General features: G+C 56.9%; 57 protein-coding genes and 4 tRNA genes (2 of these 61 cut by a window edge). 18 read left to right on the top strand and 43 right to left on the bottom strand.

Going from position 1 to position 55,412, the window contains the following annotated elements; translation table 11 throughout:
* From tssH to AB6T85_RS08080, 13 genes are all read right to left on the bottom strand, one after another.
* Nucleotides 1-880, bottom strand: the start of a protein-coding gene (gene tssH / locus AB6T85_RS08140) for a type VI secretion system ATPase TssH (protein ID WP_369895233.1). It extends 1,730 nt beyond the left edge of the window; the window shows 880 of its 2,610 coding nt (coding positions 1-880); it begins with the start codon at nt 878-880; the stop codon falls past the left edge of the window.
* A gap of 137 nt (nt 881-1,017) precedes the next feature.
* Nucleotides 1,018-2,067, bottom strand: coding sequence for a type VI secretion system baseplate subunit TssG (tssG, locus tag AB6T85_RS08135; RefSeq protein ID WP_301253415.1), 1,050 nt, complete (start codon nt 2,065-2,067; stop codon nt 1,018-1,020).
* Nucleotides 2,064-3,941, bottom strand: a complete 1,878-nt coding sequence (gene tssF, locus AB6T85_RS08130) for a type VI secretion system baseplate subunit TssF (protein WP_369895231.1) — start codon at nt 3,939-3,941, stop codon at nt 2,064-2,066. The genes tssG and tssF overlap by 4 nt, the downstream gene beginning before the upstream one ends.
* 2 nt (nt 3,942-3,943) lie before the next feature.
* The gene (gene tssE / locus AB6T85_RS08125; protein WP_125290453.1) at nt 3,944-4,495 is read right to left on the bottom strand and encodes a type VI secretion system baseplate subunit TssE; all 552 of its coding nucleotides are present in this window, start codon (nt 4,493-4,495) and stop codon (nt 3,944-3,946) included.
* Nucleotides 4,488-5,297, bottom strand: coding sequence for a type VI secretion system accessory protein TagJ (locus AB6T85_RS08120; RefSeq protein WP_301253417.1), 810 nt, complete (start codon nt 5,295-5,297; stop codon nt 4,488-4,490). The genes tssE and AB6T85_RS08120 overlap by 8 nt, the downstream gene beginning before the upstream one ends.
* 21 nt (nt 5,298-5,318) lie before the next feature.
* On the bottom strand, nt 5,319-6,335 hold the full coding sequence (locus AB6T85_RS08115) for a hypothetical protein (protein WP_253455490.1): 1,017 nt from the start codon (nt 6,333-6,335) through the stop codon (nt 5,319-5,321).
* Between the two features lie 18 nt (nt 6,336-6,353).
* Nucleotides 6,354-7,145, bottom strand: coding sequence for a PP2C family protein-serine/threonine phosphatase (locus AB6T85_RS08110; RefSeq protein ID WP_301730212.1), 792 nt, complete (start codon nt 7,143-7,145; stop codon nt 6,354-6,356).
* Nucleotides 7,145-9,178: a type VI secretion system-associated FHA domain protein TagH gene (gene tagH, locus AB6T85_RS08105; RefSeq protein ID WP_369895230.1), complete on the bottom strand. Its 2,034-nt coding sequence runs from the start codon at nt 9,176-9,178 to the stop codon at nt 7,145-7,147. Before tagH ends, AB6T85_RS08110 begins: the two co-directional genes overlap by 1 nt.
* A gap of 124 nt (nt 9,179-9,302) precedes the next feature.
* A complete protein-coding gene (locus tag AB6T85_RS08100; protein ID WP_301730214.1) occupies nt 9,303-10,154 on the bottom strand; it encodes a hypothetical protein in 852 nt (283 codons plus the stop codon).
* 225 nt (nt 10,155-10,379) lie between these two features.
* On the bottom strand, nt 10,380-10,724 hold the full coding sequence (locus AB6T85_RS08095; protein ID WP_301253421.1) for a hypothetical protein: 345 nt from the start codon (nt 10,722-10,724) through the stop codon (nt 10,380-10,382).
* 1,061 nt (nt 10,725-11,785) lie between these two features.
* Nucleotides 11,786-12,187 (bottom strand): lysozyme inhibitor LprI family protein, encoded by a 402-nt coding sequence (locus AB6T85_RS08090; RefSeq protein ID WP_369895229.1) that lies wholly within the window; start codon nt 12,185-12,187, stop codon nt 11,786-11,788.
* 12 nt (nt 12,188-12,199) lie between these two features.
* Complete coding sequence (locus tag AB6T85_RS08085) at nt 12,200-13,069, bottom strand: DUF8812 domain-containing protein (protein WP_253455504.1); 870 nt, start codon at nt 13,067-13,069, stop codon at nt 12,200-12,202.
* Nucleotides 13,070-13,176: 107 nt separating this feature from the next.
* Nucleotides 13,177-13,659: an Hcp family type VI secretion system effector gene (locus tag AB6T85_RS08080; protein ID WP_253455505.1), complete on the bottom strand. Its 483-nt coding sequence runs from the start codon at nt 13,657-13,659 to the stop codon at nt 13,177-13,179.
* A gap of 257 nt (nt 13,660-13,916) precedes the next feature.
* Here AB6T85_RS08080 and AB6T85_RS08075 point away from each other — a divergent pair, with 257 nt between their 5' ends.
* Nucleotides 13,917-14,129: a hypothetical protein gene (locus AB6T85_RS08075; RefSeq protein ID WP_253455506.1), complete on the top strand. Its 213-nt coding sequence runs from the start codon at nt 13,917-13,919 to the stop codon at nt 14,127-14,129.
* Between the two features lie 84 nt (nt 14,130-14,213).
* Here AB6T85_RS08075 and tssC read toward each other — a convergent pair whose 3' ends face one another.
* From tssC to AB6T85_RS08015, 12 genes are all read right to left on the bottom strand, one after another.
* A complete protein-coding gene (gene tssC / locus AB6T85_RS08070; protein WP_253455508.1) occupies nt 14,214-15,710 on the bottom strand; it encodes a type VI secretion system contractile sheath large subunit in 1,497 nt (498 codons plus the stop codon).
* The gene (gene tssB, locus AB6T85_RS08065) at nt 15,710-16,246 is read right to left on the bottom strand and encodes a type VI secretion system contractile sheath small subunit (protein WP_253455511.1); all 537 of its coding nucleotides are present in this window, start codon (nt 16,244-16,246) and stop codon (nt 15,710-15,712) included. Before tssB ends, tssC begins: the two co-directional genes overlap by 1 nt.
* 26 nt (nt 16,247-16,272) lie before the next feature.
* Nucleotides 16,273-17,280, bottom strand: a complete 1,008-nt coding sequence (gene tssA / locus AB6T85_RS08060) for a type VI secretion system protein TssA (protein WP_301253426.1) — start codon at nt 17,278-17,280, stop codon at nt 16,273-16,275.
* Between the two features lie 9 nt (nt 17,281-17,289).
* Nucleotides 17,290-17,976, bottom strand: coding sequence for a type VI secretion system-associated protein TagF (gene tagF, locus AB6T85_RS08055; RefSeq protein WP_253455515.1), 687 nt, complete (start codon nt 17,974-17,976; stop codon nt 17,290-17,292).
* A gap of 14 nt (nt 17,977-17,990) precedes the next feature.
* Entirely contained in the window at nt 17,991-21,587 is a 3,597-nt protein-coding gene (tssM, locus tag AB6T85_RS08050; RefSeq protein WP_369895227.1) for a type VI secretion system membrane subunit TssM, read from the bottom strand.
* A 3-nt stretch (nt 21,588-21,590) separates the two neighbouring features.
* Complete coding sequence (locus tag AB6T85_RS08045) at nt 21,591-22,823, bottom strand: DotU family type VI secretion system protein (protein ID WP_253455519.1); 1,233 nt, start codon at nt 22,821-22,823, stop codon at nt 21,591-21,593.
* Nucleotides 22,824-22,840: 17 nt separating this feature from the next.
* The gene (tssK, locus tag AB6T85_RS08040; RefSeq protein ID WP_369895226.1) at nt 22,841-24,181 is read right to left on the bottom strand and encodes a type VI secretion system baseplate subunit TssK; all 1,341 of its coding nucleotides are present in this window, start codon (nt 24,179-24,181) and stop codon (nt 22,841-22,843) included.
* Nucleotides 24,182-24,205: 24 nt separating this feature from the next.
* Nucleotides 24,206-24,697, bottom strand: coding sequence for a type VI secretion system lipoprotein TssJ (gene tssJ / locus AB6T85_RS08035; RefSeq protein WP_301253429.1), 492 nt, complete (start codon nt 24,695-24,697; stop codon nt 24,206-24,208).
* Nucleotides 24,698-24,729: 32 nt separating this feature from the next.
* On the bottom strand, nt 24,730-25,227 hold the full coding sequence (locus tag AB6T85_RS08030; RefSeq protein WP_253455525.1) for an SH3 domain-containing protein: 498 nt from the start codon (nt 25,225-25,227) through the stop codon (nt 24,730-24,732).
* Between the two features lie 882 nt (nt 25,228-26,109).
* Complete coding sequence (gene yjjG / locus AB6T85_RS08025) at nt 26,110-26,790, bottom strand: pyrimidine 5'-nucleotidase (RefSeq protein ID WP_369895224.1); 681 nt, start codon at nt 26,788-26,790, stop codon at nt 26,110-26,112.
* A 9-nt stretch (nt 26,791-26,799) separates the two neighbouring features.
* Entirely contained in the window at nt 26,800-27,240 is a 441-nt protein-coding gene (gene rimI, locus AB6T85_RS08020) for a ribosomal protein S18-alanine N-acetyltransferase (RefSeq protein WP_253455529.1), read from the bottom strand.
* Entirely contained in the window at nt 27,203-27,622 is a 420-nt protein-coding gene (locus AB6T85_RS08015) for a DNA polymerase III subunit psi (RefSeq protein ID WP_369895222.1), read from the bottom strand. The genes rimI and AB6T85_RS08015 overlap by 38 nt, the downstream gene beginning before the upstream one ends.
* 106 nt (nt 27,623-27,728) lie before the next feature.
* Here AB6T85_RS08015 and rsmC point away from each other — a divergent pair, with 106 nt between their 5' ends.
* The 4 genes from rsmC (at nt 27,729) to AB6T85_RS07995 (ending at nt 29,415) form a co-directional block, all read left to right on the top strand.
* Nucleotides 27,729-28,763, top strand: a complete 1,035-nt coding sequence (gene rsmC / locus AB6T85_RS08010; protein ID WP_301253432.1) for a 16S rRNA (guanine(1207)-N(2))-methyltransferase RsmC — start codon at nt 27,729-27,731, stop codon at nt 28,761-28,763.
* Nucleotides 28,764-29,089: 326 nt separating this feature from the next.
* Nucleotides 29,090-29,176 (top strand) — tRNA-Leu (locus tag AB6T85_RS08005).
* 33 nt (nt 29,177-29,209) lie between these two features.
* A tRNA-Leu gene (locus AB6T85_RS08000) sits at nt 29,210-29,296 on the top strand.
* 32 nt (nt 29,297-29,328) lie between these two features.
* Nucleotides 29,329-29,415, top strand: a tRNA-Leu gene (locus AB6T85_RS07995).
* Nucleotides 29,416-29,835: 420 nt separating this feature from the next.
* Here the strand turns inward: AB6T85_RS07995 and AB6T85_RS07990 are convergent.
* Complete coding sequence (locus AB6T85_RS07990; protein ID WP_253461132.1) at nt 29,836-30,126, bottom strand: DUF1435 domain-containing protein; 291 nt, start codon at nt 30,124-30,126, stop codon at nt 29,836-29,838.
* 240 nt (nt 30,127-30,366) lie between these two features.
* Here AB6T85_RS07990 and AB6T85_RS07985 point away from each other — a divergent pair, with 240 nt between their 5' ends.
* The 3 genes from AB6T85_RS07985 to AB6T85_RS07975 all read left to right on the top strand — a co-directional run bounded on the left by AB6T85_RS07985 (nt 30,367) and on the right by AB6T85_RS07975 (nt 33,246).
* Complete coding sequence (locus AB6T85_RS07985; RefSeq protein ID WP_301253066.1) at nt 30,367-31,452, top strand: GGDEF domain-containing protein; 1,086 nt, start codon at nt 30,367-30,369, stop codon at nt 31,450-31,452.
* A 431-nt stretch (nt 31,453-31,883) separates the two neighbouring features.
* Entirely contained in the window at nt 31,884-32,678 is a 795-nt protein-coding gene (fhuF, locus tag AB6T85_RS07980) for a siderophore-iron reductase FhuF (protein ID WP_253455536.1), read from the top strand.
* A 100-nt stretch (nt 32,679-32,778) separates the two neighbouring features.
* A complete protein-coding gene (locus AB6T85_RS07975) occupies nt 32,779-33,246 on the top strand; it encodes a YbaK/EbsC family protein (RefSeq protein ID WP_253455539.1) in 468 nt (155 codons plus the stop codon).
* A gap of 7 nt (nt 33,247-33,253) precedes the next feature.
* On the opposite strand, the gene AB6T85_RS07970 is transcribed toward AB6T85_RS07975, so the two are convergent.
* Nucleotides 33,254-34,462, bottom strand: a complete 1,209-nt coding sequence (locus AB6T85_RS07970) for an MFS transporter (protein ID WP_253455542.1) — start codon at nt 34,460-34,462, stop codon at nt 33,254-33,256.
* 207 nt (nt 34,463-34,669) lie between these two features.
* On the opposite strand from AB6T85_RS07970, the gene AB6T85_RS07965 reads away from it, so the two are divergent.
* From AB6T85_RS07965 to AB6T85_RS07950, 4 genes are all read left to right on the top strand, one after another.
* Nucleotides 34,670-35,146 (top strand): DUF2946 domain-containing protein, encoded by a 477-nt coding sequence (locus tag AB6T85_RS07965; RefSeq protein ID WP_253455544.1) that lies wholly within the window; start codon nt 34,670-34,672, stop codon nt 35,144-35,146.
* A gap of 74 nt (nt 35,147-35,220) precedes the next feature.
* Nucleotides 35,221-36,624, top strand: coding sequence for a PepSY-associated TM helix domain-containing protein (locus AB6T85_RS07960; protein WP_369895220.1), 1,404 nt, complete (start codon nt 35,221-35,223; stop codon nt 36,622-36,624).
* Between the two features lie 89 nt (nt 36,625-36,713).
* On the top strand, nt 36,714-37,022 hold the full coding sequence (locus tag AB6T85_RS07955) for a type II toxin-antitoxin system RelE/ParE family toxin (RefSeq protein WP_253455550.1): 309 nt from the start codon (nt 36,714-36,716) through the stop codon (nt 37,020-37,022).
* Between the two features lie 24 nt (nt 37,023-37,046).
* Nucleotides 37,047-37,373 (top strand): HigA family addiction module antitoxin, encoded by a 327-nt coding sequence (locus AB6T85_RS07950; protein WP_253455553.1) that lies wholly within the window; start codon nt 37,047-37,049, stop codon nt 37,371-37,373.
* A gap of 6 nt (nt 37,374-37,379) precedes the next feature.
* Here AB6T85_RS07950 and AB6T85_RS07945 read toward each other — a convergent pair whose 3' ends face one another.
* The 3 genes from AB6T85_RS07945 to AB6T85_RS07935 are packed head-to-tail and all read right to left on the bottom strand — an operon-like array spanning nt 37,380 to nt 40,813.
* Entirely contained in the window at nt 37,380-38,357 is a 978-nt protein-coding gene (locus AB6T85_RS07945; protein ID WP_369895218.1) for a nucleoside hydrolase, read from the bottom strand.
* On the bottom strand, nt 38,357-39,388 hold the full coding sequence (locus AB6T85_RS07940; protein WP_301253074.1) for a LacI family DNA-binding transcriptional regulator: 1,032 nt from the start codon (nt 39,386-39,388) through the stop codon (nt 38,357-38,359). Before AB6T85_RS07940 ends, AB6T85_RS07945 begins: the two co-directional genes overlap by 1 nt.
* Before the next feature lie 48 nt (nt 39,389-39,436).
* A complete protein-coding gene (locus tag AB6T85_RS07935; RefSeq protein WP_253455562.1) occupies nt 39,437-40,813 on the bottom strand; it encodes an MFS transporter in 1,377 nt (458 codons plus the stop codon).
* A 561-nt stretch (nt 40,814-41,374) separates the two neighbouring features.
* On the opposite strand from AB6T85_RS07935, the gene AB6T85_RS07930 reads away from it, so the two are divergent.
* Together AB6T85_RS07930 and AB6T85_RS07925 are read left to right on the top strand one after the other, a co-directional pair.
* The gene (locus AB6T85_RS07930) at nt 41,375-41,941 is read left to right on the top strand and encodes a histidine phosphatase family protein (protein ID WP_253455565.1); all 567 of its coding nucleotides are present in this window, start codon (nt 41,375-41,377) and stop codon (nt 41,939-41,941) included.
* A gap of 118 nt (nt 41,942-42,059) precedes the next feature.
* Nucleotides 42,060-42,794, top strand: a complete 735-nt coding sequence (locus AB6T85_RS07925) for an SDR family oxidoreductase (RefSeq protein WP_301253077.1) — start codon at nt 42,060-42,062, stop codon at nt 42,792-42,794.
* On the opposite strand, the gene AB6T85_RS07920 is transcribed toward AB6T85_RS07925, so the two are convergent.
* Nucleotides 42,788-43,687, bottom strand: a complete 900-nt coding sequence (locus AB6T85_RS07920) for an AraC family transcriptional regulator (RefSeq protein ID WP_301253145.1) — start codon at nt 43,685-43,687, stop codon at nt 42,788-42,790. The genes AB6T85_RS07925 and AB6T85_RS07920 overlap by 7 nt on opposite strands.
* Nucleotides 43,688-44,220: 533 nt before the next feature.
* Here AB6T85_RS07920 and AB6T85_RS07915 point away from each other — a divergent pair.
* Nucleotides 44,221-44,296 (top strand) — tRNA-Ile (locus tag AB6T85_RS07915).
* Between the two features lie 161 nt (nt 44,297-44,457).
* Here the strand turns inward: AB6T85_RS07915 and AB6T85_RS07910 are convergent.
* From AB6T85_RS07910 to AB6T85_RS07855, 12 genes are all read right to left on the bottom strand, one after another.
* On the bottom strand, nt 44,458-44,799 hold the full coding sequence (locus AB6T85_RS07910) for a TA system toxin CbtA family protein (RefSeq protein WP_006812012.1): 342 nt from the start codon (nt 44,797-44,799) through the stop codon (nt 44,458-44,460).
* Between the two features lie 20 nt (nt 44,800-44,819).
* The gene (locus AB6T85_RS07905; protein WP_006812013.1) at nt 44,820-45,137 is read right to left on the bottom strand and encodes a type IV toxin-antitoxin system YeeU family antitoxin; all 318 of its coding nucleotides are present in this window, start codon (nt 45,135-45,137) and stop codon (nt 44,820-44,822) included.
* Between the two features lie 19 nt (nt 45,138-45,156).
* The gene (locus tag AB6T85_RS07900; protein ID WP_001548171.1) at nt 45,157-45,378 is read right to left on the bottom strand and encodes a DUF987 domain-containing protein; all 222 of its coding nucleotides are present in this window, start codon (nt 45,376-45,378) and stop codon (nt 45,157-45,159) included.
* Nucleotides 45,379-45,386: 8 nt separating this feature from the next.
* The gene (locus AB6T85_RS07895) at nt 45,387-45,863 is read right to left on the bottom strand and encodes a JAB domain-containing protein (RefSeq protein ID WP_000811693.1); all 477 of its coding nucleotides are present in this window, start codon (nt 45,861-45,863) and stop codon (nt 45,387-45,389) included.
* Nucleotides 45,864-45,878: 15 nt separating this feature from the next.
* Nucleotides 45,879-46,337 carry an antirestriction protein gene (locus AB6T85_RS07890; protein ID WP_000211838.1) on the bottom strand — a complete coding sequence of 153 codons (459 nt, stop codon included), beginning with the start codon at nt 46,335-46,337 and terminating at the stop codon, nt 45,879-45,881.
* A gap of 97 nt (nt 46,338-46,434) precedes the next feature.
* Nucleotides 46,435-46,674 (bottom strand): DUF905 domain-containing protein, encoded by a 240-nt coding sequence (locus AB6T85_RS07885; protein ID WP_000194654.1) that lies wholly within the window; start codon nt 46,672-46,674, stop codon nt 46,435-46,437.
* A 76-nt stretch (nt 46,675-46,750) separates the two neighbouring features.
* Nucleotides 46,751-47,218, bottom strand: a complete 468-nt coding sequence (locus tag AB6T85_RS07880; protein WP_001547765.1) for a YfjT/YkfB family phage-associated protein — start codon at nt 47,216-47,218, stop codon at nt 46,751-46,753.
* 28 nt (nt 47,219-47,246) lie between these two features.
* A complete protein-coding gene (locus AB6T85_RS07875; protein WP_016154551.1) occupies nt 47,247-47,684 on the bottom strand; it encodes a YfjS/YafY family lipoprotein in 438 nt (145 codons plus the stop codon).
* Nucleotides 47,684-47,920, bottom strand: coding sequence for a protein YpjK (ypjK, locus tag AB6T85_RS07870; RefSeq protein ID WP_001144031.1), 237 nt, complete (start codon nt 47,918-47,920; stop codon nt 47,684-47,686). The genes AB6T85_RS07875 and ypjK overlap by 1 nt, the downstream gene beginning before the upstream one ends.
* Nucleotides 47,921-47,960: 40 nt before the next feature.
* A complete protein-coding gene (locus tag AB6T85_RS07865; protein WP_006812588.1) occupies nt 47,961-48,662 on the bottom strand; it encodes a DeoR family transcriptional regulator in 702 nt (233 codons plus the stop codon).
* 217 nt (nt 48,663-48,879) lie between these two features.
* Nucleotides 48,880-49,701 (bottom strand): DUF932 domain-containing protein, encoded by an 822-nt coding sequence (locus tag AB6T85_RS07860; protein WP_000197389.1) that lies wholly within the window; start codon nt 49,699-49,701, stop codon nt 48,880-48,882.
* Between the two features lie 91 nt (nt 49,702-49,792).
* Entirely contained in the window at nt 49,793-50,656 is an 864-nt protein-coding gene (locus AB6T85_RS07855; RefSeq protein WP_006812015.1) for a GTPase family protein, read from the bottom strand.
* 424 nt (nt 50,657-51,080) lie between these two features.
* Between AB6T85_RS07855 and AB6T85_RS07850 the strand changes: the two genes are divergently transcribed.
* The 3 genes in view from AB6T85_RS07850 to brxC are tightly spaced (at most 12 nt apart) and all read left to right on the top strand, a layout consistent with a single transcriptional unit that may run on beyond the window.
* Complete coding sequence (locus AB6T85_RS07850) at nt 51,081-51,698, top strand: DUF1819 family protein (RefSeq protein WP_032337225.1); 618 nt, start codon at nt 51,081-51,083, stop codon at nt 51,696-51,698.
* On the top strand, nt 51,695-52,297 hold the full coding sequence (locus AB6T85_RS07845; protein WP_023157618.1) for a DUF1788 domain-containing protein: 603 nt from the start codon (nt 51,695-51,697) through the stop codon (nt 52,295-52,297). The genes AB6T85_RS07850 and AB6T85_RS07845 overlap by 4 nt, the downstream gene beginning before the upstream one ends.
* Before the next feature lie 12 nt (nt 52,298-52,309).
* Nucleotides 52,310-55,412 carry the 5' portion of a BREX system P-loop protein BrxC gene (gene brxC, locus AB6T85_RS07840; RefSeq protein ID WP_129328058.1) on the top strand. Its footprint extends 512 nt past the window's final position, so 3,103 of the gene's 3,615 nt are visible here — the first part of the coding sequence; its start codon is at nt 52,310-52,312; its stop codon lies beyond the right edge, outside the window.

Here is a 55,412-nt window from a genome sequence, read left to right as displayed (position 1 = left end):
ACAGGATGATCGGCGTCGGGCTGGACTGCACTTCATTGATCAGCGCCTGAAGCCGCGCCTCAAATTCGCCTTTCATGCCCGCGCCGGCCTGCAACATACCGATATCCAGCAGCCACAGCTGCACGTTGCGTAGCGGCTCCGGCACGTCGTCTGCCGCCATGCGCAGCGCCAGGCCTTCCACCACCGCCGTTTTGCCGACGCCCGCTTCGCCGGTCAGCAGCGGGTTGTTCTGGCGGCGACGCATCAGGATATCCACCATCTGGCGGATCTCTTCATCGCGTCCGGCGATCGGATCGATCTTGCCTTCGCGCGCGCGCGCCGTCAGATCCTGCGCGTACTGTGCCAGCGTGCTTTTTTGCTGCGGCACGGCCCCCTCCTGAACGGGCGCGGCGGTGATGCTGCTCTCCTTGCTGTTGGCGAACACGCTGTCAAACTGCTCCAGCAGCGTATCGGCGCTGATACGGCCAAACTGCGGCGAAATGCTTTTCAGCACGTTGGCCAGATTGAACGTTTTCAGCAGGCCAATCAGCAGATGGCCGCCACGGATCTGCTGCACGCCGAACTTCAGCGAGCCGTACACCCAGGCGCGCTCAACCGCGCTGTCGATATGTTCGGACAGATCCGACACCGCGCTGGCGCCGCGAGGCAGACGATCCAGCGCCCCGACGATATCGCGCGTCAGCGCCTCTTCATCCAGTGAAAAATAGCGGATCGCCTGTTGCAGATCGCCTTCCTGCTGCTGCATCAGCTGATGCAGCCAGTGCACCAGCTCCACATAGGGATTGCCGCGCAGCTTGCAGAAGGCGGTGGCGCTTTCCAGCGAGGTAAATAACAGCGTGTCCAGTTTGCCGAACAGTACGGCGCGGCTGATTTCTGACATGGTTGTTCTCGGTAAGTAGATGACGGTTAAAACAGAGAGCCGTAAAGAACAAGCCCGATAAGCGAGCGGCCCGGTTCGGCAAGGCGGCCGGAAAAAGTGACTTTCTCTGTCAAGGTCGTGCGGGTTTTAACAAAACGTTATCTGGCAGCGACCTGCTCCGCCGGTTCCGGGCTGAAGGTCAGATCGCGCAGCGGCTCGCCGCTTTTTAAATGGCCGAGCCAGCTGTTAAAGCCGAGCCGGGTTGCGTCGCCGGGCCGGATCCCTTTGGCCTCTTCCGCCGCCAGGATCAGCTTCAGCTCCCAGATATATTCAATGCCCAGGTATTGCCGTACCCAGTCGCGCAGCGCAAGAGTCCAGGCCTCGCCCGGCAGAAAGCGGTTATAGGTTTCCAGCGGCATCGGCCCCAGCTCGATGCGGAACTTATGCTGCACGTCACGCACCGCCACGCCCAGAAACATCGATTCGCCCAGCTTCGGCGCATGTCGGCCCGCGCCCAGCTTCGCCCGCTCGCGGCTGTCGATCGGCAGCCAGTGCGGCACGTTTCCCACCAGCCTGACCGGCACCTTAAAATAGTGGCTGAGGATCTTTTGCAGGCCTTCGACGTCGCGCGCGTGGCGGGTTAAATGCCCGGCCACCGCAAAGCGCGCGTGATCGCTCAGGCTGCCTTTTGCCAGCTGGCCCGGCTGGCCCATGCCGATCAGGCTCGCCAGATAACGATCGAAGCGCTGATTGTCTTCCCGATCCAGCGATACCGTTGGCTGCGCGTCGGCCCAGGCGCGGTAAAACAGCAGCGTCAGCCGATGGTGAAACAGGTCGGCAAAGGCCGACATACTGCGATCCTGATGATGAATAATGCGCTCGCGGGCGTACTCCGTCAGGTGCGTCGGCAGCGGGCCGTTCGGGCCAAACAGGCCGAAGCTTAAAATTGAGATGTCGTGCAGCGAGCTGTTGTCGCGCGGGCCGGCCTTTGACAGCGTGGCGGGCGCGAAGGCCAGCGACGGCTCCTGACCGATGCGCAACGGCTCATGGCGCGGCAGCGGCGCGCGGCCGAGCGGATAGCGCTCGCCGCCCTGTGCGTCCAGCCTGCGCAGCAGCTGAAACAGGTCGTAGCGCCACGGTGCCTGCGTCACGCCCGACCAGAACGCCTCCGGCAGCCGCTGCGTTTTGCGAATGCGCAGCACGTTCATATCAGCGTCCTTTTGCCCATGCGCGCGGGCCAGTAGCCGACCTCGCCGCGCTGCTGGCTGGTCAGCGTCAACTCGGTAAAGCTGTTGATGGCGACCAGCCTGGCGAAGACCTGCTCCAGCACGCTGCCCAGCAGCCACGGGCTGGCGCCGGAAAACGCCTGCTCGTCGACGCTCAGCTCAATGCCGATGCCGCGCGCGAACACGATCGGGCCGGGTTCCGGCACCCGACGGCTGACCGGTTTGAGCCGACAGTGGCGAATGCCTTCAATCTGCCGGGCCACCGGCGCTTCCGCCAGATTGGCATACAGCCCCAGCAGCTGGCGCAGCGCCGTGGCGCCCTGGCCGTCGTCGCTGTCCATCAGGCTTAAATAATTCAGCTGCAAATGGCTGATCAGCCGCCAGGTCGCCATGCCTTCCGCCAGCGCCGGACGCGGCGGCGTTGGGCCTTTGCGCAGCGTCAGCTGGCTGACCGGCACCGAGTCCGCCATCATAAAGTTGCCCTGATCCTGCGCCAGCAGCATCAGCGGCAGATCGCGACTGGTGCACAAAACTTCTGCCGTCAGATGGGTCAGATCGTCGCGCCACGGCGACTGGCGCTCATCCACCAGCGAAAGAAAGACTTCGGAGCCGATATAGCCGGTGCGCGTACCGTAACGCTGCGCGCGTTCAGACAGCGTGCGCTGCTCGCGGCGCAGCGAAAAATAAGCGCCGTAGTCGCCTTCGTCACGGCTGAAGGTGCTCCAGAAAGGCCGGAACACCTGCTCGCCCTGCTGCCTGTCGCCCGTGGCGTACAGCTTCTGCACCGAGTAAATCTCGTAGTCGAGCGGGCGAATGTTATCGACCACCAGATGGTATTCATGCACGCCTTCGCTGATTTTCTGCCGCTCCGCCGTTTTCGTGAACAGGTTGATAACCGGCGTACAGTGCAGCGCCAGATGGCTTTTGTCGATCGTCCGCTCCAGCGCCGCGTCGGCTTTGTCCAGCAGCAGGACGATCTCAAAGGCTTTTACCTCTGGCCCACAGCGTGAAGGCAGCTCGCCCAGGCCGCTGATGCTGACAAACTGGAAGCGCGCAGGAAAAGCGAAATATTCCTGAAGCAGCCTGTAACCGTCAAAGTTGCGCAGATCTTCCGGCAGCAGTGCCTGGTTAGCCGCAAAGCCCTCCTGCTTCAGCGCGTCGTCGCCCAGCACGACCCGCTGCGGCTGCGGCTCCACCGTCTGGCAAAAGCTGCCGACCGTGTGCTGCATCATCAGCTCCAGCAGCTGCTGCGCCTGAATGTCCGGGCCGCTGAGAAAAAACATCAGATCTTTCAGGGTCAGATGGCTCAGCGCCACTTCGCTAAAACACTCCAGGCGGATACGCAGCGCGCTGACCGCACCGCGCTGGCTCAGCCCCATGCTGCCAAGCGGGATATCCGCCGGCACGCCGCCCAGTTCCACGTGAGCGATGCGCAGCGGTTGCAGCATCACGTCGTGCGCCGTGGCGTAGCTACAGGTGACGCCGCTTTTTTTCAGCATCTGGCTGTCCATCATGGTGCCGCGCGGCACCATGAAACCGCCGCTGATATCCCCTTTTTTACCGTCGGGATGCAGTTCAGCAATCGCCATTGAAGGCACGGGCGAAAGATAGTTGGGCGCGATCATCTCCAGCATCCGCTGCGAAAAGCGCGGGAACTCGGCGTCCATTTTCAGCTGCACGCGCGAGGTCAGAAAGGCGAAGCCCTCCATCAACCGCTCGACATAGGGATCGGCCACGTCAATGCCGCTCATGCCCAGCCGTCCGGCGACTTTGGGATAGCGTTCGGCGAACTCCGCCCCCATTTCGCGCAGGTACGCCAGTTCACGGTTGTAATAATCGAGCAGTTTGCTGTCCATAATTACCCTACGTCTTTCAGTTCAAAATGGCCGTTTTCTAAATCCAGATCGGTGCGGAACAGAAACTCCAGCGGATAAGGCACGCACCAGAGCCGCCCTTTGATTTCAATCGACAGCATGTTGTGCAGGCTGAGCGAGCTGGTGTCTGATATGCAGCGCACCTGAAGCCCCGCCGGCAGAATGCGCGGCTCAAAGTACAAAATAGAGTTGGTGATTTTGCGCTGGATGTCGGCCAGTTCGATATCGGACATACGCTGTCCGGCCAGCGGCGCAACGCCAAAGTTATAAGCGGAGCGCTGCACGTGCGGAAACGGCGAAAGATCCTGCTGCGCTTCGTTGTTGATGCTGTTGAACAGCCACTGCAAATCACGCAGAACGTTACGCTTCAGCGTGGCGTGCGAAATCACGCGGCTGCCGGGGGCTTCCTGCGGCTTATCCGGCGCGTTGTCGGTCAGCCTGTCCAGCAGCGACGGCTGCATTTTATCGCGCGCCGTCATCGTCTCCCTGCCGCGCTGGCGAAAACCGCCGTGCAGCAAATCGCGACCGTCACTCATCGTCGGCTTCCGCTGCAAAGACAATATGCGTCAGGCTCAGCAGCGGAAAATCCTGCTCTTCGCTCAGCCAGGTTTTCTGACCGTGGCCGATAAACTGCTGGTCGTCCAGCGGCGTCCACTCGGTGACGGCGGCCAGCCGCAGGTTGTCTTCGGCCGTATCGGCAAACGGATAGCGCACCGGCAGCTGGCAAACCTGTTCGCTGCCGTCGATTAGCGTGACGGCCGTGTGCCGCCAGACCAGATCGGTGACGCTCGCTGGCGGCTGAAAACGCATTTCGCGCACGGCGGCGAACGGCAGCCAGGTGTAATGGCCGTTAACGATCAGCTCACAGATCGGGCCGAGCCGCCCGTCGCCGTCGATCAGCCATGCCACGGTCTGCGTCTGCTCGTCCTGCATGGTGACGCGGGCCGGGTTGGCCTGCGCCGCCGCAAAAGCCGCCGCGCGTAACTCATCGGCCTCTTCGGCATGCTCTTTACGCAGCGCCTTCAGTAACGCTTCCGCCCAGGCGAACGCCTCGCCGGGCATTCTCGGCATCGCCAGGCCTTCAAAAACCGCAGCGCGCTGGATTTCTGCCGTAATGGCCTGCTCCAGCAGCGTAACCGTGGGCTTTGCCTGCGGCTTTAAGGCCAGCCAGGATTTCAGCTGGGTTTTGGCGCGCGGCCAGTGGCCCGCCAGACAGAGCAGCTGTACGAAGGCGGCGCGCAGGTCGGCATCCGCCGGGCGGCTTTTGATATCGCTTTCGACGCGCGCCAGGGTTTCCAACAGCGTGGCGCCGGACATCAGTTGAGTCAGAGATTTCATAGCTTTCCTCGGGCACAGAGGTCAGTTAAGCGTCCGGTAAGCACCGGCGGCCGGATCTTTCAGCTGCGGATGGATTTCATCCACCAGCTTGACGATCACCGCGCCGTCGGCCAGATAGGGCGACCAGACCTTACGGACTTCGTCCAGGCGCGCCTTCAGGATACTTGCATCGCTGGCTTCCTGCTGGCTTATCGCCACCACCACGGTGCCGTCAGCCTGCCAGCCGTTCAGCGCGGGCGCGTAAGGCACGATCATCCAGCTCTGCGGCGAACGCTCGTCGCTCAGCACCATACGCTCGTTGTTGACGGTGGTGATCTGCGTATCGCGACCAATCGCTTTGCCGTTCAGCCCGGAAACCGGGAAACCCTGCACGAAGCTGACCTGACGGCTTTTGGCGCCGCCTTTGCCCAGCTGCGTTAGCTGGCTGTCGCCGCTGAGCCAGCCGTCGCTGCCGCAGGTCACGCCGCCTTTCGCAGGCACAAACAGCGCGCTGGCCTGGCTGGCGTTATTCCACCAGGTGCGGAAGTGGCAGCCGTCCAGCAGACTGAACTGGATCCACGGCGTGGTATCCGCCGGCGGCGATAGATCTTCTGCCTTAACCGGCGCGGCGGCTGGCGCGGTTTCTGTCGGTGCGGCCTGAACCGGCACGGTGGGTGTTGCCGCCTGTACCGGCGTGGCCGCTGGCGTTTGTGCCTCCATTTTGCTTTGCCAGCCCTGCGCTTTAGCGGCGCTGCCGTGCGCCAGCGCTTTGCCGTTGCTGTCGGTCAGCTGCCATTGAAACGTGGCTATTTTCGCGCAGCTGTGCGACATCAGGCCCGCGACCTGCGGCAGCAGCTCGTTTACCTTCGCCGGATCTTTATCACCGTTGGCCACGATGCGCAGCGCAACATCGCGCTTGCACCAGCTGGCAGGCTTCTGATCTTTAACGTTATCGAGCCAGACATCCATTTGCAGCGATTTAGCGGTGACGACGCGGTAATCCTGTGCCCAGGCACCGGATGCAATCAGCAGGGTGACACCCGTTAGCCAATATTTCATGTGGGTTAAAGCCTTATTTTAATCACGAAGAGGGAAAAACTGCGCTGCGGCTTCCAGCGAATGCAGCAGCGTGGTGTCCTGCGGATCGCCGACCCAGACGGCGACGGCGCTGTAATTGTCCTGGCTGGCGGCGGCCTGCCGCTCGTTTTTGCGGATAACCTGCTGCATCAGCGTCAGCCATTCGTCCGGCGTATTCACCATATGCAGCGACTCCTGCATGTTTTCCTGCGAAAGCCCGTGCCAGAACCCGTCGGTGCAAAGCAGGAAGGCGTCGCCGTCTTCGATCTCGACCACGTCGCTGTAGCTGGCGTCGCGCTCCTCATCGCCCATGCCGAGCGCAAAATAGAGCAGATTGCCGTTGATGCCTTCGGTCTGGTGACCGGCGTCCTTCATCTGCTGCACCAGGCTGTGATCGGTGGTGACGTGATAAAGGTAGCCGCGTCGGAACAGATAAAGGCGGCTGTCGCCCGCGTGCGCCCAGTAGGCCAGGTCGAAATCGCGATCGATAAACAAGCTCACCAGGGTGGTGCCCATGCGCTTATGGTCGCCGATCGCCTGCTGCTGGCGAATTGCGTGGTTGGCGTCGTTAACGTAGCGGCGAATACTTTGTGCGTCCAGGTGTCGCTCGCCGTCAAAGCGCTGGAGAATGGTATCGCGCGCCAGCGCCGCCGCGACGTCGCCGCCGGGCAGCCCCGCCACCCCGTCGCAGACCACGAAGCAGGCCGAGCGTTCGCCGATGCGCTCGCCGGTCTGATCCTGGTTGCTTTCGCGAGCGCCCTGGTGCGACATAGAGGCAATGGTGATATTCATCATTCTTCCGATCTGATTTGAGAATCTTTGTACTGGTTCACTTCCATGTCGTAGGCGTGCAGGAAGGCTTCGCCAAACAGCGTGTGGAAGTCATCCTCAATTTCGCCCGCCGTTTCACCGTAGCGTTTGGCGAAGTGCTCCCACAGCGCGGCTTTACGGCTGTTGGGCAGCGACAGGCGAGAGATGGCGCCCTCTTCGCGCGCTTCTTCTTCCAGCTGCTGCGGGTTAAAGGATTGCAGCATCGAAGCGATAATCGCGCGGATCCCGGCGATCATGCCCAGCTGATGCGCCTGTAAATCGACCAGCGCATCGCGCACCGACTGCTTAGGCGGCATAAAACCCGGCATCCGGCTGCCGAACATCTGCATCAGCACCGATTTACCGGAAGGCAGCAGCTTAAACGGGTTGTTGGCCTCGTCGAGGATCACCGTCATTTCCGCTTTTACGCCGCGCTTGAGGATCGAGCGGGAGGAGAGCAGCGCCACCGTTCCCTGCGAGAACATGCTGAGCATCTGGCCCAGCTCCTGCATCGCGTCGCGGTCAAAGCGCGGCGTCGGCTGTAGATCGTTCAGCCCCATGCCGCCGATCAGCGCCTCCAGCAGCTCGCCGTCCAGCCGCTGACCGTCGCCGGAAGCGCTGTGCTGTTGCGAAGCCGTATTGGCGACCGGATCGATGCGCAGACGGCCTTTTGGCGGCGGCGTAGTGCTGCGCGCAACGGCCTGCGGCGTCGGCAGGGTGATGCCGCCGTACTCCTGCTGCGGCGGCCGCGCGGCGGCGGTGGGCTCGCTGAAATCGGCGTCGCTCGCCGGGTTTTCAGCAAAATGCGGAGGCTGGCCGCGATCCGTATCGCTTTGCGGCAGTTCAGCAAACAGCGGCGACTTGCTGAGATCGTCAGCGGCCTGCGGGTTTGTATCAAACAACGGTGACTTGCTGAGATCGTCAGCGGCCTGCGGGTTTGTATCAAACAGCGGTGACTTGCTGAGATCGTCAGCGGCCTGCGGGTTTGTATCAAACAGCGGCGACTTGCTGAGATCGTCAGCGGCCTGCGGGTTTGTATCAAACAGCGGCGACTTGCTGAGATCGTCAGCGGCCTGCGGGTTTGTATCAAACAGCGGTGACTTGCTGAGATCGTTAGCCGTCTGCGGATTGCTTGTTGGCCTGCTGGTCGTCTGCGGCTGGCTGTCCAGCGCCTTTGGCGCCGGCGGCACAAACGCAGTCTGTGGCCGCTTCTGCTGCGGTTCATCCACCGGCGTCAGCGGTACGGCGTTGCCCATCATCAGCCCCAGCGGATCGTCGCCGTCGGCGGGTGTGCTGTTGCCGCTACCGAACAGCGCCATCGGATCCAGCTGCTGCTTTTTGTCCTGCTGCGGCTGCGTCAGCGTACCCGGCGTGCTGTCGTCAAAAATGCTTTGCCGATCGAACAGCGACTCGCTGCTGAACAGAGAGTCAGACGTGCGATCCCGACGATCCAGCTGCGGCGCTGGCTTATCGGCAAACTGCGCCAGCGGATCGACCGGGTTACGATCCTGCGCTTTTTCCGTCAGAGGATCCGATCCGGCTGGCGCCGGCCTGCTGCGGCTGGACAGGTTGTCGCTGATAGAAAACTCCTGCGCCAGGCTGTCCCAGATTTCACTGGGAATGGCGGCAGGCGCGCTTTCCTGCGGCGGCGCGGCCGGTCGGGCAACCGGCGCGGGTCTTGCCACGGGCTGCGCCGCCACGTTGAGTTCGCTGACCTGTAAACGGTACTCATCAATGCTAAGGATGTCGCCATCCTGCAAATCCACCTGCCGACCCCGCTCCAGCGGAATATCGTTCAGGTGCACCAGCGTCACGTTGCCGCGGTTGGTAATGCGGCATTCGCCGTCGGCCGTGATATGTACAATGGCCTGCAGACGGGAAATGGTGCGGTCATCGTCCGGCAGCACCAGGTTGTTGTCGGCGCCACGGCCGATAGTGCCGCCCGGCGGCAGAAAGTCGCAGCTGCTCTGCGGCGGCTGCTGGCCAGCTTTGGTCGCTATTATCGTAAATCGCATCACGTTTTCCTGCGTTGGATTTCGGCGTTCGGGCCGCGCCGGTAGACCCGGCGGGCGTTGAAACTGATTGCTGCCCGGCATGGATTGCGCTATCCCGACAGCTTTAAACAGGGCGACGGTTTCGTCAGCGCATCGTGCCTTCGACGCTGTCTGTCACCTGGTCGCCCTTGCTGATATTCATTGTCCAGCGTTCAAAGTCATTGGTGATAAAGGTGTATGTATAATCAGCGTTTTCAAAAGCGTATCCGCGAAAATCGCAAACTTCCGGGCAGTGCACATTAACGGTTTTGCCCTGCAGCAATATGCCTTTCCCATTGAGCTTGCTTCTGGAGTCCAACGTGACGTCATTGCAGTCAACATTGCCTTCTTCGCACCAGGCCGTAATACGGGCCAGATATTTTTTGCTGTCAAAGGTGGCCGTATTGGCAGGATGCGCCGCATAAAAGCGACGAATTTTCGGCACGCTGTCTATTGACGCATTATTCACTCTTTGCGACAGCGCATTATCGACCAGCAGCGAGCGGGACTGGGGATCGTACGCCAGCACCACCGCAACCAGCGAGGTTTCTACCAGCGTGGTGGCGGTATAAATCACAGCGATTTTTACCTCGCGATCGCCAGGCGAGGAAATTACGCCCACGCCTTTCACGTCTTCGCACGCTTCGCCGTCAAAACGATTGAAGCCAATGGTCGGCACCAGGTTTGTCAGGCTTTCACCATCGCGCGACCAGCCAATAAAGCAGGCGTTCATATCGGCCCGCAGCAGACCTTTGCCCGGCACCATCACGCCCAGTAAATGGCCGCTATCCCGTACGGCAAAGGTCTGCTGGCCGAACGGCTCTGCGCCAGCGATATCCAGCGACAGGGCTTTTTGCGCCAGTTCAGGCGCAAACGTATCCGCATCTGCCGTGACCAGATGCGGGCTGGCGACGGCGATGTTGGTTAATAAGGCAAGAGAGAGTAAAAGGCGTTTCATGCTGAGTTCCGGTAAAAAATTAAGGCATAGCGATATATAAATTATTGCTTTGACGTATTAAATACATAACCAGTCAGGCGATTACGCTAAACAGATAGTTATCACCTTAATCTGATTTTTAGCGCAGTATCTTTCTGCTCAGGCAACCTACGTAAGAAAATTACATGTGGCTTAAATTTATATTTTTATAGCGGATCAAGGTGAAGAGAGAACATTCACCGACATTTATTCGGCAGGTGGTAAAAAGGTGAAATCGCCCTCTGCCGGATCGTCTTTATCGCTGATCATCTGCCTGGTTTTCTGATCGACATAAACGCTGAATAATCTGTGCTGCGTCTCGGGATCGCCCGGACAATCGCCGCCGTGCTTTTCCACTACGTCGATCAGATCCAGACCAGGTTCAGCGTCTGCCGTTAGCAGGTAGTTAACGCAGTTGGCGTCCGTCACCAGCTTGTTTTTCTCAACGGTGTTTTCAACCTGTATAACTGCTGACTCCGCTGTGCTGGTGGCCGTGGCGTAAAAACTTATCCCTGGAAAGAGAACAAAAAGAGTTAGTTTTAAGATTTTCATTATTTTTAATATTCTATCCTGCTGCTTCTGGTGGTAGTCTGTCAGACAGCATGTTTTGCCTTAAAAACGATAGTCTTATAACCTGAAAGCTGAGAATGAAATTCATACTCACTATAATAGATATCAACTTTTTCAGGTATTCAGAACGTTAATTATTAAACCTTGCAATAAATGCATGATTTGAAATGCTGGCGGGCGTTTATAGCGCCAACTAAACACCCATTTTGCTGGTAATAAAAACACAAACCAGGAAAGAAATTGTTATTAAAATTTGAACCTTAAATATATTATAAAATGAACTAATCCAGCGCAGATCATTATCAGCGTTTTTAACAAGATACGTTCTGGCCTGATAATCAAGATAGCGCCCATCCTTAACCTTAACGCGCTTTCCCTTTAATAACATATTTAAAATAGAAACTTTAAATCCAACCCCCCAAAACCCTAAAGAATCATAAAAAGCATAATCCTCATTAGTGAGGTGACCTTTATTTATCAACAGCTGGAATGAACTTTCTAATTTATTTGAATTTCTCTTATAAAAAAATAAAGATAAAAAATAGAACTAACGAGAAAGATAAAAAGCGTAACTTCCATGTATATTAGGAAATAAAGCCAGTCCATTTTATTCCCCTTTATAAAGAAGGTAGTTAATGCCATCACCCATAGTGCCACCTGCTTTATCACCAATATAGCCACCGGCCATACCACCAGCGGTCGCCACTACAATACCGCAAACCAGCCCGCCAACACCCGCTGTAGCAGCACCTATCGCAAGACAAGCTGGTGCCGCTGCAACTGTAGCGCCACAGCCACCAGCGATTCCGCCTACCGTACTTACCGAAAATTTACTGTAGTTTTTTACGCTTGACCTTCCATTTTTTCGATTAGTCAGACAGGCAATCTTTTCAAAGAGGAGATTGCAATACCATTAAGATTATTTACTCTCTTTGATATTCCAGCCAGCGCCTTTACCGCCGAAAGCTGCCTGCCTGCGGTAACGTCATTATCTACACCAGCGTATTGATGGGGAATGGTTGTAGCGGGATCAATACGACAAATTAATCATAAGGTATTTCTTTGAGTTCTTTGCTTCTTTGCTCATCAAGCTTTGCAATGCAATTATTAGTAAATACCGCATAAGGATTACTATTTTCTGCGGCGACATGTGCAAACATTTTACACTGATTGTCACGATATTTTAGCCAGCCACGCTGAGCTTCCAGAAACACAGGAAGATAATTTTTCTTTACTTCTGGCTCGTCAGAAAAAGTTGCCTCAATACGTTTTTTTGCTTCTGAATATTCTTTGTTTAAGCTCTTTTCAGCTACGGCGCGGTTATTTTCAGCACAGGTAAAAACTTCAGGATCGCTGCTCTTTTTTGAGCAGTCGTCCATCGCAAGGGCAGAACCACTCAATGCCAGCAAGCCAATCGCTGCAACAGCTAACGCTTTCTTTTTCATATCATTTCCTAATTATCTATTTTTTCTCAGGTAGTTAGCCCTTTGACGGCCACCCTCATAACTTTGCACCTGAGCGTTGGTTTCAATAAAATTAATCAACGTGTCGTAGTCATTGGACATGCAGGCTTTCATTGTCCTTTCAAAACCCAAACCCTGATAGACAAAATCCACTGCAATTTCTCTGATTGGGTTTTTTAACGCTTCCCAACTGGTTCGTTCAGGAAAATTAGCGGTTTTGCTCAGGTAAACAGCTTTTGCCCTGGACACATAATTTGGATATATCAACTCAAACAAGCGAGCCTGCGCTTCTCGTGAAATGATGCCACATTCGTTCCGATGGTTGTTAACGAAGCGTTCAGCCGTTACGCCAGTTAACTTTCTTCCCTGCGACATTAGCTCTGCCTGATCGGCGGGTACGCCCGCCCGGGTCAAATCAAGGAAAATCGTCTCTTGAGTACGACCGCCCATATCGTAGCCCCGGCCAATAGTTACACCAGAAACGCCTTTAGGCCAATGCAGATGACGGCTGAAGTAGCTACTATGGGGATTATCATTTCCTTCAGCGTTAAATGTCACCTGGCCAGCACTGACGGTCAAACGACCAGAATTCAAATGTCGGTTTTCCTGCGGATCCCCGGATGGTGACCCTTGTGAATTTCCGGCTAACAATTTCCTGAAAGTTCTGCCGTTTGCATCGACTACGCCATCAGGGTGTTTAAGAAACTTTGCCTGATAGCTTTTGATTGCATCAAGCGTTTTTGGCCCAAACACACCATCGGCCCGCAGGTTATTAAATCCATTTTTTTGCAATAGCTGTTGGATCAGTTTTACATCATTGGGGTTATTTTTTGCCCCCTGACCAACAGAAAAAGAGATACCCATCAAAATCTCCTTATTTAATTTTGATATTATCAAGGCACCCTATGAGGTAATTGAATGATATCAAGTGATAAAAGCAATTTCCCCGCAAGGAAATTGCTTCAATAGCATTAAGCTTCTTTATTTTCTTTGATATTCCAGCCAGCGCTGCTTTCTGCGCCTTTACCGCCGGAAGAACTCTGCTCCCAGTACTGCTGCTTCACTTTGGAAGCCTGGAAGGAGTAGCTCATGCCTACGGTGTCGCCGTTATCAGCACCAACGTACTGCACGTTAGTCACCAGCACGTCTTCCAGCGTAATGCGGGTGTATTCAACCTGAGTGCCGCCAGCTTTGCATACGGACAGCTCAACTTTGGCGATGTGCTTGCCGCTTGCGCAGTTCTTCAGCAGCGCGGTGGTGGACTTGTCGATCAGCGCTTCAACGTGCAGGTCGTTAAAGTTAACTTTACCGGCACCGCCGCCGCCGCCAACAGACATATTGCCCGGCTGAGAGGCGCCCCAGGAGAAAGAAGTGATATCGGTCCAGCCTTTGTGGTTAGAGTCTTTCGACTCGCCGGTTACACCGTCTACCTTCATAAACATATCAATAGCCATTATTTTCTACTCTTTTTTGATGGACAATTTTGCTTTTGACAAAGCAGCGACAGACAAAAAGGCATGCTTTTTGTCTTTTTTCCGACGATCTTGCAGCCGACCGTACAGAAATCTTTTAACCCGTCGCCAGGACGTAAATTTATTTTTTCCGGGAAGAGGAAATCACAGCGGAATAAATTAAATTTACAGATAGCATTGGCAGATATAAATTAGAGACTTATCACATGGCGCTTCACTTAAAAGGTCAGCGTTAAATAATGAAAAAAACTTTTTTGTCATTACTCAGCGTTATTTTTTTAGCGCTGTCCATCTATGCTCTGTTCACGCTTGCCAGCGGCATCTGGCTGGTAGCCCGCTATGAAAATTTTGATATAAACGCCTCAGGCTTTCTTTCGGGGGAACTGCTGTTCACCGCGCTCTGCCTGGGCTTCTGTTTTTTGATAAGGAAAGCGGCCAAAAAAGCACGTTGACCGCTTTAGCTTTAATTAATCAGCTTATAAAGGGAGCCGCCTTACCTTCCGCCAGCATCCAGCGGTAAGCTCTCCCTTCAGCCTTTAAGCATCATCGCTTTTCAGCGAAGGCAGCTTAGAGACCAGACGCAGCGACACGGTCAGGCCCTCCAGCTGGTAGTGCGGACGCAGGAAGAATTTTGCGGCGTAATAGCCCGGATTATCTTCCAGCTCTTCCACCAGCACCTCGGCGGAAGCCAGCGGCTTGCGGGATTTGGTTTCCTGCGAGGAGTTGGCCGGATCGCCATCCACGTAGTTCATCACCCAGTCGTTCAGCCAGCGCTCCATCTCTTCACGCTCGCGGAAGGAACCGATCTTGTCGCGCACGATGCACTTCAGATAATGCGCAAAGCGGCAGCAGGCAAACAGGTACGGCAGGCGCGCGGCCAGACGTGCGTTGGCGGTGGCGTCCGGATCGTGATACTCGGTCGGCTTCTGCAACGACTGCGCGCCGATAAAGGCGGCGAAATCGGAGTTTTTGCGGTGTACCAGCGGCATAAAGCCGTTTTTCGCCAGCTCGGCCTCGCGACGGTCGCTGATGGCGATTTCGGTCGGGCACTTCATGTCCACGCCGCCGTCGTCGCTCGGGAAAGTGTGGCAAGGCAGATTTTCCACCGCGCCGCCGGATTCCACGCCACGGATCGCCGTACACCAGCCAAACTCTTTGAAAGAGCGATTGATGTTGGCCGCCATTGCGTAAGCGGCGTTCGCCCAGGTGTAGTTGCCGTGGTTCGCGCCTTCGGTTTCTTCCTCAAAGTCGAAGCTGTCGACCGGGTTGCTGCGGATGCCGTAAGGCAGACGCGACAGGAAGCGCGGCATCACCAGGCCCAGGTAGCGCGCATCTTCCGATTCACGCAGGCTGCGCCAGGCAGCATACTCGCTGTTCTGGAAGATTTTGGTCAGGTCGCGCGGGTTCGCCAGCTCCTGCCAGGATTCCATCTGCATTACTTCCGGCGCGGTGCCGGTGATAAACGGACAGTGTGAAGCCGCGCCGATACGCGCCATCTCGCCCAGCAGCTCCACGTCCTGCGGGCTGTGATCGAAGTAGTAGTCGCCTACCAGGCAGCCGAACGGCTCGCCGCCGAACTGACCATACTCTTCTTCGTAGATTTTCTTGAAGATCGGGCTTTGATCCCAGCCAACGCCTTTGTAGCGCTTCAGCGTGCGGCCCAGCTCTTTCTTCGAGATGCTCATAAAGCGGATTTTCAGCATCTCGTCGGTTTCGGTGTTATTCACCAGATGGCTCAGGCCGCGCCAGGCGCCTTCCAGCTGCTGGAAATCTTCGTGATGAATAATCTGGTTGACCTGCTTAGACAGCTTCTCGTCAATCTCGGCAATCAGCGCCTGAATGGTACGGTAAGCGTCGTCAGAAGCGGTAACGGTGTTTTCCAGCGCCTGCTGCGCCAGGGTTTTCACCGCGCTTTCCACCGCCGTGCGCGCAGAGTCGGTTTTCGGGCGGAACTCTTTGTTCAGCAGCGAGCTGAATTCATCCTGGCTCCAGGCCTGCTGGCCCTGCTGCTCAAGCTGGGAAGGATTGGTCATTACTGCTCTCCTTCTTTAGCCGCGTCATCCTGCTTTGGCAGGTGGCTGAGAGATTGCAGCAGCGTCGGATCCTTGAGGATTTTGGCAATCAGCTCTTCCGCGCCGTTTTTGCCGTCCATATAGGTCAGCAGGTTGGAAAGCTGGGTACGCGCATCCAGCAGCTTGTTCAGCGGCTCGACGTTGCGTGCCACCGCGTCCGGCGAAAAATCTTCCATGCTGTTGAAGGTCAGATCGATGTTCAGATTGCCTTCGCCGGTCAGCGTGTTTTGCGCCTGGAAAGCCACGCGCGGCTTCAGCGCCTTCATGCGCTCGTCAAAGTTATCGACGTCGATATCCATAAATTTGCGTTCGTCGACCGACGGCAGGTTATCGACCGGCTTGCCGACCAGATCGGCCATCACGCCCATCACAAAAGGCAGTTCGATTTTGCGTTCTGCGCCGTAGATCTCCACGTCATACTCGATCTGTACGCGCGGCGCGCGGTTACGGGCGATAAATTTCTGCCCGCTGGATTTACTAGCCATAATGTTCTCCATTGGTATGCGCGATTAGTCAGGACGCCTCAGTCGTGACGCCCGAAAATGTTTTCCAGCTGATGCACGCCGTCCGGCGCCAGGTCGCGGATAATGCTCATAAAGTCCATCTCGATCATGCGCTGTACGCGGTCGATCATCAGCGGCGCCGGATGGCTGGGTTCGTGCTGCACAAAATACTGTTTCACCTTTTCCAGCATCAGCTGCGCATCGGCGCGCGATGCGGGCTGCACGCTGCGCCAGTCGGTCTGCGTCGTCCTGGCCGGTTGCTGCGTCGGGGCGCTTTCCGCCTCTTCGCTGGCGGCCTGCGGGAGCAGAGCGCTGACGTCGGTCATTTCGCAGGCCTGCGCGACGGTATTGACCGTTTTCAACAGCTGCGCCATTTCCGGCACGCCGCTTTCGCCCAGGTGCTCCATCAGCGTTTCACGAATAGTTTGTAACCGCTCACTTATGCTGCGAATAGCGACAATGCCCGGTTGTTCGCTCCGGGCCAGCTCGTCCAGCAGCCTTGCGCGGCCGCCGGGAAACTCGTCGCACTCGCTTTTGCTGCCGTCCAGCAGCGCACAGGCGTCGCGCAGAGAAAGCTGATCGGCGGCGTTACGCAGCAGCAGCGACTGGCGCAAAGCCGTAGTAAGCGCTGACTTATCACCTAAAGCCGCCAGCGCGTTGATGCGGTAAAAAGGATCGTAGTCGCCGTCTTCGGTCAGTACCGGCCACAGCGGCTCCCAGTAGAGCAGCAGCGACTGCTTGATCAGCTGTAAGCCGTCGGCGTAGCCGCTTAAGCCTCGCAGCTGGGTCCAGGCCTGGGTCAGCGCCAGCATCACGCGCAGATCTTTGCTGCGCGTCAGCAGGCTGCCCGCCAGCTTCGCCACCTTGTTCCAGTCCGCCGGTTCAGCGGGAATGATGGTGTCGCCAAACTGCTGCTCGGCTTTGCCCGCGCTGGCCTGCTCCATCGCCATATAGTCGGCGTCATATTCCAGGTTTTCCCCGCACGGCCGATCGCTGCTGATGGGGGCTAGTAGCTCGTCAAGATTCATGGCAGTTCCTTACTCGAACATCGGCGGATAAAGACCGTGGCGGCCAGGCTTTGCGCCAGCGGCCGGATCGAACAGCATCGAAAACAGCTGGCCGGTGAAGTTGCCGCTGTGCACGTGGGTATAAAGCGGCTTGCCGTCGGCCTGATTCGTCCACCAGAAGCTGGTGTAGTGCTGCGGATCGAAACAGTCGGAAGCGCGTCGCCAGCTCAGCGTCGCCCGCTGTTCCTGATAGCCGATAGCGTCAAGAATGGCCGACTGCTGCGGCTGCGGCAGGTTCAGCGCCAGCAGCGTGCCGTCGAGCTGTGCCGACGACCAACCTTCACGTACGGCGTTCAGCAGGATGCGGCCCAGCTGCTGATACCAGTCACCCGCCAGCGCCAGCTGCGCCTGCGTCCAGCTCTGCGGCGAAAAGGTTATCAGCGCGCAAAGCGGATAAAGCCGGCCAACGCTGTCGCGCGAGGGCACCAGGCAGCCCATCTGGATCTGCTGGCTGCCCAGCATCGGCGGCACCACAAAGTTCCAGACCGGCGCGTCGGCAAACTGCCGTTCGCCCTCGGTGTTTTCCTGGCGATGCAGCAGCCCGACCTGAAACCAGTGCGACCACTGCGCCAGCAGCGCGTCCGGGAAACGACGCTTTAAAAAATCGCCGCCGCTCGGCAGCTTTCCATACCAGCAGAGTGCGGGCGTCTGACTCATGTTGTTCTCCCGGCTCATGGGCAGGCGAAACCGGGCAGCTGGAACGGGTTACGAATGCTGTTCGGCGTAAATTCCAGCGTCACGTGGTGGCCGCTGACGTTAAAAGAGGCCTGACGGCTAAGGCTGCTACCGCCTGCGGAGAGCTGCGCGCGGTCGAAGAACCGGTTCAGCGCCCAGGCGCCGTTGGTGACCAGCGTTGCCGTGGTGCCGTTGGCGAGGCCAAGCTGCATGCGCACCTGGCTGGTGCCGCCGGGGCCAGGCCAGCTCATCAGCTGTACCGCCTGCGGGCCGTGGCTGTATTGCAGCAGCTGCCCGTCCACATCCAGCGTCATGGTCAGAATATCGTTATCCATCTGGCCGGTGCGCACCGTCACGCGGTAAGAAGGCGTGGTCGCGCCGTTGGCGAAAAAGGCGTCGCGAATGCTCTGCGCCTGCTGAAAAGGCCGCAGCACGCTTTCGCCGCCCGGCAGCGTTTTGCCGTCGATGCCGGGCATAAAGCGCCAGCTGGCCTGGGTGGTATCAACCTTGTTTGCCAGGTTGTCGCGGAAAAAGCTGTCCATCAGCCCGCTGCCCGGCGCGAACATGCGCGCCAGATCGTCCGGCGTCACTTCCGCCCGTGCCGAATGCGACAGCGGATAGCGTCCGGCAATCGCCTGGCGACAGAAGCTGCCGACCTCAACGTTGATGCGCTTGCGGATATTGTCTAAATCGCGGCGCTGCGTATCGCTGCTGGCGCCCACCGCCATGCTGGTAAACATGGTCTGCAACGAGCCGGGTAACCGCCCTGCGCTGGCCTGCAAACGGCTGATGGCTTCGCCGGTCGGCGGCGGCATTCCGCTGTTGGCCGCGTCCTGCACGGCGGTGAGGTAACGATAGAGATCGTCAATCTGATGCAGGAAATCGTCAAAGGCGATGGTTTTACCGCCCTTCTCCAGCGGCTGCGCCAGCTCGGTAACAGGAGCAAAGTGAGCGGTTACTGACTGCTCCGGCGTCTGCTGCTGCTGGCTGGCTGCCGTGGCCGCCTGACGCGCGTGGAACAGCGCATCCAGCGTGCTGCTGGCGCCCTCCTTGCTCGCCTCTTCCTTGCCCGCTTCCGGCGCGGCCTTATCCAGCACCAGATAGTGACTGAGATTAATCACCAGCTTGCGCAGCGGCGAGTTATTGCCGGAAAGCAGACGCGCCGCGTTAATGCGCTGCGACAGATCCGCGCTGTTGTTCAGCTGGATATCCTGCAACAGCCCGTCCCACTGGCGCATATAGTCGCTCATATAGCGCTGGCGCACGGCGTAATCGATCTGCTGCTGCGTTTCGCTCTGCACCGTCTCGCTCAGCACCCAGCGATCGTCGTCGTGCAGCGATTTGGTGACGGCAGCGATATTTTTATCGAAGCTGTTCCAGTAGCCCTCTGGCGTAAACAGGCCCGGAATGCCTTCGCTAATCGCCTTGCCGCTTTTGCGGGAAAAGACCAGCTCGCTCTGCGGGCCGCCCATCAGCGCCAGGGAAACCGGCTTGAGGCTGTCGTCCCGCTCCAGCAGGCGCTTCAGTCGGCCGTAGACGCGCTGCGACAGCGGCATCTGATTGATGAGCGCCTGCTCGCGCTTTACCAGGGCGTCATCCTTTGCGTAAGGCGACGCCTGGATCTGCGTCTCCAGCAGCTGCGCCAGATGCCAGTCGAGCTGTTTGATCTGCGCCTGGGTGACGTTCTGCGGCTGGCTGCGCGCGATATTCAGCATTACCCAGGCATGCAGGAACTTGCCGTCGTAGTGCTTCGGCTGATAGAGCATCTGGTAAGCCTTCAGCGCTTCATAGCTGTAGTCCGCGTCGCTGCCGTTATCCGCGCGCAGCCAGCTGGTGATAAGCTGCGCCACCTGCGGCATCACCAGCTGCTTCAGCGCTTTCTGGTAAAGCGCCTGGGTAGCGTCGCTGACCTCTTCGCCACGGTACAGCCCCATGCGGCGCGTAATCGGCGGATCGTTAAGGTCAAAATCGGCGCTGTCCGGCAGATGCAGCACGCCGTTCAGGTAAGGCAGCAGCGACCAGAGATCGGCCGTCTGCAAATTCTGGCCCAGCGCGTTGATTTCCGGCACCTTCGCCTGCACTTCCGCCAGCCAGGCCTTGTTGTTGCGGTAGCTTGTGCTCCACAGCAGCGTGGCGACGATCAGCGCACCCAGCAGCAGCACGTAGCCAGACCAGAGCACCGCGCGGTTACGCAGCTCCCACCAGCGGTTGCTGCCCGCCAGGCCCGCTTCCTGAAAGATCACGTTCTGCAGCAGATCCTTTAAGAAGAAGCTCTGACCTTTGTTGCCGGGAATAGGCGCGGCCTTATCCACCTTATCCCAGGCGCCGCTGTTGCCGCTGTCGGACTCTGGCAGCTGAAGCGTGCGGCTCAGCTCGCCCATTACCCGATCAAACGGCAGGCCTTCCTGGGTGCCGCTGGCGAAGTAGATGCCGCGCGGCGAAAACTGCGTTTCGAAGTTGGAACGGCTGAATACCGTCTCCAGATAGTCGTTAAGCAGCGGACGCAGCGCCGCGAACTCCTGCGGGAACAGATAGCTTTCCGCACGGGTTTGGGCATCGCTTTCCTGGATCAGCGTATCCGGCAGGCCCGCGTCCAACCGCTGTTGCAGCAGCGCGTATTCCTGCGTGAAAGCGCCGGGCAGATCGAAATCGGCCTGTTTCGCACGCTCCCACGGAAAGGTGAAGCCCCAGACCTGATCGCGCTGCGCCTTATCGAACTTGCTGAAATAGGCGTTAAAGCCTTTCAGCAGATCGGTTTTGGTTACCAGCACGTAAACCGGAAAGCGAATGCCCAGCTGTTCGTGCAGCTCCATCAAGCGCTGGCGCAGCGACAGCGCCTGCTGACGCGAGGCTTCCGCAGACTGGGTCATCAGATCAGAGACGCTGACGGTGACGATCACGCCGTTGACCGGCTGGCGCCCGCGATACTTGCGCAGCAGATCGATAAATTTGCTCCACTCGCTGGCGTCCTGCTGCCGCTCGCTCTCCTGCGTGGTGTAGCGGCCCGCCGTATCCAGCAGCACCGCCTCGTTGGTAAACCACCAGTCGCAGTTGCGCGTGCCGCCGATACCGCGCAGCGCGGCTTTGCCGAAGCGGTCGGCCAGCGGAAATTGCAGGCCGGAATTCGCCAGCGCGGTGGTTTTCCCCGCGCCGGGCGCGCCGATAATCACATACCACGGCAGCTGGTAAAGATACTGACGGCTGAAGCGCTGCGTCCAGCGACGGTTGCCCGCGCGGCTGAAATGCGCTTTTTTCAACAGCTCGGCGGCTTCGGTAAAGCGCTCCGCCAGCACGCGATCTTCGCTGGTCAAACGCTTGACGTTCGGATCGTCCTCCTCCGTGGCCGGATTCAAACTGCCCATCAGCTTGCGGTTCAGCCAGGCGTTGTAAAGACGCGGCACCACGTTGCTCAGGCCCCAGGCGATATAAAGCAGCGCGATACTGATCTGGCGATTGACTTCCGGCTCCAGCGGCCGCGAGTCGACGATAGAGAAAACCGGCCCGATCACCCAGATAATGAATGACAGCGCGGTAATGCCGAGAAAGCCCCACATCAGCCGGTTGGTCATAATGGCAAACAGAATATTCATCATCCGTTAATTTCCTTGCTGCGACGTCAGTTCCGCGCGGGTGTTGTCAGGGGAAACCAGCAGCGTGATATCCACACGGCGATTGCGCGCCCGGTTGGCGGCGGTGGTGTTCGGTACCAGCGGATTGGTTTCACCGCGCCCTTCCGCCTTCACGCGCGCGGGCTGGCTCAGCGTCTGCTGTAGCCGTTCCTGCACCGATTTCGCTCTTGCCAGCGACAGCTCGTAATTAGAGGCGAAGCGGGCGCTGCGGATCGGCACGTTGTCGCTGTAGCCAATCACCAGAATGCGGCCGCTGACGTTGTTCATCGCCTGAGCAATGCGATCCAGCACCTCTTCATAGCGGCCGCGCACGGTTGTGGAGCCGGAGGTAAACAGGCCATCGCCTTTCAGCGTCACCACGCTTTGATCCGCTTCGTCTTTCACCGACACCAGCCCCTCGTCGATTTCCGGCTTCAGGAAGGCTTTCAGGTTCAGCGCAGCGGGCGCGGGCGGCGCGGGATTGTGAATGGTTACTTCCGGCAGCGAGGTCTGATAGACCGAGGCCAGCACCGGACTGGTCGCATCGCTCAGCCGCCAGTTCAGCAGAATGTAGAGCAGACAGGCCAGCAGGCCCACCAGCGCGGCGCAGGCCCACAGCGGCACAACCGGACGCCACAGCCTGCGCGTGACCGGATGATCTTCCGGATGTGGCGACAGCGGCGGCGGATAGCCGCCACGCACCGAACGGATCATTTGCAGCAGGCGGCTTTTGATCGTCTCCAGCTGCGAACGGCCGTTATCCAGCACGCGATAGCGCCCTTCAAATCCCAGCTGCAGGCAGTAGTTAATCAGCTCCAGCAGCGCAATCTGTTCGCGCGGATTCTGCGACAGCTTGGCCAGCAGCTGGAAAAACTTCTCGCCGCCCCAGGTTTCATTATGAAAGGTCACCAGCAGGCCCTGCCCCGGCCAGGCGGCGCTGCCCCACGGCGTCAGCGCCGCCGCTTCGTCGATAGCAGTGCACAGGCAGTAGCGCGCGCCAATAATCACCTCGTAAGGCAGCCCGGCGCGCTGGCAGTGCATTTCAAACTGGCGGATTTCATCGATCAGACGCTGGCGCAGACCGCCAGGATCGGCGTGCGTCACCGAGTGGCGGATCTGCGGGATTGCATTCAGTAGGGGATTTGCCGCCGCAACCAGCGGGTTAACGCTGCTCGCGCCCGAAAAAATGTCGCCCTGTGCGGCGGCCTGTCGTTGCTGCATGTCTCTTGCTCCTGACGTCAGGCGGAATGACTACGAATGGCCCAGAATTCCATGGCGAGGCCGGGAAAATCACCGGCCAGATGAAGCGCGAAGGTGCCGGACTTTTCCATTTCCTGCCAAAGCTCGCTGCCCTTATCCAGTTCGAAATAGCTGTAGCCGGCGTGCCACGGGATCTGCGGCGGCGCGACCGACATCGGGCGCAGGATCATGCCCGGCAGCTGTAGCTGCACCAGATCGCGGATTTTTGTCACCGGCGCGACTTTCATCTGCGCGGGGAAGTGGGTCAGCAGCGTATCGGCGGGCACGCTGGCGCGCACCGCCAGCACAAAGCCGAACTCGCGCACCATCGAGCTGGTTGGCACCGTCGCCACGTTCAGGCCGTGCGAGCGTTCGGTCAACGGCAGCTGCACGGCATTTTCTTCCAGCACCTGCGACAGCCCCTGACGCAGCATCAGCATCAGCCTGCCAAAGCAGCGAGCCAAATCGTCATGGTCGTAAACCGGCAGCGAAGCGTCCGGGAAACGCTGCGGCGTGTAGGTCGCCAGCTCGCAGGCAAACGCCAGCCAGCTGGCGAACAGCGTTTCCGGGTGCAGCAGCGGCAGGTTTTTCAGGTGGCTGACGTGGCCCAGATGGTGGTTAACCAGCGCCAGCAGCATAAAGTCGACCATATCCGCAGTATTGAAACGCCCCGGCTGCTGGAGCCGCTGGCCGATCTGCTGGCTGCGCTGCTGCAACAGGCCCGGCATATCGTTGAGGTAGTCGCTAAGCTGCGGGCTGGCGCCGCAGTTCAGCATCGGTGGAATATAGCCGCTTTCCAGCCGCACCTGATTGCTGCGCTTCTCCAGCACTTTTACCACGGCCATCGCCGTCCATTCGGCGCTCAGCTCGCTTTCCAGCATCAGGCGCAGGCGCAGCTTGCCAAACTGCACGGCGGCCGGGCTGACCGACAGCGCGTTGCAGTCATCCACCTCTTGCTCAAACGTGATATAGCGCGCCAGCGAGTCGGCGGTTTCGCTGAAAATTACCTCGTCGCGGCCGTTGCGACGCGCGGGCAGCGCCAGCAGCACTTTTTCGCTGCCCTGACCGTCCGGTATCGCCAGCGGCGGCGGGCCGTTTTTGCCGTCACGAAACGAGAAGAAGGTGCCGTCGGGCAGCAGGCCGCTGGCCGAACTGAGGGCGACTTTGCCCTGGCGCAGCAGCGCCTCGTCAATTTCGTAGTCGAGAAAGCCCCACATATAGGGCCGCTGCGCCTGGCCCCACTGATTCAGCAGGCTTTGCTGATAGCTTTCCGCCTGCTGAAAATGATGCGGGCGCAGGAACATGCCTTCGGTCCAGACCACTTTTTCTGCTTTGTTCATAAGGCTTCCGTTTTCAGGCTGGCGTCAGTGACTGACGGCAAGGAGTCCGCTGTCGTTAGCGATGAGGGTGGCCTGCAGCAGGCTGTCCGTCTGCTGCCAGATCGTGCTGGCGTCCGCGCCGGACGGCAACGGCAGCGCAAGGCGCCACTTTTTGCCGTCGAGCGACTGGTATTCTGCAAGCACGCCTATATAGCGAGCCTCGGCCGGCAACGGCCCGCTCAGGGTGTCGGCGCTTTTTCCGGGCATCAGGAAGAGTTGTTCGCTGTTCAGCAACGCGCCGCCCAGCAGGGCGCCCGTTTTGTTTTGCAGCGAATAAAAATCGGCGGACAGGAAATCGGCGTCGGACCGCAGCAGCAATACGCGCACCTTAAGCGGCGCGCCGTGATTAATCTGCGAAGGGTGCCTGAACGCCAGGCTGTAGTGAGAAGGTACGCTGTGCGAAGTGCAGCCTGTCAGCACGCTGAATGCCATCAGGAAAAGCGCCTGAAAGCTCAGGCGCAAAACGTTTCTGTTCATGATTATTAGCTACTGGATTATTAGCTACCGGATTAGTCGATTACCCAGGTTCCGCTGTTGCTGTTCTGGCAGGCTTTGCTGTCGCCATCCACCGCAACGCAGGTCTTTTTCGTCGGCGCGCGAACGCGTTTGCGGCGGGCATCGGCTTTTACGGTTTTATCGTAAAGGTCGCTTTTCACCACGGCGCGCAGCGGCACGTAACCAATCAGCTGCTCTTCTCCGCTTTCGGCGATGGCGAACCAGTTGTTCTCCACCGAGCCAAGCACGGTATAGGGCTTGCCGTTTTCCAGATGGCTGACCAGCTTGCCGCCGAAGTCAGGACGCGTCATCACCGAAGCGGCGTAAAGCGCCCGATACTCCTCGTTCACCGGGGTGAAGGAGAGCGGCGGCTGCACCGCATGACGATAGGTCAGCTTCACGCCGTCAACGGTGCTGGAAACGATCGTATCGTCGGTCATTGGCGGCGGCGGCGCCTTACATCCCGCCACAGTCAGAACAAAAAGCAGGCTTAGTGCAATTCGAATTTTCACCCGGGTCCTCATGATTTCTGTTTAAAAAGGCGTGCGCGAAAGCGCGACGGGAAGCGGCCCGGACAGGCCTGAAGCAAAAGTCTGCTATTGGCTGGCCGCACCACGTGGAAAAACAGCCCCCGCCGCGCCCGATTAGTACAATGGTTAACACAACCGAAGCGTTTCTGTTTACCCGCCAGCGGGAGAACAACGTCTGGTTAGCGGATTAATTATTAAGCAAGCCGACGATTAAAACAGGCGCTGGCCGTGTTATAGCACCATTTAAAGCTGGACATTCAGCAATTTTTTGCGGCCTGCCGCGCTCAATCCGGCTGGAAATTAACCGTTCAGATAACCGTTTTTTCAGATTTACTTTATTGATTATCCGCAGCAATTATGCGGACAAAAAAGGCAATAACGTCAGATAAATGAATGGATTAGTCCATTATTCTGCGCCACCATAGCTACCGCACGGGCCAGTGCTGAAGCAGGCTGCCCGTATAAAACCCAGGGATTAATACCCCCTTTTTTCGGCAAGTTTACAGAGTCTTTCCAATTATTCAACGTTACGCCCCGCCCCGGCAAAGCTTTAGCCTTGCTAATGTAAAAAAAATAAACAAAATTTGACCGTTCTGGCGCACATTTTCCCGAAAGCGCCCCTCTTTGATGATGTTTTCTTCATCTTCCAATTGCATTTAGCTACTAAAAAACAGGATTTAAATAACCAAATATTATATAGACACAGTCCGCACTGGCACTGAACTTTAATACAGGGGAGGAAGGTAATTTCGGGGAGAAAATAAAAAAGATAAAGTATCGGATGAGACGATTATTTCCGTCCCACCCAGTTACTTACGCTGACTAAAGAAAAATTGAGAGGTTTTTACTGCGCACAGGGCAAACTTAAGCAATCAGAATCTCTTCGAGTTCCTGTAGCGTGGCGACCTGCCAGGTGGGCGCTATGCCGTCGGGCAAAGGGCGGTTATCGGCGTTCAGCCAGCAGGTCGCCAGCCCGGCGCGCATTCCGCCCAGAATGTCGGAATCGGGGTTGTCGCCTACCATCATCACCTGCTCGCGCGAAGGATTGCCCATCTTTTCCAGCGCGTGATTGAAGATAGCCGGATGCGGCTTGGCGTGGCCGACCTGTTCGGAGATCACCAGCAGGTCGAAATAGTCCAGAAATCCGGTGCGCTCCAGGCGGGTTTGTTGCAGGGCGGTAAAGCCGTTGGTGATGATGCCCATCTTTACTTTCCCCTTCAGGCGGTTGAGCAAATTCACCGCGCCGGTCAGCGGCAGGCAAAGCTCGGCCATCGCGCTCAGAAAACCGTTGTTGAGATCGAGCGGCGTGACGTTCAGCCTGTCGGCCCAGCCCTGGAAACGCTGGTGCTGTAGCTGAAGCGCAGTGATAGCGCCGTTCTGATACTCCACCCACAGCGGCTTGTTAACCGACTGGTATTGCTGATAATCATCCGGTGAGAACACCACGTCATACTGCTGAAACAGACGCTGCAATCCGGCGTACGCATCAAAGTGAAACAGCGTGTCGTCAGCGTCAAACAATATCCAGTCCCACTCTTTAAGCATTCGTTACCCTTAAATAGTTAGCGCCATGATAATGGCATCTTCTTTCCCCTCGGCGGTGGGGTAATAGTTGCGGCGTACCGATACCTCATTGAAATCGAGCTGCTGATAAAGCGCGATGGCAGCCCGATTCGAGGCGCGAACTTCCAGCCACAGCGTCAGCACGCCGCGCTGTTCCAGTTCGCCGATCAGATGTTGCAGCAGCGTCCGGCCAAGGCCGCGACGCTGGAAAGCCGGATCGACCGCGAGGTTGAACAGCGTGGCCTCATCCAGCACGATTTGCGTAATAGCGAAGGCCGCCATTTCCGTGCCGACATCCAGCCGGTAATTCAGATAGCGTTCGCCCTGGTTGCTGGCAAAGGTTTTTTCACTCCAGGGAAAAGCGTGGCTGCGCTGCTCAATGGCGAAAGCGCGGTCAAGATCTTGCGGCGTCAGTAAAGAAATCGGATTCATAGTGGGTGATCTGCTGCCAGAGCGCGCGTTTGGCGTCGGCATTATGGTAAAGCTCCGCCAGTACGGGCGAAGCGAGTTGAGCGCCGTCGATCGCGACCGGCTCGGCCAGGCCCAGGCACCAGCTGGGGCAGCGCGTGTCGTCAGGCAGCATAGCCAGCTGCTCCGGCGTCAGCGCCATCACCTCATGCTCGCGCATCAGCAGCGCGGCCAGCACGTCGCGGATCAGCGGTTCGGTTAACGGCGGCGGCGTTTCCGCCACGATGATCAGCCGGATCTGTTCCGGCAGCGAAATAGAGACTTCGCCGTGCAGGGCGCGCGGACGCCGCAGCGTATACTGCGTAATACCCATCTGCTGTAATAACCAGTCACGTCTGGAAGACATCATTTTTCCCGTCTGGTCGCCCAATTGCGACGCTATGCTAGCAAACCCATCGAATCTGCGCCAACAAACCACTATAATCGCCGCTCTGATTTGTAAGGAGCCACCGATGTCCGCATTTACCCCGGCCAGTGAAGTGATACTGCGCCACAGTGATGAATTTACTCAACGCCGCGTGCTGTTTGCTGGCGATCTGCAGGATGACCTGCCCGCCCAACTGGATACCGCGCTGAGCCGGGTACATACCCAGCAATATCATCACTGGCAGATCCTCAGCCGCATGATGGGTGAAAATGCCTTTTATGGTCTGGTGGCGACGCCGGAAATGGTCGCCGACTGCGACACGCTGGTCTACTTCTGGCCAAAAAACAAGCCGGAAGCGCTGTTCCAGCTGGAAAACCTGCTCGCTTTACTGCCGGTCGGCAGCGAGCTGTTTATCGTCGGCGAAAACCGCAGCGGCGTGCGCAGCGCCACGGATATCGTGGAAGGCTGGGCCACCCTGAACAAGATCGACAGCGCGCGCCGCTGCGGACTTTATCACGGGCGGCTGGATGCGCAGCCAGAATTTGACGCTAAGGCGTACTGGAACGATTACGAGCTGGGCGATCTGACCATCAAAACGCTGCCGGGCGTGTTCAGCCGCGACGGCCTGGATGCGGGCAGCAACCTGCTGCTGTCCACGCTGACGCCGCATATGAAAGGCAAAGTGCTGGATATCGGCTGTGGCGCGGGCGTGCTTTCCGCTATGCTGGCGCGCTTCTCGCCGAAGGTTCGCCTGACGCTGACCGACGTTAACGCCGCAGCGGTAGAAGCGAGCAAAGCCACGCTGGCCGCCAACGAGCTGGAAGGCGAGGTCTTTGCCAGCAACGTCTATTCCGACGTGCAGGGGCGTTTCGATCTGATTATTTCCAATCCACCGTTCCATGACGGCATGCAGACCAGCCTGGATGCGGCTCAGACGCTGATCCGTGGCGCAGCGAAGCATCTGAATATGGGCGGCGAGCTGCGTATTGTCGCCAACGCCTTCCTGCCTTATGCGCAGGTGCTGGATGAAACCTTCGGCAGCCACGAAGTGCTGGCGCAGACGGGCCGCTTTAAAGTCTATCGCGCCGTCTGGTCACGCGCGGCCAAAGCGAAGCGCTAATCCACTCCGTCCCGCACCTTTTTCGGTGCGGGACGCGGCCCTTTCTCCTTTTTGCGCGCTGCCTGCCATCTTCCTCTCTGCCAGATGCCGCTTTTTGCTCGCTCCCTGCCGTCTTCCTCTCTGCCAGATGCCGCTTTTTGCGCACTGGTTGCAATGCTCACCAGCCAGATACCGCTTTTTGCGCACTGATTGCGCTGCCCGCCGCAACCCGATGACGCTTTTTGCAGCGATCGCCGCAGCCGCGTTAAATAACTGTTGACGTGTCGGGGAAAATCTCTAGAATGCGCCTCCGTGGTTGCAATATAACGTTGTTATGTTGACGGTACGCGAAGGTGGCGGAATTGGTAGACGCGCTAGCTTCAGGTGTTAGTGTCCTTACGGACGTGAGGGTTCAAGTCCCTCTCTTCGCACCAAAAACCACGTTATTCATATTACGCAGCATCTGCGCGAAGGTGGCGGAATTGGTAGACGCGCTAGCTTCAGGTGTTAGTGTTCTTACGGACGTGAGGGTTCAAGTCCCTCTCTTCGCACCAATGCGGTGATATGAGTAAAAGTTCAACACGATGCGAAGGTGGCGGAATTGGTAGACGCGCTAGCTTCAGGTGTTAGTGTTCTTACGGACGTGAGGGTTCAAGTCCCTCTCTTCGCACCACGTTGAACGCTCTTTTCTGCGCTTTTATCCTCTCGCATTACCCCTTTTCTGTTTTTACCTTCTCTGCTTTCAATATCTGTTTTTGCTTCTGATGCCGATACCTGCTTTGCCGTTATGCTTCCGTACGCGCTGACTATGCGGTAATTTGCCGTCTATAACATCGCCATGCTGCTGCACGGCTTGATCTTCCAGGGGATCGCCAGGTCACTGCATGGGATTTGTCGTCTACGGCATCGCCAGACTGCGGCATAACGCTTTATCGTTCACGAGATCGCCTCGCCGCTGCATAACGCTTTGCCGCAGCGGATTGCTATGCTCCCGCCGCCAGGTTCCCCGTCGAGCTGGCTAGCCGCGCCAGCAGGCGTATGCCTGATACCATCGTTCCCACCGTCATTCCACCGCTGGCTTTATCGCAGGCCGCTATTTTATCAGCGCGCCGAAATTAACCGAGATCGCTATCATCCCGCCCGCCAGCGCCAGGCAAGAAGGCAGCAGCAGATAGTGGCGCAGCCGTTTGTGATAAAGCATGACTACCGTCGCCAGTAGCGCGGCCACCATTACCAGCCGCCACTGGTTGAAAGAGAGATTCAGTAACGTAATCAGCGGCATAATCGCGCAAGGAAGCAGCGCTCCCCAGGCACTTTCCAGTTTGTTTCCTGCCATCCAGCCTGTTCCCCCTGTGCCGCAAGCGGCTTTTACGGCGGTCTGCATCGCTTTGCTCGCGCCACTAATGATAATGATTCCCAATAGCATATAAGAACTCCTATCATTTTGCAGCAAGATTTCTTGACGTGTCTTTACGCCCGATGATGACACCAGAGTTATTAAGTGTTAAATTGTCGGCGCCTTACTATTATTAAATCCATATAATAACAACAGCAGACTCTTCCCGGCATGGTCCTTTTTTCAGGCCAGGCCGTGCGCTATTCAGGCAGTCATGAGTAGAAAAGAATGAAATTACAAAGCTATAATGAATTGCTTCACAGCAAATATCGGTTTTCGCTGATGCTATTTCTCTTTTTAAACACAGCAGCGTCTTTATTTTATATTTACAGCAGAAAAGAAAAAACCGGCGCGCCCACGCTGATTATTGCTTTGCTCAGCGGGCTGTTATTGTTATGGACATTTTTGCGTCCCAGAGGGAAATTTCCGCTATTAAATATCGCGGCGGTAACCACCGGTCTGCTCTGGGCCTGGCAAATTGTCCTGACATTTGAATTAATTTTCTATTTTGATAACAGTTTTTTGCTGCTCAGCCTGTTCTGCGCCTTTTTTATCGCGGCCATTGCGTTGAACGATAATCTGCTGGCATTTTGTCTGCATACCGCGCCGCCTTCGGCGGCGGTGGTCGTGCTGGATCGCGGCCAGAATACGGCGATTATCGCCTTCACTATCCTGCTGCCGCTGGTGGGCTTTACGCTGAACCATATCCTGCAAAGACGGCGGGATCGCTTTACCCGACGCCTGGTCAGCCAGCTCTACGAAGAGAAAGAAGCCTGGAGCGATCTGAGCATGCTCGACCCGTTAACCGGCCTGTATAACCGGCGGGGCTTGATGAACCGGCTGAAAAATATATTTGATAATCATGCAGGTAACCATTTTGTTCTGCTGCTGGATATCGATCATTTTAAAGCCTACAACGATAACTATGGGCACGCGATGGGCGACCAGGCGCTGGCACGCGTTTCAATCGCCATCCGCGACGCCGTGCGTTCCCGCGATATCGTGGCGCGCTACGGCGGCGAGGAGTTCCTGGTGCTGCTGACCAACGTTAACGACGCCATCGCGATGAAGCTGTCGGAGCGTATTCGTCAGTACGTGCACGAGCTGGAGATCCCGCATCTGTTTAACGAGCGCGTCGCCACACACGTTACCCTCAGCGCGGGCTTTGCCCCAATAATCGATGAGGATTTTGACAGCGCGGTCGCCAATGCCGATCGCGCGCTCTATCTGGCGAAAAATCGGGGACGGAATACTATTCTTTCCTGGGAAGCGCTTAGTCAACACGATCTGAACAAACCTGCTAACACGCTTTAATGCTTTCACCGGCCTGAACAATTCGGGTCGGTGAAATAAATTTGCCTTAATATCCCCTCCCCTGCACCAGTCTTATTTGATTTATATTCATTAAAAAGAGCCAACCTGCCGGAAACGTTTTTTTTCAGAATTCCTTTATGCGTCTTTAAGGTAAATTCCGCTACGAGTTTTTATTATTCATATACTGAGTAATTATTTTCTGTATCCGGCCAGCCTAAAATCAAATTAATGGCCGGACAAAACTTGCGGAATCGTTACTGCACGATTTTTTCCCGCCTGCGACATTAATGCAAATTACTTTATTCAGAAAATACCGTGCTTTTTGGCGTCCGGGCGACGGAAAAAATGGCGCTTGTTTGTCCGCCAGGCCTCAGATACAATCAAGAACGATTATCATTTGTTTTCCCACTTAGATTGATGCCGGGTAACCCATGAGCACACTTCGTCGTCAGGCCCCAGATTCAGCGGTTTCTCCGCTTATCTTTCTCCAGAGCCATCGCCCGCTGGCCGGCTCGCTACGTGCGCTGTTCAGCGAGCATCGCGCTTACTTTCTGGAGACAATCAGGCTGAACGAAGCGGCGCCTGCCGGCTGTTTGACGTTGGAGCAGTGGTCGCAGCCGGAGGCGTTCGCCCGGCTCAACGCGCGCTACGGCGATTTTATTTATCGCGCTCACGGCGACCAGGAAAGGGAAAACAAACCGCTGCAATCGCTCTGGGCGCAGTGGTATCTGGGTCTGCTCCTGCCGCCGCTGATGATGGCGCTGCTGCTGGAAAACCGCGCGCTGGACTGCTCGCCGGAACATATTCACGTTGAGTTTCATGAAACCGGCCGCCCCGCCGCCTTCTGGATCGACGTGCAGGAAGATGACGAGGCGCGCTACCTCAGCCCGCGTCGTCGGATGGATCGCCTGATCCAGCGCTGCCTGATCCCGATCGTAAACGGAATTGAACGGCACGGCGATATCAACGGCAAGCTGATCTGGAGCAATACCGGCTTCGCGGTGCACTGGTTCCTGGGCGAGCTGGCGCCATTGCTGGGCGAGAGCCTGCGCGCCGAGCTGGAGCACGCATTTTTCTTCTCGCGCTCGCTCGCCGATGGCGCCGACAATCCTTTTTACCGCACCATGCTGCCGCGAGACGGCGAGATGCAGCGCCGCACCTGCTGCCAGCGCTATCGTTTGCCTGACGTAGAGCGCTGCGGCAACTGCACGCTCAAGCCCGTCTGACCGCCCTTCCCGCCCCGAAAGGTCTCAATTTTTTCCTGCCCGTTTACAGCCGGGCCGCTCTGTGGCAGCTTTATCGCCCCGAACGTTAAGGAGCTGGAGCATGAGCCTGGAGTCTGTACGGCAGTTCTTTGCCGAGCGCGCGCCCGATATCGGCATTATTGAGCTGGCGGAGAGTACCGCCACGGTGGCGCAGGCGGCGCGTGCCCACTACGTCAAGCCGGGGCAGATAGCCAAAACGCTGTCGCTGAAGGTAAAAGACAGGGTGATATTGATCGTGACCTGTGGTGATTTAAGACTGGATAACCGCAAGCTGAAAGCGGTGCTGGGCGCGAAGGCGCGGATGCTCAGCACCGATGAGGTGGTGAGCTGGACGGGCCATCCCGTCGGCGGCGTCTGCCCTTTCGGCCTGGAAACGCCGCTGCAGGTGCTGTGCGATGTGTCGCTGCGGCAGTATGACGAAGTGCTGCCCGCGGCAGGCTCCATCTACAGCGCGGTGCGTATTTCTCCCCAGCTGCTGGCGGAGCTGACCGACGCCACCTGGGTAGACGTCTGCCAGCCGCCGGGCTGAAGCCGTTTTAGTTTTCCTGGCGGGTGATGACTTTGCCCTGCGTTTCCCTGCCAAAGGCGACGATAACCGCAATCAATACCGCCACCGTTCCGGCCACTATCGCCATCGCCAGGCCGTAATTATTGCCGTGCGCTTCGGCAATGCCGGACTGGAGCGTGGCATTGACCGACGCTATCAGATTCCCCAGCTGGTAAACGAAGCCCGGCAGTATCGCTCGCGTATTGGCCGGCACCAGTTCAGTCAGCCAGGTCGGCACCACGCCCCACGCGCCCTGTACCATAAACTGCATCAGAAACGCGCCCAGCCCGATGGTGAACGATCCGCTGGAAAAAGCCCACAGCGGCAACACCGGCAGCGCCAGCAGCGCGGCGATAATGATCGCCTTCTTGCGGCCGATTTTCTCCGACAGCGAGCCGAAAAAGACGCCGCCCATCATCGCGGCAATATTGTAGGCAATGGCGATCAGGCTGACGGTATGCGGGTCGAAGCCGTGCTGCACCTTCAGGAAGGTTGGATAGAGATCCTGCGTGCCGTGGCTGAAAAAGTTAAAGCAGGCCATCAGCCCGACCAGATAGAGGCACAGCTTCCAGTGCTTACGCACCACCGGCAGCAGCGCCACGCTCTCTTTCTGCGCTCTGGCGGCCAGCCAGACCGGCGATTCCGGCACCTTAAACCAGATAAACGGCAGCAGCAGCACCGGCATCGCGCCAATCAGGAACATGCCGCGCCAGCCGACAGACGCATAGCAAAGCCCAAAAATAATCGAGGCCAGCAGATAGCCTGCCGGATAGCCCGCCTGAAAAATGCCGGACATCAGCCCTCGGGAGCGATCGGGAATGGTTTCCATCGCCAGCGACGAGGCTACGCCCCAGACGCCGCCCATCGCAATGCCGTAAATCACGCGCAAAATCAGGAAGGTGGTAAGCGTAGGCGACCAGGCGGAGAGCAGCTCAAACAGCGAGAAAAGCAGGATATTGCTCATCAGGATCGGGCGGCGGCCATAGGTTTCTGCCAGACGGCCAAACAGCAGCGCGCCGATCGGCCGCACCGCCAGCGTCAGCATGATCGCCAGCGACACTTCCGCCACCCCAACGTGAAAATTCGCCGCGATATCGCTCAGCACGAAAACCAGAATAAAAAAGTCAAACGCATCCAGCATCCAGCTGGCAAAACTGGCGAAGGCCACGTTGCGCTGGGTAGAAGTCCAGTCAAGCATATGAAGTTCCTGTCTTGCAGACGGCAAAATCCGCCAGGGAAGGCGGCGCAAATGTTAACTATTTGTTTATAGCATGTAAGAAGTTGCTAAAGGCCGAAGCAGTTGTCAGCCTTTAATTCAGGTTGTAAGCAAGCTTTTCACAACAGAGGTGAGTGAATTTGCTACACTGGCCACCGTTTATTCGCTGGCGCCGTTGCCGTTGAGGATATGCCAAACCTTTCGCTGATTAAAATGCGGCGTAGTTGCCTTGCCGCCTGGCTTGGCCTGCTTGCCGTCATGCTGCTGTTTATCGCGCCGGTGATTTCTAAATCGCTGGTGGCGTCGCCTGCGTGGCACAGCATGATGATGCCGGGCATGGCGATGGATGAGGCGATGATGGCCGATGCCGCCATGATCGGCCACGCCGGGATGGCACACGACGACGCGTCCGCGATGCCTGGCGAGAGCGCCACAGTAGCGGAAGATAACGGTCGCGCCAAAGGCGGACCTCCCCTTTCTGTAATGGACGACAGCGCCTGCGGTTACTGCGTGTTGCTGGCCCATCTGCCGCTCGATCTTACCCGGCTGCCGCCGCTCTGGTCGTCGCTGCAGGCTGCCAGACTGCCCGCGCTGCCGCTGTTCAGGCCCGTTGTCGCCCGCTTCGTTCCCCACTTTTTCCATCCCCGCGCGCCGCCGCGCCGCTAAGCCGTCCCGCTAAAAAAGCGTCGCTTTTGCGACAGTCACCTGCTTATGCCTGGATTCAGGCGGATGGAATTCCTATGTCAGAAAAAAGCCTGGCGCAGCCTTTGCGCGCCGCCACCACTCACGGCGCGCTGCTGCCGCTGCTGCGTCGCCTGCATTTTTATATCGGGCTGTTTATCGCGCCTTTTATTTTTATCGCCGCCCTGACCGGCACGATCTATGTGCTGACGCCGCAGCTGGAAAATGCGCTCTATAGCCACCAGCTGTTTACCGATAACGCGGAACCGGCCAGGCCACTCGCCGACCAGGTGCGCGTGGCGCAGGATTTTGTCGGTGCCGATCTGCCGATCGCCGCCGTGCGTCCCGCGCCTGCGCCGGGCGAGACCACGCGCGTGATGTTCACCACACCGACTTCCGGCCCTTCTGAAAGCACGGCCGTTTTTGTCGATCCCGCCACGCTGGAGATCCGCGGCATGCTGCCGGTTTACGGCACCAGCGGCGTGCTGCCGCTGCGCACCTGGCTGGACTATCTGCATCGTAATCTGCTGCTGGGCGACCTCGGCAGAAACTACAGCGAGCTGGCCGCCAGCTGGCTGTGGGTCGCTGCGCTTGGCGGCGTGCTGCTTTGGGCTGCCGGTCGACCAAAGCAGCACGCCAAAGGACGCGGTCAGCCGATCCTGCGTCAGCGCTACTGGCACAGCACGCTGGGCGTGATCCTGCTGCTCGGTCTGCTGTTCTTCTCCGCCACCGGCCTGACCTGGTCGCGCTGGGCGGGCGATAATATTTCCGCCCTGCGCGCCCATTTCGGCTGGATGACGCCTGCCGTCAATACCTCGCTGCTGCCCGATAAACCCAGCCCGATGGACGAACACGCCGAACACCATATGACGCCATCCATGCATCACGGCATGGCCATGCCGAAAGCGGCCGCCGTGGCGATGACGCCAGCGCAGTTTGACGGCGTGGTGCAGGCCGCGCGCGCTGCGGGGATCCGGGCAGAGAAAATAGAAATCCGGCCGACCACGAAAGCCGACAAGGCCTGGATCGTCAGCGAGATCGACCGCCGCTGGCCGACGAAGGTGGACAGCGTCGCGGTGGATCCGGCCAGCTTTCGCGTGATGGACAAAGTGACCTTTGCGCAATTCGGCCTGCTGGCAAAGCTGACCCGCTGGGGCGTGGATGCACATATGGGCGTACTGTTTGGCCTGCCGAACCAGCTGCTCCTGGCAGCGTTTGGGCTGGGACTCTGCATAATGATTGTGCTCGGCTATCGTCTGTGGTGGCTGCGGCGCCCTGCCGCTGCCCGGGGCTGCCATCCGGCGGAAACGCTGATCTATCACTGGCGGCGACTCGGCCTGAGCGCGCGTTTTTTGCTGCTGGTCTGCATCGCGACGCTGGCGGTCAGCCTGCCGATGATGGGCGTCAGCCTGCTGCTGCTGCTGCTGATTGACGCGCTACGCTGGCAGCGGGCAAAAAGCTAGCGCGCCGTTTGCGTCAGGCACACCTGCACTTGCGCACAGTGCAGTTGTGCAATAAAGTATTGGCCAGGCGTCACACGGAGGTGGCAAAAATGCTGAGAAATATCGACAGTTTTCGGGACAAATGGTTGGAGGATTTTTTCCTGTATAACAAGTCGCACCGTCTTATCCCGGCTGATATTCAGTCAGCCCTGGCGCGCAAACTGGATATGATCAATGCGGCCGTCACCTGTAAAGACTTACGATCGCCGCCGGGCAACAGATATGAAGAATTGAGGCCGCCGCTAAAAGGCTACTCTTCGCTGCGGGTTAACGAACGGTACAGACTTATATTTAAGTGGCTCGATGGCAAAGCGGTCGATCTGTATCTGGATCCACATCGTTATAAAACATACCGTTAGCGCAACGTTGATTTGGAGAAACTAATGAAACAGGCTACACGCAAACCCACCAGCGTCGGAGATATTTTGCTGTACGAGTACCTGGAGCCTTTAGATCTGAAAATCAATGATTTAGCAGAGATGCTCAACGTACATCGCAATTCAGTTAGCGCGCTGGTGAATAACAACCGTAAGCTGACGCCCGATATGGCGTTCAGGCTTGCCGCCGTCTTTGATACCAGTATCGCGTTCTGGTTAAACATTCAGAACAGTCTTGATATCTGGGAGATAGAGAACGATGCCCGCACCCAGGAAGAACTGAGCCGCGTGGTTTCCGTGGCCGATTTCCTGGCGCACAGAGGGGCGGCCTGAACGCCCCTACCCTGCCAACGCCTGCTCCAGCATCGCCAGCAGCCTGGCGTTATCCACCGTTTGCAGCACGTGCGCCAGCCCGCCGGTCAGCTCGCCCACGGCCGTATCGACCCGTAGCGGCAGACGATAGCGCCAGGATTTTCCACGCGTCATGCCCGGCCGCAGCTCTACATCGACATAATAATCCGCCGCCGTGGCGACGCGCTGATCGATCAGCCATGCCATCACCAGCGCATCATGGATCCAGCAGCCCGGCAGCCTGCGGGTTTGCATGGAATAGTCGAGCCAGGGCCGCAGCGTTTCACCAACGAATCTCGCCAGCGGCGTATCAGGCGCGGTTATCCGTTGCAGATCGGCATGGGTCAGCATCGTGCGGGTAGTGACGTCCATCGGCACCAGCGTAATACAGGCGCCGCAGGTCAGCACCCGTCGCGCCGCTTCAGGATCCAGACCAAAATTGGTGTCTTTGATAAAGTCGTCCAGCGCAAACACGCCGCCCATAATGGCGATTTCCTGCACGGCTTCCGCCATTTGCGGATAGCGCTCCAGCGCCAGCGCGACGTTGGTCAGCGGCCCAATCGCCACCAGCGTGATTTTGCCGGGATTAGCGCAAATCAGCCGTCCCATCGCATCGGCGGCCTCTTCGTCCGGCGCCTGATAAGCGCGGGGCGGACGAACATTCTGCCAAAAGTGCGCCAGCTGCGTATGCCAGACGCGGTTATCCAGCGCCTCGCGCCAGGGTTGCGGTGGCTCCGCTAACGCCCTGTCGGCGCCTTTATAGACCGGCACGTCCAGCTCAAGCCTGGCTAACAGCGCCTTTGCCACGTTAAAACCCGTCTGGCTCGGCGTATTGCCCGCCACGATAGTGATCATCTCCAGCGAGATGCCGGGCGAGCCGATCGCCAAAGCCAGCGCCAGGCCATCGTCCACGTTCGCGCCGACCACGCCGTTGCCCGGATCGCAGTCGATTATTACTCTTTTCATTAGTTCTGCACCGCAGCGGAAACAGGGCCACAGCCGCAGGATTCTCCAATCTGCAGCTGGTGTGAAAAATCGCTTAGCTGCACCTCGCTTTGCGGCGCGGCCAGCATCGCCAGCGCTTTTTTCGCCATCGCATCCACCGGCTGGCGTACCGTCGTCAGGGAAGGCACATGAAAAGCCGACTGCTCCGTCCCGTTAAAACAGACCAGCGCCATATCCTGCGGCACGCGGAGTCGCTGCTCTGCCAGCGCCCGCACGCAGCCGATAGCCTGTAGCTCGTTAGAGGCAAACAGCGCACGGGGAAGCGCGCCGCCGCGCAGCATTTTCTTTGTTGCCAGGTAGCCGCCCTCGCGCGTGTAGGCTGCCGGGAAAATCCACTCGGGCCGTGCCGGGATGCCGAAATCCGCCAGCGCCTGTCGCCAGCCTGCCAGACGATCCTGCGCGTTATACATCTCCGGCGGGCCGCTGATTATGCCAACCTGCTGGTAGCCGTGGCTGAGCAAATGCGTGGTGACCTGATGTGCCGCCTCGCGCTCGTCCACGCGGAGAATATTGACGTTCAGCGCCGGATCGACGCGATCGAGCATCACCAGCGGCGTACCGCTGGCCTGGATAATATCGATATAGGGATGACGATCGACGCTGTTGTAAAACAGGCCGTCAACCTGCTGGCTGAGCAGATTGTTGATCAGCTCCAGCTCGCGCTGGCGGCTGTTGCCCGCGTCGCCCAGCAGCATCACCATGCCGTTGCTCAACGCTTCCTGTTGCAGGGCGTGCGCGAAAGAGGCGATAAACGCGTTGCCGATATCCGGCACCACCAGCCCGTAGGTTTTGGTCGTGCCCAGCGCCAGCGCTCTGGCCAGGCTGTTAGGGCGATAGCCGGTTTTCCGCACCGCCTCCAGCACGCGCAGCCGGGTCGCTTCCGCCACCGGCCTCGGCCCGTTATTGATCACATAGCTGACCACCGCAACGGAGGTACCGGCTTCTCTGGCTACATCGGCACGCGTCGCCCTCTCAGAACTTTGTCTCGCCAACGTGGCACCTCTTTTTCCTGACGGGCGGCGCAACCCGCCCGCGTTATATCAGATGGCATCTTCCGGCGCGTTAAGATCGCGACCCCGGGTTTCCGGCGCCACAAAGGTGGTCAGAAATCCGATAGCCGCCATCACGGCAAAATAGCTGGCGATCGCCCACCAGTGGCCGGTCCAGGATAGCAGCGCCGCCGCAACCAGCGGTGCCGTGCCGCCGGAGAGGATAGACCCCAGCTCTTTGGCGGTCGCCATTTTAGTGTAGCGGTGTTTTACGCCAAACAGCTCTACACCCCAGGCCGCCTGCACGCCGTAAATCCCCAGCGAGGCTAATCCCATGCCCGTGACGATCACCGCCATCACGACAGCCGGTTCGCGGGAGTCCAGCAGCATAAAAGCCGGAAAAGCGTAGAGGATCAGCAGCAGGCAAAACCAGCGGTAGACAATACGGCGACCAAACCGGTCAGAGAGCCAGCCCGCAAAAGGAATAATCAGGAATCCCAGCAGCGAGGCGATAAATACCGCCGAGGTCGCCACCGATTTATCCACCGCCAGCACCTTCACCACGTAGCCGATCATAAAGCCCTGCGCCAGATAGGAGGGGCCGTTTTCGCCGATGCGCAGGCCCAGCATCACCAGAAACGAGCGGCTGCGCTGCCAGAAACTGCGGTCGGCGGCGGGCTGATACATCACCAGCTTGCCTTCGCGTGCCGCCTGCATCTCTGCGTTTTTACGCTCGAACACCGGCGTTTCTTTCAGGTGACGACGGATCCACAGCGCCAGCAGCGCAATCAGCGAGCTGCACAGAAAGGGAATGCGCCAGCCCCACGCCTGCAGCTGCGCCTGATCCATCTGCACCACGGCCAGCCAGACCAGCGAAGCGATCAGCGTACCGCTGTTCGATCCCAGCGCGATAATCGAGGAGACCAGACCACGCTTTTTGGCTGGCGCATATTCTCCCAGCATCACCGTGCCGCCGGAGAGTTCCGCCCCGGCGCCAAACCCCTGGGTAAAGCGTAAAATCACCAGGCAGACCGGCGCCCAGAAGCCGATAGTGGCATAGCCGGGAATAAGACCAATAAGGGTGGTAGAGAGGCCCATCAGGATGATGGTGGTGACCATCACTATCTTGCGGCCTTTGCGATCGCCCAGCCAGCCAAAAAAGAGTGCGCCGATGGGACGGGCAATAAAGCCGACTGACCAGGTGGCAAAGCTCGACAGCAGCGCCATGGTGGGCGTAGCGTTGGGGAAGAATACGTCGCCGAAAATGATGCCGGCCGCCAGGCCGTAAAGCGCGAAGTCCGCATATTCCATCGCGGTACCGAGCCAGCAGGAGAAGGTCGCCCGCCAGAAATCCTTACGCCCTTCCGGCGTGGTCAGACGCGCATCCGCTGCGGAAACAGCGTCCTGCCGGGTGCTTTGTGTCAACATGAAAAATTCCCTGATATGAGGAGGTCTGTATCGCCTTCCCTGGCTACCTGCTACGTGGGCGATCCGCCAGTGAGGACGTGCTTTTGCTGAGCCATGATTAAAGGTCAGTAACGGGTTCCCTGGTGTTGGACTTCGTTTTGTTTACTTTGCGTCCGCTGATTTAAGGTATCAGTCGTTTAAAACGTAAAGTAAATTTGACCTTCACTGGACAAACAAGCCTCGTCACCGTGAATTTTCAACGCGCCACCATTGTATCTACGCGCGTAGATAAATCAAGCCACCTGACGAAACAAATTAGCCTTTCTTCACATTCATCAAAAAAACAGATGATATAATTTGTTTTAAATCATAAAGTTAATTTACGTTAAAATTTACGCATGCGGCTTTTTGCCAAAAAACCATGCAAAGCGTTTACTTAAGTACAATTATTGCGCTTTTTCGCGCTGGCATCAGCGGCTGCACTCTATCGCTGGCAGATTGCAGTCGGATGACAGGTTAACGATCGGCAGGCCCGGGTTTTTCAGCGCGCTGCCGTTCTTAACGTTACCTTTGAGGAAACCGATGACTATTATCCTGATGCGCCATGGTAAACCCGATCATCCTCAGGGCGGTCGTCTGCCCGCGCTGGCTATGGCAGCGTGGTGCGAGGCGTACGATATGTCGCAGGTAGAGGATATGCCGCCGGACAGATGCCGCCAGGTTGCCGCCACGGCGGACTATATTGTAGCCAGCCCGCTGCCCCGCGCACGCTCCTCGCTGGAGAAGCTGGGGCTGGAAGCGGCTGACGTCGATCCGTTGTTCAGCGAGGTTTCCCTGCCCGTGATGCGGCTGGGCTATCCCCATCTTCCTCCGGGCTTCTGGCTGTTGGCATTGCGCCTGATGTGGCTGGGTGGCTATGCCGGAACGGTGGAGTCTTATCAGCAGGCGGAACAGCGGGCGCAGCAGGCAGCCGCAAAGCTGATTGCGCTGTCGGCACGCGGCAACGTGCTGCTGGCCGGGCACGGCATTATGAATAAACTGATCGCCCGACAGCTGCGTAAACAGGGCTGGCTGGCCGAGAAGCACGCCAGCAGCCGCCACTGGAGCACCGCCATTTACCATCCGCCTTTTATTCCGGCGGACGCGTAGTTTCAGAGGATCGGGCAAGCTTTAAAGAGCCACGGCTATTTTTCCTGCGCGGCAACCCGCTTACGCTGATGACTGCTGACGGAGATGCCGTTCAGCCGTTCTCTTATTGGAGGTTTCCGTGTCTGAACTGAAAAATAAAATCGTTGCTATTACTGGTGCCAGCAGCGGTATTGGCGAAGCAACCGCTCGCTTGCTGGCCGCTAAAGGCGCTCGCGTCATGCTGGGCGCCCGACGTGTGGATCGCCTGACGGCGCTGGTCGAGGAGATCCGCGAGGCAGGCGGCGAAGCGCATTCAATGGCGCTGGACGTTACCCGCCCGGAACAAGTTGAAGCTTTTGTCGCTGCGGCGCAGCAGCATTTTGGCGGGCTGGACGTCATGATTAATAACGCTGGCGTGATGCCGCTTTCGCCCCTGTCGGCGCGCAAGGTGGATGAGTGGAATCAGATGATCGACGTGAATATCCGTGGCGTCCTGCACGGCATCGCCGCGGCCCAACCGGTAATGGAACAGCAGCAGCACGGCCATATTATCAATATTTCTTCCATTGGCGGTTTGAGCGTTTCCCCTACCGCTGCGGTTTATTGCGCGACGAAATTCGCCGTACGGGCGATCTCCGACGGACTGCGGCAGGAAACGGATAAATTACGGGTGACGGTTGTTTCCCCTGGCGTGGTGACGTCTGAACTGGCGGAGACGATCAGTGACGCATCCGCTCGTGAGGCGATGAAAACGTTTCGGCGCGTGGCGCTTGATGCCGACGCTGTCGCCCGTGCTATCGCCTGGGTTATTGCTCAGCCTGATGAAGTGGATGTCAGCGAGCTGGTGATCCGCCCTACCGCCAGTCCTTACTGATATGACCCGGCCAGGCTACAAGCCGGCGCCAGCCGTAATATTTCCTGCATATACTGCGCCTCCTGCTGCGGGCTTCGGCCAAAAAAGCGCTTAAACTCCCGGCTGAACTGCGACGGGCTTTCATAGCCCGTCTCTGCCGAAGCCGCGACGGCAGAAAATCCCTGTCGCACCATTAACAGCCTGGCCTGATGCAGGCGCAAAGACTTGAGATACTGCATTGGCGAACTTTGCGTGACGGCCTTAAATCGCGCATGGAAATTCGCGCTGCTCATTCCCACTTCACGTGCCAGGTCGGCTACTTCCATATGCTGCTGATAGCGGGTTTGCATTATCTGTAACGCGCGCGCGATTTGCGCAAAGTATCCCTGATTCGTTAATGCGGCCCGCAGCGCAGCGCCCTGCTCGCTGACCAGTACGCGATAGTAAATTTCACGCAGCAGCCCTGGCGCAAGAACCTGAGTCTCCTGCGGCGACTGCAACGCTTCAAGCAGGCGTAACACGCTGTCTCCCAGACGCTCATCAAGCGGCGTGGACAGCATACTTACCGGCTCCACCTCCGCCGCAAAGGGCAGTTGCAGCGTAACCAGCAAATCCGCGAGCACCTGTAAATCCAGGCGCAGCGCCACGGCCAGCATCGGTTCTTCCTTTGAGGCCTCTGTCTGGCTGATAAAAGGCAACGGCACGGCCACCACCAGAAACTGCTGAGCATCGTAGATATAAACGTTGTCGCCCAGGAAACCCCGCTTGCGTCCCTGGCAGACGATAACGATGGAAGGCTCATACAGCACCGGCGTTCTCTCCAGCGGCACATCAGAACGCAGCAGCCGCACTTCTTCCAAAGCCGATTGGGTGTAACCATTGCCTGGCGCCAGCCGGGTTATTAAGGCCGCCATTTTTAGCCGACGGCGTTCAGATGAGGAAAGATTATCGGCCACGGTCAGTCTCTGTAAGGGATGAACATAACGGCCCGCGCTTTTGTTGACGGCTTGCCGGACAGGATAAAGAACAGATTAGCCAGGTTGCTGAACCAAAAACAACCCGATTCAGAGAAGAGAATGGAATGGCCAGGCGCAGGATGCTGGATGCTGGCGGCAGGCGGCAGGCGGCAGGCGGCAGGCGGCAGGCGGCAGGCGGCAGGCGGCAGGCGGCAGGCGGCAGGCGGCAGGCGGCAGGCGGCAGGCGGCAGGTGGCAGGTGGCAGGTGGCAGGTGGCAGGTGGCAGGTGGCAGGTGGCAGGTGGCAGGTGGCAGGCGGCAGGCGGCAGGCGGCAGGTGGCAGGTGGCAGGTGGCAGGTGGCAGGTGGCAGGTGGCAGGATAATAGTTTGTTATTCAATCATTTCTACATTTAACCTGATGCCTAAAAAACAGACAAACAGTGGTGGATAGCTGGATTGCATCCGCAAGTTACTTTATAATCCCGCGCCACAGGCCCCTTAGCTCAGTGGTTAGAGCAGGCGACTCATAATCGCTTGGTCGTTGGTTCAAACCCAACAGGGGCCACCAGATAAAACAAGGAGTTAGATGAGAAATCGTCTAACTCCTTTTTCTTTGGATGCAATTTGGGTCAGGTAATGGGTCAGGTAAGGAATTGCTACCCTGCCCTCTTCATCTCGCTGCCAGCATCCCCGGATAGTGATGAAAGCCAGTAGCACTGCCTGTAATATTCACCGTACCGAATTTTTACGGCTTTGCCGCAACAAGCCAGTTGCCTGCCGTGCTCGCAGAATGTCTACAGCCCGGAGATAAGGGGATTGTTCCTGCCAGTTAAATCCCTTCCTGTCGATACGCACCAGTTCGTATTTTTCCACCAGAAAATTCACGGCATCAGCCAGCGTGATTCCGGCATCGATATGTTCCTGTATAACACGTTCCTCACTGAACGGTGTGTCGTTGAGGGTGAGACCATAGTGCTGTTTCAGCAGGCGGGTCAGTAGCATTTGCCAGACAGCCACGGGTGCTAGGCAGGGCTTCGCCGCCCGCTGAGTTGTTGCAGGTAAAGTTTTCATGTTTACTCTCGTGAAGGTAATTAACTCTGAGTGGGGTAAATGGCGATGTATACGTAGCCGCAACTGCCAAGAGTATCGGCTTCGCAGGTGAAACCGTTGTGGTACAGGGTGACGCAGTGGGCGTGTTGGGGACTGAGTTCACCGGTGGTTAGCATCGACTCCATCTGGCGGATAAAGTGCGGGCATGTTTCATCCAGCTTCCGGCATTCGGTGTCACTGAACCTGCCGGTGATGCTGGCCCTGTCAGCCAGATAGTGCAGTCGGTTACCCTCCTGCACCAGACGGGCTCCCAGGCGCGGCGTGATAGCCCGCTGCAGGCCCCAGTTGATGTGGGTCATGGCGGCTCTCCTTTTATTGTCAGTTCAGGGTAATACTCATTAGGCAGGCATAAGGCCCGTTACGGTCCTGGCGGCGTTCGGCGTATACCGCGAGGACTCCTGTGATATCCGGCACATCCCTGCCGGTGTAATGGCAGACGCTACCGTGCCACTGATATTTTCCACTGCAGTAGCGAAAGATCCGGGACTCAGGATGCTGGCGGTATATCGTCATTGCCCGGCGTTTACTGATAATTTTCATGTCATACCTCACAACAGACCGTGTTCTGCGAACGAATAGATTTGCCTGCCACCGACAATCAGGTGGTCAGGGACGCGGATATCCACCAGCTGAAGCACCTGAACCAGTCGCTGCGTGAGGGTTTTGTCGGCCTGGCTAGGTGTCGTCTCGCCGGAAGGATGGTTATGCGCGAGTATCACCGCCGCCGCGTTGAAGTGCAGAGCACGTTTGACCACCTCCCGGGGATGCACCTCGGTGCGGTTAATCGTGCCGGTGAAGAGCGTTTCATGGGCAATCAACTGATTCTGGTTGTCCAGATACAACACCCGGAACTCTTCCCGCTCAAGCGCGGCCATATGCAGTCGCAGCCATTCACGTACGGCGTGGGTAGAGGTGAAGGCTACGCCGGGCTCATGCAGGTGGCGGTCCAGAGCCCTGAGCGCCCGCTGAATGAGACGCCGGTCCTGTGGCGTCATCTCGCCGGGTAAAAAGGAAAGCTGTTTCATCTGTTGCTCCTTCGGTCAGTCGATAATACGCAGAATGGCGTGAGCCTCTGGATGTTGCATGGCATACTCCCGCAGGCGGTAATAGTGTGCGGTCATCGCGTCACATTCTGTACGGCAGGCATGGTGGCTATACGCAATCAGGCAGACAGCAATACCTGCTGCTTCTGCACTCATTTGGGCATCGTTACCGTTCAGGCAGTTAAACAGACGCCATGTCTCATCGTTGTCAGGCTCGGGGGACATAAATGCGCCGCCATTGCTGAGGGTGTAGAACGACCAGATACCACCGCTGTAGCCCTCACAGAAGCGGTCCATCCAGGCGAAGATATGCGGCTCCAGGAGTAGCCACTGCGGGATAGCGCCAAAGTACTGTGGCCAGAAATCGATACGCTGTTCATCGGGGACCGGCGTGACGGTCAGTTCAAATTCGGGTTGGTTAGCGGGTGCGAGGTCGTGCTGCGTCTGTGTTGTCATGGGTATGTCTCCGTCAATAAAAACGCCAGCGGCGATGGCTGGCGTATGGGGATATAAAGTGTGTTCGGGGAGGTGAATGCGGGTAAATGCTTCGCGATCAGCGGGTGGCCGTGTCTGTACGGATGCCTGAGGTGCGGATATAGCGGTTAAGACCTTCACCGGCATCCGGCTCAAAGTTCCATGCCCGCCAGACCATCCGGCCTTCAGTATCACGAACCACCAGACGGAAGTGACTGCCCTGGTCGTCTTCGAGTGTGATATTGCTGTACGTGGTAGTGACCGCTTGCGCTTGTCTCCGGGTGAAAGGCCCCGGTGGCAGCAACACGGATTGGGTCATTTTCGGGCTCCTGATAAAAGAAAACCCCGGCAGCCTGCTAGCTGTCGGGGTGGATTTGCTGGGGAAGATACTACTATCAGTCGTTGCTGCAGTCTCCGAGAGTGGACAGAACTTTCTCAGCGTTCTTCCGGTCCGCAGTGAAGGTCCCTGCTTTGTGGTCATTGACGTAGACGTCGAACTGCCCGGCCTCAGAGATATTGCTGATGAAGTCAAACCAGGCGTTATCGCCGTTACGCCAGCCTAGGCTGGACGGAATAATGTACTGCTGGTGATCCATCACTACGGTGATAGTAGTGTCGTCATCGTGCGAACTGACCATCTTGTCATCGGCAAGGGTAAGAAAGACTGAATGCTGATAGAAACCATTCTGGTCCGGGTTCCCTGTGCAGTTGATGGTAAACGTCTTTCCGCTGGCTTCGGTCACGCTGTATTCCGTATTGCCCTGACCGTAACCCTGCTGCCAGAACCCCGGGATAGCAGAGGCATTAAAGCTCGCGAGCAGTACACCCGCCAGCATAAACCGACTTAGTGAAAGTATTGTCATTCTTGTCTCCTTTGTCGTTGTTTTATTCCTAGTTCTCAGGGTTTGAGGGTATCAGCAGTCGCCCCATCAGTTTGCCGTCATGGGCGTACTCAAAGTATTTTTCTTTGGTATACGGGTCCGTCACCTCCTGGTATTCCAGTTTGATGTTATCGGCAATACACAGCGCATTCATCAGTGGCTGGACGGTTTTTTCCTGCATATCCACGAGGTAGTAGTAACTGCCATCCTCGCAGCCATCGGGCGACTGGCGGGTACGTAAAACCTGCAAGGTGGGACCGGATAAGTAGTCAACCTGTGACCATTCTTCGCTGACATCATCCTGGTGGCTGACCACATCACTGAAACGCGGTGGGGTGAGGTCCTTAAATTTACTGATGGCCTTCAGGTCATCACTTCTGTCATCGCATGCGATGAGAAACAGAGTGGTGGCAACCAGCGCCAGCAGAGGCAGTGTTTTACGTTTCATTATTTTTTTCCTGAAATCAGACGAACCACTTTGGCAAAGACATAAATGCCCACGAAAATACCCACCGGCACGCCGACGAACGGTGTCAGCGCGACACTGGCAGCACCGGCTGCGCCACCTCCCGTCAGCAGTGCGGCAACAGTGGCAAGGGTCAGGGCCGCGAGACTGTCGGACACCCCGGTTTTGTTCAGAATGATGACGATGACAACAATGGCGATAATGGCAATAACGGGCATAGGGCTCCTCCCTGTTGCCGGGTTGATAACAACGCTTGCGCTATTCTGGTGAGCTGTTGGCCGGAACAAACGTAAGCAGTGACTGCTGGATAAAGCGAAAATGGGGTAAGGACTGAATAAAGCCCGGGTCTTCAACAAGACGACACAGACTGTCGTTACGCCGGAAAGTCTCCTGCAGGGGCTGAACCAGATGGATTTCATCCAGGGAGAATACGGCGATATGTCCGTCGTGCTCTGCCACCAGATACCAGGCCTGCTGGTGGATAAGTAACCGGCAGGGAGCCAGCCGCTCACAGCGCTGCCCCTCGGCAATCAGAGTCACCCGCCTGCGCCCGGTAATGGCCTGAATCAGTCGCCAGAAAGACAATGCGCCTGATGGCGAAGGAGCCGGACTGGCGGGTGCGATTACGCAGGGAGACTCATCGCACATCAGCAGTGCGTTTACCAGACGACGGTCAAAGCCAGGGAAAAGACCGGCCATCCCGCTGCGGTGGGCAAAGATAAGCACGTCGGGCACCATCTGCGTCTCACTGCCCGCAGTGCGTAAGCGGCAATATCCGGACTGATACTCCAGGTCCAGATACATCAGCCGCTCACGAAAATCACGCCGCAGCGTGCGCACCGACACACCAAACTCAGCGGCAAGCTTACGCACACTCAGCGTTTCCCCTGCCACCAGACGGCTGATTATCAGTGACAGCCTGACAGCCAGCCGGTCATGGCGGCGTTCTGCCTGTGTCATGAGACGTTCTCCGTGAAAGTTAACTGACTGAAAATGATGTGATTACTTTAAAGAGGGGGTCGGACAGGGTATGGACACCACAGAAACTATTTTTCATTTCTGCAAAAGCCAGAGGCAGCGGGGGGTTACAGGCCTTCCCTCGGTGAGTGAGGACCGTCAGCACGGTGCGATGCGGACAGGTGGTGTCCGATATTAACAAAGCAGCAACATTAAACGGTCACTGCAGTTGCGTGAGCAGGGCTTCCGCCATCACCCACAGTGCCCGGTTAAGTTTCACGTCCCCGTCGATACCGCGAACGGCACGGGTATGTGACCGTCCTCCTTTGGCATTACGGCCACTGAGCCCGCCCTTAATCAGGTTCTCCTGAATACGCTGGTACGTGGTCCACAGGTCATTGCTCTCATCCTGCCAGCGGCGAGGGGAGAGGATCTGCGATTCAGTCACCGGCTGGTGGTCTTCACCAAAGCGGTATGTGAGGGCGGCTTTTGCCAGTGCCTGCTGTGCCGGGGGTGGCAACAGCAACGACTGCATGGCATCCCGTTTCTCCTCCACCCGGTCAAAAATCCCCAGCACCTCATACGCGCCTTCAATCACCTGACTCACCACGTCCCCCTTGTGTGGCACCCGCACCTCGCCAAACGACTCACCGCAGACGAGCCCGTTCTGACAAACCGCACGAAATAGTCCCGGCAACATCTGATACGAACTAGTGCCATCGTGGGAGTTGAGCAGGATAATTTCTGGTACCTGTTTACCGGTAATCTGCCCCTCACGCCGCAGACGCAGCATATGCTTTGTATGTTCACGACGACCGGGGTCACGCACGCGGGTCTGACAGGCAAAGAATGGCTGGAAGCCTTCTCGCTGTAGGCTGTCGAGCAGGGAGATGGTAGGTATATAGGTATAACGCTCACTGCGGGATTCATGTTTGTCCTCGCTGAACACACTGGGCACCACGCGAAACAGCTCCTCACGGGTTAACGGGCGGTCGCGACGGATAAGGTTTGCTGCGCCAAAGCGCGAAGCCAGACGGGTCATAAGCAGACTCCTCATAATGGGAAAACAAATAAAAGAAATCCCCGTCGCATCGGCGACAGGGTTAGGGAAATAACAGGGATGGGTTAAATACTCAGAAGAAGAAATCCCAGACGGCACGGGCCACTGACACCACGGTGGTGCGCACGGCCTGAATGACGGCCCGCACCGGGGCGGGTATCAGGGGAAAGGCACTGATGCTATCGAGTACAGCACCGACGGTTTCACCAAAATCGCTACGCGCCTGTTCCCGGACTACCGTCGTGCGAAAGGAAGGCTGGAGTTGCGACACCACCGGGCTGGTGGCCTCACGTGGCAGGCACTTAATCATTCGCTCGGCCATCACCCGCAGTCCCCACTGAAGACGGACCGACACGGCACACACTGGATGTACGGGCTGGAACAGCTCATGCAGCAGACAGATTTTACGGCTGATATTCTGCTTCTGCTCTTTGGACAATGGCCCCCCACCGCTGGTGGGCTCGACCTTATCCGACTGGCTGATAACAAACAGCACCTTATGCCGGTATGCCTCCCCAATCACTTGATGATAAAAGTGTTCATCCACTGCCAGCGCCCGGTCATCGGCCTTAATCAGCCACAGCACCAGGTCAAGCCGGGGAAGCTGTTCGCGATACAGCGCAGCATATTCGTTATCGCGAGCGCCACTTTCGCCCACACCGGGCAGGTCCACCAGCGTCATATGGCGGTCGCCAACCAGCAGACGAAAGCGTAAAGGTTCACGGGTGCAGGCCGCCACATCGCTGACCGGCGATACTTCACCGGCAAACAACGCATTACAGAGTGACGATTTCCCCGCCCCGGTTTTTCCCATAATACCGATCGCTGGTTCGTAGTTTGTGAGCTGACGTATCTGCTGCATGACCCGCTCTGAGGCCCATTCCGGCAAACCCGTAAGCGAGTCCTGCAGGGACTGTTGGCCTTCCTTATTTTTCATGACATCTCCCGAGACAAAGAAAACAAAAACGGCGAATCCTTGATGGACTCGCCGTTATACTGGTGCATTCAAGAGCATGATATATATCGAAAAATTATTTAAATTAAGGACGTACGTTCCTGGATTCCCTTGTTCATACTGGCTGTACCATTAAATCGACACAGATAAGGCCTATACACGATTAACTTGAAGACCGATTTTCAACACTCGGGAATGATCGTTAATAACTCGCTGTGATATCGCCCTGTGAAGAGTCGATAACTGGAGTAAGACCGTCTAACCACGATTCGAATCTATGATCGCGATCAGTCAATAACCAGCATGAATAAATCACATGAATGGGGTGACCATAGTCATGGCATCTACCCTGCATGCCGATTACAATCATTACTTGATTTTTTGCGAGCAGCATTCCGGATTTTTGATGACAACTACCATGATTAAAAATGATAAACGCTGGATTGGCGATCTGCTGGGCGGCTCGCTGATGGTTCGTGAGAGCAGGATTATTGCTGAGCTGCTGCTTTCTGAACCAGACGAAACGACCTGGCAACAGCAAATAATCGATGAAAATATCCTTCAGGCATCCTCCACCAGCACGGCGAATCGCTATGCCAGAACAGTAAAACTTCGACTAATGACGCTGGATCGCGAGTGCTGGCAACTGATTGCCGATGGGAGTGAAAGTGAACGTCTGCAAATGCTTCTAGTGGCTCTAATGATTCAGTCGCCGATTGTCGCGGATTTTATGGCTGATGTCGTGAACCCGGCACGCCAGCAGTTTAAAGAAAAGCTTGGTATAAATTGCTGGAGTGAGTTTGTTGATGAGAATCTTCGTTTGCACCCCGAACTGGGGGCTTTTTCTGATTCCTCTATTCAAAAAATGGGCAATAACCTGATTAAGGCCCTCGCAGAAGCCGGATACCTGGACACCCCACGCCGTCGCAATCTTCAAACAGTTTTCCTGTTACCTGATGTCGCTGCGGCGTTGCATCGATTAAACAAAGCAGAACTACTACCAATCCTGGAGGGTAATGCATGAATGACCCAATCCTTGATTACCGTTTAAAGCAGTTAGAAGAACGCATCGGCGACGACCGTTTTTTAAAAAACCAGGGCTCCGGTAATGAGATTGGCTTCTGGATTTTTGATTATCCGGCACAGCAGGAGCTGCAGGTACGTGAGTACCTGGCGTTTCTTTTTAAGAAACTAGAAAAAAAATATACATTCACCCAATTGAATATTTTTCAGGTCATCATCGACATGCTGGAGGAACGTAAACTATTCGAGCGTATCTGCCAGCGTGAACCTGAACTTGGGCTGGAAACATTGAAAAAGCATCTGGCAGCGCCACTCAGCCAGAAAAAAATCGCTGAATATATTGCCCGTACGGTAGATCTTCCCGCCCAGCAATTTGTCATTCTGACTGGGCTCGGCAACGCCTGGCCGTTGGTGCGCGGGCATGAGCTCATGAGTGCTTTACAGGATGTAATGGGTTTTACGCCACTTCTGATGTTCTATCCTGGCAATTACAGCGGATATGACTTGTCTCCGCTAGCTGGCATTAACTCCCGTAACTATTACCGAGCCTTCAGACTGGTACCAGAAACCGGTCCTGCGGCGATTTTGAACCCTCGTTAAAAGACGACAGCAATGAATATTGAACAGATTTTTGAAAAACCGCTAAAACGTAATATTAACGGCGTGGTTAAAGCCGAGCAGACCGATGACGAAAGTGCCTGGGTTGAACTGGATGAGTATGTCATCACCCGTGAGCTGGACGGCCACCTACGCCAGTTTTTCGAGGTGTATGCTCCCGCCACAGGCCCCGGTCGGTTGCAACTTGCCGATAAGATGGGGGTTTGGGTTTCCGGCTTCTTTGGCTCCGGTAAATCTCACTTCATTAAAATCCTTTCTTATTTGTTGGCGAACCGCGAAGTCAGCCACAATGGCGTAACACGCAATGCACTCTCTTTCTTTGAAGAGAAAATCGACGATGCATTGTTATTGGCCGATATTCGCAAAGCGGTTCAACACCCGACCGATGTGGTGCTGTTCAATATTGATTCGCGCGCAAACGTTGAAGATGGCGTTGATGCGATCCTCAAAGTTTTCCTGAAAGTCTTTAATGAATTGGCAGGCTATTGCGGGGACTTCCCGCACATTGCACACCTGGAGCGCGAGCTCGATAAACGCGGTCAGTTTGATACGTTTAAAACCGCCTTTGCAGACATTACCGGTTCTCACTGGGAAGATGAACGCGATGTCTATCTGATGATCAACGATCAGATGGCGCAGGCATTAAGCATCGCAACCAAGCAGAGCGAGGAATCCTCTCGTCAATGGATCGAACAACTGGATAAGAACTTCCCGCTGGATATTAAGAACTTCTGTACGTGGGTGAAAGAGTGGCTCGACAATCAGGGCAACCGTAACATTCTGTTTATGGTCGATGAGGTTGGTCAGTTCATTGGCAAAGATGCCCAGATGATGCTGAAGCTGCAAACTATCACCGAAAACCTGGGCGTTATCTGCGGTGGTCGCGCATGGGTGATTGTCACCTCCCAGGCTGACATCAATGCCGCGATTGGCGGTATGAGTAGCCGCGACGGTCAGGACTTCTCCAAAATTCAGGGACGTTTCTCCACACGCTTACAGCTTTCTAGTTCCAATACTTCAGAAGTTATCCAGAAACGACTATTGGTGAAAACCGAAGCGGCGAAACCGGCGCTGGAAGCCGTTTGGCAGGAAAAAGGCGACATTTTACGTAACCAGCTGGCGTTCGACACAACAACCACAGCCACGCTGCGCGCTTACACCAACAGCAAAGAATTCGTTGATAACTATCCGTTTGTGCCATGGCACTACCAGATCCTACAAAAGGTCTTTGAATCAATCCGTACCAAAGGGGCCGCCGGTAAGCAGCTGGCAATGGGGGAACGCTCTCTGCTGGATGCCTTCCAGTCAGCAGCTGTGCAAATCTCTGCCGATGGACTGGATAGCCTGGTTCCGTTCTGGCGATTCTATTCCGCGATTGAAAGTTTCCTGGAGCCAGCGGTTAGCCGCACCATTATTCAGGCCTGCCAGTCTTCATCGCTGACAGAATTTGACGGTAAACTGTTGAAGACGCTGTTCCTGATCCGCTACGTTGACGTCCTGAAAAGTACTCTTGATAACCTCGTCACGCTCTCCATCGATCGTATTGATACTGATAAAGTGGAACTGCGTCGACAGATTGAAGCCAGCCTCAATCGTCTGCAGGCTGAGATGCTGATCTCGCGTATTGATGACAAATTCGTTTTCCTCACCAATGAAGAAAAAGAGATCGAAAACGAAATTCGCAATATCGACATTGAGTTCACCACCATCAATAAACAGCTCTCGACTATCATTTTTGACGAGATCCTGAAGAACAAAAAGTATCGTTATCCGGCGAACAAGCAGGATTTTGATATCAGTCGTTTCTGTAACGGACACCCGCTGGATGGCGCGAATCTCAACGATCTGGTGGTTAAAGTCCTTACGCCGCTGGATTCGAACTACGAAAGCTATAGAAGTGCACATTCCAACAGTCTGCTGATGACGGACAGTAAAGACTGCATTCTGATTTGTTTGCCTGATGAAGCTCGTACCTGGCAAGACCTGACCATGTATGCACAGACCAAATCTTTCCTCAGTAAGCAAAGTGGGCAACGCCCAGAGCAAGCAGCGCTGTTGGCCGAAAAAGGCCGTGAGAATGGCATGCGCGAAAAAACACTCAAAACGCAGATTGAAGCCCTTTTGGCGCAGGCCGATGTCTGGGCGTTGGGGGAACGGCTGGATAAAAAATCCTCCTCACCATCGACGATTGTTGATGCCGCCTGCAGCTATGTAATCGAAAACAGTTTCTCCAAATTGAAAATGTTGCGTCTCAGCACCGGGGATGTAAACCGTGAAACCCATGCATTGCTGACGGTAGAAAATGATACCCAGCTTGATTTGGGAGAAATGGAAGAGTCTAACCCGGAGGCGATGCGTGAAGTGGATAACTGGATCAGCATGAGTATTGATACTCACAAGCCAGTTTATCTGCGAGACATTCTCACCACGTTTGGCCGTCGCCCATTTGGCTGGCCGGAAGATGAAGTCAAACTGCTGGTGGCTCGACTGGCGCGTAGCGGAAAATACAGTTTCAACTTACAGGGTAGCGAAATCGCTCTGAAACAGGCGTGGGATGCGTTTAATAATTCACGTCGCTACAGTGATTTACGACTACTTAAAATTCGTCGCCATGACGAAGCGCAGTTAACCAAAGCCGCGCAGTTGATGGCCGATATTGCCGGGGAACCCTTCAACGAGCGTGAAGAGCAGTCTCTGGTCTCTCATATTCGCGAACTCTTTGGCCGTTGGAAGAGTGAACTGACTGTCTTTAAAACGCGTGCCGAAAGTGGACAAAACCCAGGCCGTAAAGAGATTGAAGAAGGCCTGGTATTGCTGAACGGGATTCTCAGTGAGAAAGAAGAGTATGCCGTTATTGAAAAAGTTACCGCAGCGGCTGGCGACCTCGAAGATTTCGCAGAAGACTGGGACGATCTGGTCAGCTTCTACAAAAACCAATATGCGACCTGGCAACGTCTGAGTGCCGCGTTGAACGGCAGTTTTAAAGCTAACCGTAACGCCCTGGATAAAGACGAAGCGGCCCAAAAGGCGTTGCAGGAGTTGGAAGGGATCTACAGTAAGGCACGACCTTACGGAGAGCTGCACCGGATTATCCCGC

Origin of the sequence: Erwinia aeris, assembly GCF_041224955.1 — a bacterium.
Lineage (GTDB): Bacteria > Pseudomonadota > Gammaproteobacteria > Enterobacterales > Enterobacteriaceae > Erwinia > Erwinia aeris.
The sequence above is the reverse complement of the archived record's forward strand: the minus strand, read 5'-3'. Positions and strand labels throughout refer to the sequence as shown.

Bases quoted from the DNA above. Each gene is read 5' to 3' on its own strand.
- rimI (WP_253455529.1), bottom strand. From the start codon at position 27,240: ATGAATCCGATTTCTTTACTGACGCCGCAAGATCTTGACCGCGCTTTC.
- tssE (WP_125290453.1), bottom strand. From the start codon at position 4,495: ATGAGTGACGGTCGCGATTTGCTGCACGGCGGTTTTCGCCAGCGCGGC.
- tagF (WP_253455515.1), bottom strand. From the start codon at position 17,976: ATGAGTCAGACGCCCGCACTCTGCTGGTATGGAAAGCTGCCGAGCGGC.
- tagH (WP_369895230.1), bottom strand. From the start codon at position 9,178: ATGCGATTTACGATAATAGCGACCAAAGCTGGCCAGCAGCCGCCGCAG.
- ypjK (WP_001144031.1), bottom strand. From the start codon at position 47,920: ATGCCCGTTATTGCCATTATCGCCATTGTTGTCATCGTCATCATTCTG.
- AB6T85_RS08090 (WP_369895229.1), bottom strand. From the start codon at position 12,187: ATGAAAAAGAAAGCGTTAGCTGTTGCAGCGATTGGCTTGCTGGCATTG.
- AB6T85_RS07885 (WP_000194654.1), bottom strand. From the start codon at position 46,674: ATGACCCAATCCGTGTTGCTGCCACCGGGGCCTTTCACCCGGAGACAA.
- AB6T85_RS07955 (WP_253455550.1), top strand. From the start codon at position 36,714: ATGCTGAGAAATATCGACAGTTTTCGGGACAAATGGTTGGAGGATTTT.
- AB6T85_RS08100 (WP_301730214.1), bottom strand. From the start codon at position 10,154: ATGAAACGCCTTTTACTCTCTCTTGCCTTATTAACCAACATCGCCGTC.
- AB6T85_RS07930 (WP_253455565.1), top strand. From the start codon at position 41,375: ATGACTATTATCCTGATGCGCCATGGTAAACCCGATCATCCTCAGGGC.
- AB6T85_RS07865 (WP_006812588.1), bottom strand. From the start codon at position 48,662: ATGACACAGGCAGAACGCCGCCATGACCGGCTGGCTGTCAGGCTGTCA.
- AB6T85_RS07945 (WP_369895218.1), bottom strand. From the start codon at position 38,357: ATGAAAAGAGTAATAATCGACTGCGATCCGGGCAACGGCGTGGTCGGC.
- AB6T85_RS07850 (WP_032337225.1), top strand. From the start codon at position 51,081: ATGACAACTACCATGATTAAAAATGATAAACGCTGGATTGGCGATCTG.
- tssK (WP_369895226.1), bottom strand. From the start codon at position 24,181: ATGAACAAAGCAGAAAAAGTGGTCTGGACCGAAGGCATGTTCCTGCGC.
- tssC (WP_253455508.1), bottom strand. From the start codon at position 15,710: ATGACCAATCCTTCCCAGCTTGAGCAGCAGGGCCAGCAGGCCTGGAGC.
- tssJ (WP_301253429.1), bottom strand. From the start codon at position 24,697: ATGAACAGAAACGTTTTGCGCCTGAGCTTTCAGGCGCTTTTCCTGATG.
- AB6T85_RS07860 (WP_000197389.1), bottom strand. From the start codon at position 49,701: ATGACCCGTCTGGCTTCGCGCTTTGGCGCAGCAAACCTTATCCGTCGC.
- AB6T85_RS07905 (WP_006812013.1), bottom strand. From the start codon at position 45,137: ATGACCCACATCAACTGGGGCCTGCAGCGGGCTATCACGCCGCGCCTG.
- AB6T85_RS08080 (WP_253455505.1), bottom strand. From the start codon at position 13,659: ATGGCTATTGATATGTTTATGAAGGTAGACGGTGTAACCGGCGAGTCG.
- AB6T85_RS07900 (WP_001548171.1), bottom strand. From the start codon at position 45,378: ATGAAAATTATCAGTAAACGCCGGGCAATGACGATATACCGCCAGCAT.
- tssM (WP_369895227.1), bottom strand. From the start codon at position 21,587: ATGATGAATATTCTGTTTGCCATTATGACCAACCGGCTGATGTGGGGC.
- AB6T85_RS07895 (WP_000811693.1), bottom strand. From the start codon at position 45,863: ATGAAACAGCTTTCCTTTTTACCCGGCGAGATGACGCCACAGGACCGG.
- AB6T85_RS08120 (WP_301253417.1), bottom strand. From the start codon at position 5,297: ATGAAATCTCTGACTCAACTGATGTCCGGCGCCACGCTGTTGGAAACC.
- AB6T85_RS07960 (WP_369895220.1), top strand. From the start codon at position 35,221: ATGTCAGAAAAAAGCCTGGCGCAGCCTTTGCGCGCCGCCACCACTCAC.
- AB6T85_RS08095 (WP_301253421.1), bottom strand. From the start codon at position 10,724: ATGAAAATCTTAAAACTAACTCTTTTTGTTCTCTTTCCAGGGATAAGT.
- AB6T85_RS07975 (WP_253455539.1), top strand. From the start codon at position 32,779: ATGAGCCTGGAGTCTGTACGGCAGTTCTTTGCCGAGCGCGCGCCCGAT.
- AB6T85_RS07985 (WP_301253066.1), top strand. From the start codon at position 30,367: ATGAAATTACAAAGCTATAATGAATTGCTTCACAGCAAATATCGGTTT.
- AB6T85_RS07845 (WP_023157618.1), top strand. From the start codon at position 51,695: ATGAATGACCCAATCCTTGATTACCGTTTAAAGCAGTTAGAAGAACGC.
- yjjG (WP_369895224.1), bottom strand. From the start codon at position 26,790: ATGCTTAAAGAGTGGGACTGGATATTGTTTGACGCTGACGACACGCTG.
- AB6T85_RS07875 (WP_016154551.1), bottom strand. From the start codon at position 47,684: ATGAAACGTAAAACACTGCCTCTGCTGGCGCTGGTTGCCACCACTCTG.
- tssF (WP_369895231.1), bottom strand. From the start codon at position 3,941: ATGGACAGCAAACTGCTCGATTATTACAACCGTGAACTGGCGTACCTG.
- AB6T85_RS08110 (WP_301730212.1), bottom strand. From the start codon at position 7,145: ATGAATATCACCATTGCCTCTATGTCGCACCAGGGCGCTCGCGAAAGC.
- AB6T85_RS07890 (WP_000211838.1), bottom strand. From the start codon at position 46,337: ATGACAACACAGACGCAGCACGACCTCGCACCCGCTAACCAACCCGAA.
- AB6T85_RS07935 (WP_253455562.1), bottom strand. From the start codon at position 40,813: ATGTTGACACAAAGCACCCGGCAGGACGCTGTTTCCGCAGCGGATGCG.
- AB6T85_RS07965 (WP_253455544.1), top strand. From the start codon at position 34,670: ATGCCAAACCTTTCGCTGATTAAAATGCGGCGTAGTTGCCTTGCCGCC.
- AB6T85_RS07910 (WP_006812012.1), bottom strand. From the start codon at position 44,799: ATGAAAACTTTACCTGCAACAACTCAGCGGGCGGCGAAGCCCTGCCTA.
- AB6T85_RS08045 (WP_253455519.1), bottom strand. From the start codon at position 22,823: ATGCAGCAACGACAGGCCGCCGCACAGGGCGACATTTTTTCGGGCGCG.
- tssA (WP_301253426.1), bottom strand. From the start codon at position 17,280: ATGAATCTTGACGAGCTACTAGCCCCCATCAGCAGCGATCGGCCGTGC.
- rsmC (WP_301253432.1), top strand. From the start codon at position 27,729: ATGTCCGCATTTACCCCGGCCAGTGAAGTGATACTGCGCCACAGTGAT.
- AB6T85_RS07880 (WP_001547765.1), bottom strand. From the start codon at position 47,218: ATGACAATACTTTCACTAAGTCGGTTTATGCTGGCGGGTGTACTGCTC.
- tssG (WP_301253415.1), bottom strand. From the start codon at position 2,067: ATGAACGTGCTGCGCATTCGCAAAACGCAGCGGCTGCCGGAGGCGTTC.
- AB6T85_RS07990 (WP_253461132.1), bottom strand. From the start codon at position 30,126: ATGCAGACCGCCGTAAAAGCCGCTTGCGGCACAGGGGGAACAGGCTGG.
- AB6T85_RS08115 (WP_253455490.1), bottom strand. From the start codon at position 6,335: ATGAAATATTGGCTAACGGGTGTCACCCTGCTGATTGCATCCGGTGCC.
- AB6T85_RS08075 (WP_253455506.1), top strand. From the start codon at position 13,917: ATGAAAAAAACTTTTTTGTCATTACTCAGCGTTATTTTTTTAGCGCTG.
- AB6T85_RS08015 (WP_369895222.1), bottom strand. From the start codon at position 27,622: ATGTCTTCCAGACGTGACTGGTTATTACAGCAGATGGGTATTACGCAG.
- tssB (WP_253455511.1), bottom strand. From the start codon at position 16,246: ATGGAGAACATTATGGCTAGTAAATCCAGCGGGCAGAAATTTATCGCC.
- fhuF (WP_253455536.1), top strand. From the start codon at position 31,884: ATGAGCACACTTCGTCGTCAGGCCCCAGATTCAGCGGTTTCTCCGCTT.
- AB6T85_RS07970 (WP_253455542.1), bottom strand. From the start codon at position 34,462: ATGCTTGACTGGACTTCTACCCAGCGCAACGTGGCCTTCGCCAGTTTT.
- AB6T85_RS07950 (WP_253455553.1), top strand. From the start codon at position 37,047: ATGAAACAGGCTACACGCAAACCCACCAGCGTCGGAGATATTTTGCTG.
- AB6T85_RS08085 (WP_253455504.1), bottom strand. From the start codon at position 13,069: ATGGGTATCTCTTTTTCTGTTGGTCAGGGGGCAAAAAATAACCCCAAT.
- AB6T85_RS07920 (WP_301253145.1), bottom strand. From the start codon at position 43,687: ATGGCGGCCTTAATAACCCGGCTGGCGCCAGGCAATGGTTACACCCAA.
- AB6T85_RS07855 (WP_006812015.1), bottom strand. From the start codon at position 50,656: ATGAAAAATAAGGAAGGCCAACAGTCCCTGCAGGACTCGCTTACGGGT.